Source organism: Streptomyces malaysiensis subsp. malaysiensis (assembly GCF_040653035.1).
GTDB classification, from domain to species: domain Bacteria; phylum Actinomycetota; class Actinomycetes; order Streptomycetales; family Streptomycetaceae; genus Streptomyces; species Streptomyces malaysiensis.
Window position 1 is genome coordinate 57414 of sequence record NZ_JBEZNG010000026.1, and the last position, 55739, is coordinate 113152.

Sequence of the window (55739 nt, forward strand, 5' to 3'; positions counted from 1 at the left end):
CGGGCCCGGCGTGGCTGGCCGGTGGCTCGTACCTGGTGGCGCGCCGCATCCGGATGCACATCGAGACCTGGGACCGCAGCTCGCTCAAGGAGCAGGAGGACGTCTTCGGCCGGGACAAGGGCGAGGGCGCGCCGCAGGGCAAGCAGCGCGAGCACGACGAGCCCAACTTGAAGGCGATGCTGCCGGACGCGCACGTCCGGCTGGCGCATCCGGACTCCAACGGCGGGGTCCGGATCCTGCGCCGCGGCTACTCCTTCACCGATGGCACGGACGGTCTGGGGCGGCTGGACGCGGGGCTGTTCTTCCTCGCCTACCAGCACGACGTACGCGACGGATTCGTGCCCGTACAGCGGCGGCTGGCACGCTCCGACGCGCTCAACGAGTACATCCAGCACGTGGGTTCGGCGCTCTTCGCGATCCCGCCGGGCGTCCGGGACGCGGACGACTGGTGGGGCAGGGCGCTGTTCTCCTGACGGACTCCTGCCGGATCCCTGAAAGGAAGGCGAACCTCGTGTTCGGCAATTACCTGATCGGACTGCGTGAAGGGCTCGAAGCCAGCCTGGTGGTCTGCATTCTGGTCGCCTATCTGGTCAAGACCGAGCGCCGGGACGCGCTGCGCCCGGTATGGCTCGGGATCGCCGTCGCGGTCGCCCTGAGCATGTCCTTCGGCGCGGCGCTGGAGTTCGGCTCGCAGGAGCTGACCTTCGAGGCGAAGGAGGCGCTGGGCGGCTCGCTGTCGATCCTGTCGGTGGGCCTGGTGACCTGGATGGTGTTCTGGATGCGGCGCACCGCCCGCCATCTGAGGTCCGAACTGCACAGCAAGCTGGACGCGGCGCTCGCGATGGGCACCGGGGCGCTGGTGGCCACGGCCTTTCTCGCGGTCGGCCGGGAGGGTCTGGAGACCGCGCTGTTCGTGTGGACGGCGGTGCAGGCGAGCAACGACGGTACGGCGGACCCGCTGATCGGCGTGATCCTGGGCCTGGTCACCGCGGTGGTGCTGGGCTGGCTGTTCTACCGGGGCGCGCTCAGGATCAACCTGGCGAAGTTCTTCACCTGGACCGGTGCGATGCTGGTCGTGGTGGCGGCCGGGGTGCTCGCGTACGGCTTCCACGACCTCCAGGAGGCCGACTGGCTGCCCGGACTGCACTCGGTGGCCTTCGACATCAGCTCCACCATCGCGCCGGACTCCTGGTACGGCACGGTGCTCAAGGGCGTCTTCAACTTCCAGCCGGATCCGACCCGGCTTCAGGTGTGGATGTGGGCGCTCTACCTGGTCCCCACGCTCGCGTTGTTCCTGCGCCCCGGTAGGGTGTCGCCGTCCACAGCAGCCCCCAGGAATCGGGAGCCGGAGCCCCATGACACGCAGGACGCCCCGTCGGCAGGTGGCAGTTCCGACCGCAGCGGTGGTACTGACGCTGGGGATGACGCTCACGGGGTGCATGACGGTGCACGGCGAGCGGGAGAACATTCCGTCGGTGGACAAGGCTGAGGCGCCCGAGGCGCTCAAGCGGTTCACCGATACCTACAACAAGGCGTACCGGGAGCTGGATCCGGCGCTGGCGAGCCAGGTCGAGACGGGCCCGCTGGAGGCCATCACCACGGCCGACCTCAAGGCCCAGCACGCGACCTCCCCCGGCGGCAACCCCAAGTACCCGGCGCTGAAGCTGTCCGACGTCAACTACCGCATCCCCAGGCAGGTGGGCTGGCCGAAGTTCTTCGTCGCGGACACCGACAGCAACCGCGACGACAACCGCTGGCTGTTCGTCTTCACCCGCGGCGGCGCCGACGAGCCCTGGAAGGCGGCGTATCTGTCGATCCTCAGCCAGGACGAGGTGCCGGACTTCGCGACCGACAAGGACGGCTGGGCCGAGCCGGTCCCGGCCGAGGGGCCGACCCCGAAGCTGGCCACCCGGCCGGACAAGCTGAGCGCGGAGTACACCGACTACCTGATGACGGGCGAGGGCTCGGTCTTCGCCGACGGCCAGTCGACCTCGGGGATGCGGGAGACCCGGAAGAAGTTCCTGCGCACCCCGAAGTTCTGGACGGAGTACATCGACACCCCGGCGCAGGGCGCGCAGGACGCCCCGGTGGGGCTGCGCACCTCCGACGGCGGAGCGATCGTGTTCTTCAGCTCGCACCACCGGCAGAAGCAGACCATGGCGAAGGGGTTCCGGCCCAACCCGGACCCGCAGATCAAGGCGCTGATGACGGGTGAGGCGAAGAAGGCGGTGACGCTGACGAGGGTGGCCGAGTCGGCGGTGCGGGTCCCCGCGAAGGACGCGGCCGACCCGAAGGTGGTCTTCCTCAACCGCCTGGAAGGCGTAACCGCCGCGAAGGGTGAATAAGCACCGGTGTGGGCAATCGTCCCGCAGGGCGGGACGGGTGGGCACACCCCACCCACCGGCCCGCACCCGACAACGAAACCTCCCTACCGCCCCATGGGCCAAGCAGCAGCCTGATCCTGGTCCTCGCCCGCGAAGCGGGCACACGCATCGGTGAGCGCCTCCAGCAGCGTCAGCGGATCCGGCAGCGGCCGCTCCGGCCCGAGCACCCACCCCACATGCCCGTCCCCGGGCAACCGCGCGGGCGGCACCAGCACATAGCTCCCCCGGCAGTGCCACCGCAGCCCCGGATGCTCGTCCATGGTCTCCGGATGGCAGTCCAGCTCACAGGGCCACCACTCGTCCTCGTCGTCGGGCGTGCCCCGCGTGGCCGAGAAGAACAGCATCCGGCCCTGCTGGAGATCGCCGCTGCTGGTGGCCACGGGCCCGACCTCGACCTCGGCCGCGCCCAGCCGCTCCAGGGCCAGCCGCCCGGCGTCCGCGGGCACGTCGAGCACATCGTGGACGATGCCGGTGGCGGTGATGAAGTTGGCCTGCGGATCGGCGCGCAGCCACTGCTCGACCTTGTCGGGGTCGGTGGTCGCCTGGGTCTGCCAGGCGAAGGAGACCGGGTGGCGGGCCGGGGTGGGACAGCCGATGCGGTCACAGGAACAGCCGTAACCGGACGGGTGGGCGGCAGGTGCCAGCGGGAATCCGGCCGCCGCGGCGGCCATGAGCAGGTCCTCGCGGACGCCCCCGGCGCCCGCTCCCGTGCCCTTCTCGCCGCCCGCTCCGCTCCTCGGCCGACGCAGCCACTGGGAGAACCTGCCCTTGCGTTCCATCTACCGCCTCGCTTCACCGCCGGTACCGCCGGTACCCGATCAATGCTGCCACCATCCTGCTCCCGAAGTAGCCGGTGTCCGCATCCGGGGTGGGTGAGACCACCCCGACCGGGTGTCGATATCAGGGCATAACGGAAGTCACGCCCCTAGCGTTCCCTTTATGATCAGCAGGCGTTTTCTGACCGCGATCGCGGTTCTCGGCCTCTCCATACCGGCCGCCGTCGCGGCCCACCCCACCGCTCGTCCGTCCGTACGACGCCTCATACCCCCGGCCGCGGAACCGGCGCGCCCGCGGCCCGCGCTCATGGCACCGTCGGGCCGGAAGCCCGCCGTCGTCTACACGGCGCACCGCGGCGGCGCCCTGGAAGTGCCCGAGAACAGCATGTCCGGGCTGGCCACCGCCTTCAGCAGGCATGATGTCCAGGTCCTGGACTTCGACAGCCGGATGCTCCGGGACGGCACGCTCGTGGTGATGCACGACGCGACGCTGGACCGCACCACCGACCGGACCGGGCCGGTGCGGGCCCTGACCGCCGCCCAGTGGCGGAACGTCCGGCTGCGCCCCGACCCGTCCCTGCGCGGCACCTGGCGGCCCGAGCGGCCGCCGACCGTCGCCGAGGTGCTGGACCGGTTCGGCGGCCGGATCACCTTGATGGTGGAGGCCAAGGACCCGGAGAGCCTGCCGCGGCTGGCGAGGATGATCCGCGACCGGGGCCTGATCCGCTCCGTCTACGTCAACAGCAACCGCCCCGAGGTGGCCCGGGAGGCCCACCGGAAGGGGCTGCTGACCCAGCTGTGGCGGTCCGCCCGGCAGATGCGCACCGACACCCCGCGCGACTGGCGCGGCGTCGTCGATCTGCTGGACGTCGACTACCGGGCGCGCGACCAGGACGTACGGCGGGCCGCCGCCTCCGGGATACCGCGGGTGTGGGCGCACACCGTGGACACCCCGGCACAGCGGGACCGGATGGTGCGGCTGGGGTGCGACGGCATCATCACCGACGCGCCCGCCCGGCTGGTCTTCACGCCCGTAGGGCAGCCGCGGGCGCTCGGCGGAGGGTGAGGCAGCCGGCGCGGGCCCCGGCGGTGAGGTACGCCGGCCCCGGCGGTGAGGCGGAGTCGCCGCACGTCCCGGCCGGTAGAATCCGCCGAATGCACGCCCCCGACGCCATCCGCACCGACGAGACGCCGCACACCGCGCTCGCCGGCCTTCTCGACGGTCTGCCGCCCCGCCAGGCGGCCCAGGCGGTCGACCGGCTGATCGGCCACTACCGGGGGCGCACCCCGACCGACGCGCCCGTGCTGCGCGACCGCTCCGACGTCGCCGCCTACGCCGCGTACCGGATGCCCGCGACCTTCGAGGCCGTGCGCGCCGCACTCGCCGCCTTCCACGCCCGGACGCCCGACTGGGCCCCGGCCTCGCATATCGACATCGGCGGCGGTACGGGCGCGGCCGGCTGGGCGGTGGCCGCCACCTGGCCGCGGGGCGCGCACACCACGACGGTGCTGGACTGGGCCGAGCCCGCGCTGGCCCTCGGCCGCGAGCTGGCCCGGCAGGCGCCCTCCGAGGCGCTGCGCACCGCCCGCTGGCAGCGCCGGGCCATCGGTGACGGCCTCGCGCTGCCGGACGGCACCGACCTGGTCACGGTCTCCTACGTACTGGGCGAGCTGACCGAGGCCGACCGGCACGCCGTCGTGGCCGAGGCGGCGCGCGCGGCCCGCGCCGTGGTGCTGGTCGAACCGGGCACCCCGGACGGCTATCTGCGCATCCGCGAGGCCCGGGACCGGCTGCTGGCGGCCGGGCTGCGGATCGTCGCCCCCTGCCCGCACGGCGCGCTCTGCCCGATCGAGCCCGGCGCCGACTGGTGCCACTTCGCCGCCCGGGTCCGCCGCTCCTCCCTCCACCGGCGGATCAAGGGCGGTTCGCTGCCGTACGAGGACGAGAAGTTCAGCTATGTCGCGGCCGTACGGTTCGACGCGGCGCCCGCCGCGGGGCGGGTGGTGCGCCGCCCGCAGATCCGCAAGGGCCAGGTGCTGCTGGATCTGTGCGGCCCCGAGGAGGGTCTGGGCCGGACCACGGTGACCAAGCGTCAGGGGCCGCTGTACCGGGCCGCCCGCGATGTCTCCTGGGGCGATGTCTGGCCACCCGAGGAGCAGCCGCCCCGCTAGGCCCTCCGCTGGGAGTGTCACGGGAGGGGAAAACGATGAGCATGCAATTGGGTATTTTATTCGCACAAGGCGGCGGGCACGGAAAGGGTGACGACGGAGACGACGGGCACCCCGGGCAGCCGTGGACACCCACTGACGAGCCTCACCCGGACGGTTCGACGCCTCCCGGCGATGGGACGCACAAGAAGTGACAAGCTCGGCTGAGCGGACGGGGCGGCCCACTCGTGAGGAACTGGGTCGCCTCCTCCTCACCGCGGGCGCCATGTCGGCCGAGTGGGCCCCGGCTTATGGGGCCGTGCCTCGCTCCCGCTTCCTGCCTGCCTGCCGTGATATGGCCGCATGACATGGCCAGCGGCCGATACTCCACGGTCAGTGCAGAGCAGGATCCGGAAGCGTGGCAGCGATACGCCGACTCTGACGACCCCATCGTCACGCAATGGGACGACGGCGCGCACGAGGGCCCCGAGCCGGGCAAGTCCTTCAGCTCCTCGTCGTCCATGCCGAGCCTGGTGTTCTCCATGCTGGCCGACCTGGATGTGAAGCGGGGACAGCGGGTGTTGGAGATCGGTACGGGGACGGGGTGGAACGCGGCTTTGCTGGCGTATCGTCTGGGCGCCGAGAACGTCGTCACCGTGGAAGTGGACAGCGCCGTTGCCTCGGAGGCCCGGAAGTCCCTGGACCGCTTTGGGCTACCGGTGCAGGTGGTGCACGGGGATGGGCTCCTCGGGTACGGCGCACGGGCTCCGTACGATCGTGTCATCGCCACGTGCGGCTTGCGGAAGATCCCGTTCGCGTGGGTGGAGCAGTCGAAGCCGGGCGGGGTGCTCCTTGTTCCCTGGGGGACGTACTACGGTCCTGGCGAGGCGGCCGCCCGACTCGTGGTCGCTCGGCACGGACAGAGCGCGTCAGGGCCGTTCACGCGGCCCGTGGCGTTCATGCGTCTGCGCTCTCAACGGTTCGTGTGGCCCCGGCACGACGAGTACGTCCCGCCGGGGGCACTGGACGCTGCGGACACGTCAACCACGACGCTCACTGAGGCGCAGCTCTGCGGCACCGGGAGTTTCGACGCGGTCGGTTTCGCCTTGGGCCTTCGTGTGCCCGACGTTGCGCACAACCCCGACCGCAAGCGGGATGGTCGGCGCGCCGTGTGGTTCTACGGAACTGGGGGCAGCATGGACAGGTCCTGGGCGGTCGTCGTCTTCCGCGATGACCGCGAGGAAGCCAAGGTCTACCAGTCCGGCCCTCGCCGACTGTGGGGCGAGGTGGAGAGCGCCTACCACTGGTGGCTCAGCCATGGCGAACCGGATCACTCCCGGTTCGGTCTCACGGTCACGGCCGAAGAGACACACGCTTGGCTTGACGACCCCGTGAACTCCTGGTCCCTCTGAACTCTGAAACCAACAACGACATCGCCTAACCCGCGGCCGGCGCTGGGGTGAAGGTGACCGGGAGGGAGACCAGGCAGCGGTACCAGAGGGAGTCCATCCACTGGAGCTCATCGGGCTCGACGGCCAGCTCCAGATCCGGCACCCGGTCCAGCAGCACCTCGATCGCCGTCTCCGAGATGATTTTGCCGAGGTCGGGCGCGCCCGCCGGGCATCCGTAGTCGCCACCGGTGAAGGACACATACGCGTTGTTCCCGGCGTACCCCGCCCCGGTGTCGGGCCACAGCAGCGGGTCCGCGTTGGCGGCGGCGAGGCCGAGGACGAGGAGGTCGCCGGCGCGGATGCGCTGGCCCCCGAGTGTGGTGTCCCGGGTGGCGAAGCGCCCGATGACGTTCTGGAGCGGGGAGTCCGCCCACAGCACCTCGTTCATGGCCGCGCCGATGCTGCGGCGGTTGCCCGCGAGAGTCATGGTGAACCGGTCGTCGGTGAGCATCAGCCGGACGGTGTTGCCGATCCAGTAGGACGTGGCGGGCATACCCGCGGCGATCATCACCATCAGGTCCCCGACGAGTTGCTCGTCGGTGAGGTCCGGGGAGTTCTGGATGAACCGGGAGGTGACGTCCGGGCCCGGCTCCTCGCGCTTCGCCGCCACCAGCCGCCGCACCACCTCGGCGGCCCGCTGCTGCGCCGCCATGGCCTCGTTATTGGAGAGCAGCGAGACGGTCACCGCCTCCGCCATGTACTCCAGCTGGTCCTCGGGCAGGCCGAACATCTGCCCCATGGCGAGGGCGGGCACCGAGTAGACGTAGTCGAAGACCAGGTCGGCCTTGCCGTTGCCGACGAACTTGTCGATCAGCGCGTCGGCGAAGCGCTCGCAGTGCCGGCGCAGTTCGAAGGGGTCGACGGAGGCGAGGGCGTCGCTGACGGCCGCCGAGCGCCGCCGGTGCTCGTCCCCCTCCGTGAAGTGGATCATGGGGCTGTGGGCCACCCAGGGCATGAGGGGCCAGTCGGACGGCACCTCGTCCCAGCGGTTCCAGCGGCGCGAGTCGCGGCCATAGGTCTGGACGTCCATGACAACCTGGCGTATCTCGCGATAGCCGAGAACGAGCCAGGCGGGGACGTCGGACTCCAGCAGGACCGGGGCGACCTGTCCGTGGTCGCGCCGCATCCGCTCATAGCTCTCGGCCGGATTCCGCAGGTACCGCTCCCCGTACAGCAGCGCGGGGGCGGCGGAGGAGGGGGCGGTGTGGGCGGGGCAGCCGGAGGGCGGCGCCGCCGGGCCCGGGCCGCCCGGCGCGTCCTCCGCGCCCGGCGGGGCCTGAGGGGCCGGAGAGTCCTGCGGGTCCTGGAGGTTCGTCACAGCGGTCTTCCTCATGGCGGTGGAGCAGCGCTGCCGTCCGGGGGGAGTACACGGCAGTGGCAAAGGCTAACCAAGCGAACGGATCAAGCCAACTGCCCTGACACCACCGGACGATGAGGAAAGCTCAGCCAGGCACCCAGGCCGGCGCCATCAGCCCAATGCCCGTGCCAGGGCCGTGGCCGCCGCCGCGCGGGGGGTGCTGTCGCCGGGGCGGCGGCGGGGATGCACCGTGGTGGCGAGCAGCACCAGATAGACCCCGCGGGCCCGGTCCACCACCAGGCTCGTACCGGTGAACCCGGTGTGCCCGGCGGCGCCCCGCCCCGCAAGCTCCCCCATGAACCACGGCTGGTCGACCTCGAAGCCCAGCCCCGGCGCGGTCAGCATCAGCTCGGTGGACTCCGCCGACAGCACGGGCCCGCCCCCGGCCAGCAGCGCCCGGCACAGCACCGCCAGGTCCCCGGCCGTCGAGAAGAGCCCGGCGTGGCCCGCGACCCCGCCCAGTGCCCAGGCGTTCTCGTCGTGCACCACGCCCCGCAGCATCCCCCGGTCCACCTTGCCCCAGGGCCGCCGCTGGTCCTCGGTGGCCGCGATCCGGGGCAGCCAGGAGGCGGGCGGGTTGAAGCGGGTGTCGGACATGCCCAGCGGGCCGGTGACCGCCTCCCGCACCAGCCGGTCCAGCGGGCGCCGGGCGGTCCGCTCCACAACGCGCTGGAGCAGCAGGAAATTGAGGTCGGAGTAGCGGCGGGCGGTGCCGGGCGGGGTGACGGGCGGCTCGGCCGCGAGCCGGGCCAGCCGCCGCTCCCGCCCGGCCTCCTCGTACAGCGGCAGTTCGGGGATCAGCCCCGAGGTGTGGGTGAGCAGATGCCGCACGGTGATGCCGTGCTCGGCGGCGGCCGTGCACTCGGGGGCGTACGCGGCGACGTGCCCGTCCAGCGTGATCAGCCCGCGTTCGACGGCCCGCAGCGCCACGATCGTGGTGCACAGCTTGGTGAGCGAGGCGAGGTCGAAGACCGTGTCCTGCCGACGGCCCCGGCGCACCGGCACCCACCGCTCACGCGGCAGTTCCACGCCCCGGTCGGCACTCTCGTCGTACGCCGCGTAGCGCACCGCCCAGCCGAAGCCCTCCTCGGCCAGCGGACCGGACGCGGTCCCGGCGGCCAGGGCCACCCCCGAACACCAAGGGCGCTCCCCCTCGGGAAGCGCCCTGACGGTCTCCAGCAGCCGGGTCAGGCCACGGTCACGCTCTGCTTGGTACGTCGCTGCCACGGACGGCAGAGTCCCATGAAGCAGGCCATGGCGGCGAGCGCGCAGCTCAGCTGGACGACGGCCATCGGCACCGCCGTGGTCTCCCCCGCGATCCCCACCAGCGGGGAGGCGACCGCGCCCAGCAGGAAGGTGGAGGTGCCCAGCAGCGCGGAGGCGGAACCGGCGGCGTGCGGGGTGCGGTTCAGGGCCAGCGCGTTGGTGTTCGGCATGGCCAGGCCCATCGCGGACATCAGCACGAACAGGCTGCCCGCCACCGGCACCAGACCGGCCTTCCCGAAGACCCCGGAGGCCAGCACGAGCAGCGCGGCCGCCGCGACGGTGACCACGACCAGCCCCACGGCCAGCACCTTGTCCATGCTGACCCGGCCGACCAGCACCCGGCCGTTGAACTGGCCGGTGAGGACCAGGCCGATCGAGTTCAGCCCGAAGAGCAGGCTGAAGGTCTGCGGTGAGGCGCCGTAGATCTCCTGGACGACGAAGGACGACCCGGCCACATAGGCGAAGAGCGCGGCGAAGGCGAAGCTGCCCGCGAGCACATAGCCGATGAAGACACGGTCGGCGAGCAGCCCGCGCATGGTGCGCAGGGTCTGGCCGAGCCCTCCGTCATGGCGCCGCTCGGACGGCAGCGTCTCGCCCAGCCGGCGCCAGACCACGAGGGTGAGCAGGGCACCGATCACGGTGAGCACCACGAACACCCCGCGCCAGTCGGTGAAGCGGAGGATCTGGCCGCCGATGACCGGGGCCGCGATGGGCGCCACACCCGAGATCAGCATCAGGGTGGAGAAGAAACGGGCCATCGCGATGCCGTCGTAGAGGTCCCGGACCACGGCGCGGGCGATCACGATCCCGGCCGCGCCGGCCAGTCCCTGGAGCAGCCGGAAGCCGATGAGCAGTTCGGCGGTGGGGGCGAAGGCGCAGACGGCGGTGGCGATGACGTAGATCACCATGCCGATGAGCAGCGGGCTGCGGCGCCCCCACCGGTCGCTCATCGGGCCGACCACGAGCTGGCCGAGCGCCATGCCCATCAGACAGGCGGTGAGGGTGAGCTGGGCGGTGGCGGCGGAGCTGTGGAGCGCGTCGGTGACCTCCGGCAGGGCCGGGAGGTACATGTCCATGGACAGCGCGGGGAGTGCGGTGAGCCCGCCGAGGATCAGGGTGACGAGAAGGCTCGTACGGCGCTGCGCGGTGAGCCCGGGAGGGGCGGCAGCGGAGGTGAGGGAGGCGGCGGAGGGATCGGGGGAGGGGGTTCCGGGACGGTCGGCCCGGGTGGGAGCGGCGGCCGGTTGGCCGGGCTGCTGCATGCGTACCTTCCATGAGTCGTTGATGCCTTCCTATGCTCTCAGCAATTCGAATGGGGTCGAACCTCTGTGCACAGGGGGGAACGGGGTCGAAATGGCCGGGTCAGGCGGGGTGGGAAGCGTGCGGTGGGGCGTTCTGGCGACCGGAGGGATCGCCGCATCGTTCACCGCGGATCTGCTGGAGATGGCGGACGCGCAGGTCATCGCGGTCGGCTCGCGCCGGCCGGAGTCGGCGGAGCGGTTCGCGGAGCGGTTCGGGATACCCCGTGCCTATGGCGGCTGGAAAGAGCTGGCCGCCGATGACGACATCGATGTGATCTATGTCGCCACCCCGCACTCGGCCCATCGGGCGGCGGCCGGGCTGTGCCTGGAGGCGGGGCGGGCGGTGCTGTGCGAGAAGCCGTTCACCCTCGATGTCCGTCAGGCCGAGGAGCTGGTGGACCTGGCCAGGGCCCGGGGCCGCTTCCTGATGGAGGCGATGTGGACGTACTGCGATCCGGTGGTCCGCCGGATGACCGAGCTGGTCCACGACGGCGCGATCGGCGAGGTGCGGGCGGTGCACGCGGACTTCGGGCTGGCCGGCCCGTTCGACCCGGACCACCGGCTGCGCGATCCGGCGCTGGGCGGCGGCGCCCTGCTGGACCTCGGCGTCTATCCGGTGTCCTTCGCGCAGCTGCTGCTGGGCGAGCCGGACGAGGTGCGGGCGGTGGGACAGCTCTCCCCCGAGGGCGTGGATGTGAACACGGGCCTGGCGCTGGGCTGGGACAGCGGCGCGGTGGCGCTGCTGTCCTGCTCGATCACCGCGGATACGCCGATGACGGCGGCGGTGACGGGGACGGCGGGGCGGATCGAGTTCCCGCGCGGCTTCTTCCACCCCGAGCGGTTCGTCCTGCACCGGCCGGGCCGGGATCCGGAGGAGATCACGGCGGTGGACGGGCTGCGCGCCTACCAGCGGGAGGCGGCGGAGGTGATGCGCTGTCTGCGCGCGGGCGAGACGGAGTCCCCGCTGGTGCCGCTGGACGGCACGCTGGCGGTGATGCGCACTCTGGACGCGGCGCGGGAGCGGCTGGGGGTGCGGTATCCGGCGGACCGGGGCGGCCGGGGCGCATGAGCCCGGTGGGCCCGGCGCATGGGGTGCGCGCCGGGCCCACCGGCCCGTCAGACCTGCTTCAGGCCGGGGTTCCCGACCTCGCTGGCGAACGCCGCCGCCGTGGTGAGCGGCGCGCCTGGGGTGGTGACCGCGGAGACCGTCTTGTAGTCGGCCCGTGCCCGCTCCTCGTCCAGCGAGACCGTCACATAGCCGCGCCGGCCGTTGTAGAACTTCATATGCGGGTTCGCGGCCAGGTAGGTGGCCCAGTTGTCGGGCTTGTCGGCGCCGTCCTTGCCGCTGGTGATGGAGGTGCCGACGAACTCCACGCCCAGGGTCCGGGAGCCCGGGTCGTCGAAGTCCTTCTTGATGTCGAAGGCGTAGTGCACATGGACATCGCCGGTGAGCACCACGAAGTTCTCCAGGCCCGCCTGCTCCACACCGGCCAGGATCCGCTCGCGGGAGGCGGGGTAGCCGTCCCAGGAGTCCATGGAGAGCTTGGAGCGCGCGGCGGTGGTGTTCTTCCGCTGGGAGAAGGTGACCTGCTGCGGCAGCACGTTCCAGGTGGCGGTGGAGCTCTTGAAGCCGTCGAGCAGCCAGCGCTCCTGGGTGGCGCCGGTGAGGGTGCGCGCGGGGTCCTCGGACTCCGGTCCCGGGTACTGCCAGCCGTCGCCGTACGCCTGGTTGGAGCGGTACTGCCGGGTGTCGAGGATGTCGAACTGGGCCAGCTTGCCGTAGTGGAAGCGGCGGTAGAGCCGCATATCGGCACCGGCCGGCTGCTGCGGCATCCGCAGCGGCATGTTCTCCCAGTACGCGCGGTAGGCGGCGGCCCGGCGGATCAGGAACTCCTCGGACGGGCTGCCGTTCTCGTCGATGTCGCCCGCGTAGTTGTTCTCGGTCTCGTGGTCGTCCCAGGTGACGTACCAGGGGAAGGCGGCGTGGGCGGCCTGGAGGTCCTCGTCGGACTTGTAGAGCGCGTAGCGCAGCCGGTAGTCCCCGAGGGTCATCGTCTCCTTGTTGAACACCGCGGGGAGGGTGCGGTCGGTGTAGTTGCGGGCGCCGCCCACGGCGCTCACCGCGTACTCGTACTGGTAGTCGCCCACGTGGAAGACGGCGTCCAGGTCCTCGTTCGCCAGATGGCCGAAGGCGGTGAAGTAGCCGTCGTGGTACGCCTGGCAGGAGACCAGACCGAAGCGGACGTCCTGGACCTTGGCGCCCGGGGCCGGGGTGGTGCGGGTGCGGCCCACCGGGCTGGTCCAGCTCCCGGCCTTGAAGCGGTACCAGTAGACACGGTCCGGATCGAGCCCCTTGGCGTCCACGTGCACCGTGTAGTTGAACTCGGCGTGTGCGGTGACGGTGCCCCGGTGGGCGACGCGCTGGAACTTCTCGTCGTGGGCGATCTCCCAGCCGACCGTGGCGGTGCCCTCCTCGGGCAGCCCGTTCCCCGGCTCGTACGGGCGGGGCGCCAGCCTGGTCCACAGCACGACGGAGTCGTGGAGCGGGTCGCCGGAGGCCACGCCGAGCGTGAAGGGGTTGTCGGCGAGCGCCCGCGGAGACACCTGCGCGGCGTGGGCGCCGGGCAGGTTGGTGGTGAAGGCGAGGGCGGCCGCGGCTCCTGTCACGGTGAGGAAGCGGCGGCGTCCCGGACGTGCGGCCGCGGCTCGTATGGCGCGCTGATGCGAGTCATGTGCCATGTGCTCTCCCCTGGCTCGTGGCCGGCTCGTGGCGTCACAGGCATTGGAGTGGCAGGGGACGGCCGGCCGTTTGCTTGCACACGACATCGATATGACCGCTGGGTGAGGTCCGTTTCCGGAAGGGACCTTTGCGGCGAATCGCCTTGGGTGGAAGGGGAACTGACGTGGCGTACGCTGCCGGGCCATGAGCGACGGTCGTGTGTCGGTGGTGTCGAAAGTGGCGGTGGTGACGGGCGCGGGCTCCGGGATCGGCCGGGCGGTGGCGCTCGAACTCCTGGAGGCGGGCTGGTCGGTGGTGCTCGCGGGGCGCCGCGAGGAGGCCCTGGCCGAAACGGCGCGGCTGGCCGGTGGCGGGCCACCGGCCCCCGTGGTGCCGACGGACGTGGCCGACCCGGCGCGGGTGGACGCGCTCTTCGCGGCGGTGCGGAAGCGGTTCGGACGGCTCGATCTGCTGTTCAACAACGCGGGCAGCTTCGGCCCGCGCGGCGTGCCCCTGGAGGATCTGGCCTACGAGGACTGGCGGTCGGTGGTGGACACCAACCTCACGGGGGCGTTCCTGTGCGCGCAGGCGGCGTTCCGGCTGATGCGCGATCAGGAGCCCCGGGGCGGACGGATCATCAACAACGGCTCCGTCTCGGCACACGCCCCCAGGCCGGACAGCGTGGCGTACACCGCCACCAAACACGCCGTCACCGGGCTCACCAAGTCGCTGTCGCTGGACGGGCGCCGGTACGACATCGCCTGCGGGCAGATCGACGTCGGCAACGCGGCGACCGAGATGACGGAGCGGATGTCCGCCGGTGTGCCGCAGGCGAGCGGGGAGCTGGTGGCCGAGCCCGTGATGGACGTCGCGGACGTGGCGCGCACGGTGCGGCACATGGCGTCGCTGCCCCTGGCGGCCAATGTGCAGTTCGCGACAGTCATGGCGACGGCGATGCCGTACATCGGCCGCGGCTGACGGATGAGGGAACGTCACCCGTCGTAGATAACCCTCCGGTTGTGGAGATAATGTGAGGATGCGGGCATTTCACCCCATCGGCACAGCGGCCCCGAAGCCCTGGCCGGGACGATGCCCTCGCTCACCCCCGGACTGTTCGGCACCCGCTCCATATGGCAGGGTCGTCTTCACCGCGCCACAGCATTCACCACCGCCCCACCACCGCCATCCGAACGAAGAGAGACCGCCGTGCGTTCTCTGCCGCTCACCTTGGTCGCCCGTCTGCTGCCCGTCGCCGTCCTCGCCGCCGCGGGGGTGGCCATGACGACGTCGGACGACTCGAACGAGGGCGCCGCCCCGGCGGGCCCCTCCCCGCAGACCTCGGCCCCGGCCACCAGCGCCGCGGCGCCGCGCTACACCAAGCCGCCCGCGGAGGCGTGCGCCACTCTGCCGGAGTCGATGATCAAGGACCTGGTGCCGGGCGCCAAAACGGCCGGGAACGAGCTGAAGTCCAGCGACCTCAGCCGCCGCACGGGCTGCTCCTGGCACGCCCTGGACGGCTTCGACTACCGCTGGCTGGACATCGCCTACGACGTCAAGAGCGTCGCGGGGCAGCGCGGGAGCGAGGGCGGCAGCGCGGTGCCCGGCCTCGGCGACGACGCGTCGGTGACCGAGAAGACCACCAAGGACGACGACCAGGGCATCCGCGAAGCGGTGGTGACCGTCCACCAGGACAACGCCACGGTCACCGTGACCTACAACGGCGGGGACTTCGAGAGCCACAAGGCCGCGGACGGCGATGAGATCCGTAAGGGCGCCATCGGCGCGGCCAAGAAGGCGGTCACGGCGCTCGACGGCTGACGGCCCCGGGCCCGGCCGCCGTTCAGGCGGTCTTTGATGAACATCAGCCGTACGGAAGTGTTCTTCCGGGTGAACGGTTACGATCGCGGGCATCGCAACCGAGCCCTGGAGTCCCACCGTGTCCGCCGTCACCGAACCACGCCTGGGTATCGCCGTCCTCACCATGGGCAACCGGCCCAGAGAGGTGGCCGCCCTGCTGGAGTCGGTCGCCAAGCAGGACGTGCCCCCGGCCCGCGTCGTGGTCGTCGGCAACGGCTCCCCGCTCCCGGAGCTCCCCGACGGGGTGACCGCGGTCGAGTTGGCGGAGAACCTCGGGGTCTCGGGCGGCCGCAATGCCGCCTGGCGGCGGCTGCGCGAGTTCGGCGACGTGGACGTCCTGATCGACCTGGACGACGACGGGCTGCTGGTGGACGCCGACGTCTTCCGCGGGGTGCGCGATCTGTACGCCGAGGACCCGCGCCTGGGCATCGTGAGCTTCCGCATCGCCGACGAGACGGGCGAGACCCAGCGCCGCCACGTACCCCGGCTGCGCGCGTCCGACCCGATGCGCGGCGGCGAGGTGACCACCTTCCTCGGCGGCGGCCACGCCCTGTCGATGGCGATGCTGGAGGAGATCGGCGGCTGGCCGGACGAGTTCTTCTTCACCCATGAGGAGACCGACCTGGCCTGGCGGGCGCTCGACGCGCGCTGGAAGGTCCGCTACGCCCCCGAGCTGCTGCTCCAGCACCCCAGGACCTCCCCCGCCCGGCACGCCGTCTACCACCGGATGACCGCCCGCAACCGGGTCTGGCTGGCCCGCCGCCATCTGCCGCTGCCGCTGGTCCCGCTCTACCTGGGCACCTGGACGCTGCTCACGCTCGCCCGCACCCGCTCCCTCACGGGGCTGCGGGCCTGGGCGGGCGGCTTCCTGGAGGGCCTGCGCACCACCTGCGGCCGACGCCGCCCGATGCGCTGGCGCACGGTGTGGCATATGACCAAACTGGGCCGCCCGCCGGTCATCTGACGCCCCGGCGCGCACCCGTGACCGACCGCGGCTACCGGGCGGCCAGCCCCAGGGCGGGGAAGACCGACGCCTCCAGGAAGCGGGTCAGATACTCGCGGTCGGCGAGCACGCCCTCGAGCAGGGGGCGGACCCGCATCGCGCCGATCAGCTGGGTGGGGACGAACTCGACGGCCGGGTTGTCCGCGGCCACCTCGCCGCGCTCCACGCCCCGGCGGACCATCGCCTGGATCGTCTTCACCTCGTGCTCGATCAGCGCGGCACGCAGCGCCTGGAGCAGATCGGGGTTCTGGAGCGCGGCGTGCCCGAGGGCGTACACCAGCGCGGTGTCACCGCCGCACACCTCCCCCGCCTCCCCCACCGCCGCGGCGACCGCGCGCAGATCGCCCGCGAGGGAGCCGGTGTCGATGCCCCCCAGCGCGAAGGGGCGCTTGCACGAGCGCAGCGCGGCGACGACGAGCTGGGGTTTGGTGCACCACTGCCGGTAGAGGGTGGAGCGGCTGGCGCGGGTGCGGGCGGCGACGGCCTCGATGGTGAGCGCCTCATAGCCGCCCTCCTGGAGCAGATCGAGGACCGCTTGGTAGAACTCCTGCTCCCGCTCGGGGCTGATCTTGGAACGGCGCTGCGGCGCGGCCGTCTCCGGGCCTTGCGTCGCCATCGGTACTCCTCCTCGGTCGACCGGGCTCCGGCTCTCCCGACCACGCAGTCTACCGACACATCGGTGTACCGAAACAGGCATGTACCGATACGGCTCTGCACCGGTACACTTTCGTATCGATACGCTTGTGTGCCGATAGTGCCAGGCAGTGCCCAGAGGAAGGCACGGTGGATGAATCCGACCGTCATAGCCGTCGCGCTCGCGCTCGCCTCGGCCGTCGCCTACGCGACCGCGGCCGTGGCCCAGGAGCGGCTGGCCGCCGTCGGCCACCCGGGCCGCATGCCACGGCTGCTGCTGCGCGGCGCCTGGTGGGGAGCGGTCGGCCTCAACTCCGGCGGCGCCCTGCTGCATGTGGCCGCGCTGCGGTACGGACCCCTCACCCTGGTCCAGCCACTCGGCGCGCTGACCCTGGTCGCGGCCGTCCCGCTGGGCGCGCGGCTCGCGGGGCGGCGGGTGGTCCGGGACGAGTGGCGGGGCGTGGTCCTCGCGCTGCTCGGGCTCGGCGCCCTGCTGCCGGTCACCGCCGGGGAGACGCCGAGCCGTACGCTCAGCCTGCCGGAGGCGGTCGCGCTCGCCGCCGTCGTCCTGGCGTTCCTCGGGCTGTGCGTCCGGCCGGGGCGCACCGGGCGCGGAACGCCGCGCCGGGGGCTGCGGTACGCCACCGGGTCCGGGGTCGCCTCCGGCGTCGCCTCGGCGCTCACCCAGACCCTCACGGTCGCGCTCGCCGGCTCCCGGGCCCCCGAGGCGGCCCTGGTGTCCTGGCGGACCGTGGTCGTGGCCGTCCTGGTCGCGGTCTTCGCGGTGAGCGGACTGCTGCTCGCCCAGAGCGCCTACGGCAGCGGCCTCGGCGCACCGCTCGCCACCCTGACCCTCGCCAATCCGGTGGCCGCCGCCGCCATCGGGATCGTCCTGCTGGACGAGCGCTTCCGGGGCGGCCCGGCCGGCTGGGCCCTGGCCGCGGCGGGCGCGGCGGCGGCCGCCCGCGGGGTGGTCCTGCTCTCCCGGGCCCCCGGGGCGGGCGTGGCCGCGCGCGGGGACGCCATGGTCGAGGCGGCGGTGGGCGTAGGCGAGTCCCCGGCGGCCGTGAGCGAGATCCCCGGGGCGGCACGGGAGCCCGCCATGGCCGTACGCGAGACCCCGGCGGCCGTACGCGAGACCCTCGTGGCCCTACGCGACACCGCCGTGGTCATCCGCGGGCCCCGCGCGCGGGACGCCGTACGGGACGCCGCCGTACACGAGACCGCCGTACGGCAGGCCCCCGTACGGGACGATCTCGCGCCCGGGGAGGCCGCGCGCGAGCCCGCCGCCGTCCCCTGGGAGCCGGTGCCCACGCCCCCGTGATCCCCCGGGCGTCGCCGGGCCCGCCGCCGTAAGGTTGACCGCATGGTGGACGCGAACGTGTCGACCTCGGCCGAGACCGCTGAGCAATTGCTGGAGGAGCTCCTCAGTGCCACCCATGAGGCGTCACCGACGGAGCTCCCATTGGCCCTGGACCGCTACACCGAGGCCATGGGCATGGGCCGGACGGTCATCTACCTGATCGACCTCCAGCAGCGGATGCTGATGCCGCTCGACGAGGACGAGCCGCGCATGGGGCTCGACGACACCCTGGCCGGTTTCGCCTACCGCACCGACTCGGTGCGGATCGAGGAGGCGGGCGCGGGCAGGCTGACCATATGGCTGCCGCTGATGAACGGCGCGGAGCGGCTCGGGGTACTGAAGCTGCGCCCCGCCTCCCTGGACGGGGTCATGCTCGCGCGCTGCCGGATGCTGGCCTCGCTCCTCGCCCTGGTCATCACGTCCAAACGGACCTATATCGACACCGTCGCGCAGTACACCCGCACCCGGACCATGAAGCTGCCCACGGAGATGCTGCGGGCTTTTCTCCCGCCCCGCTCCATCGGCACCGGCCGGGTGGTCTCGACGGCCGTCGTGGAGCCCGCGTACGAGCTGGGCGGCGACGCCTTCGACCATTCGTTCACCGAGGACGTCCTGCACGCCACGATCCTCGACGCCATGGGCCACGACCTGGCGTCCGGGCTGACCACCTCCGTGGCGATGGCGGGCAGCCGCAACGCCCGGCGCACCGGAGCCGATCTGGAGGCCCTGGTCACCACGGTGGACGAGGCGCTGGCCAAATGGCTTCCGGACCAGTTCTGCACGGGCGTCTTCCTCCGGCTGCACATGCCAAGCGGAGTGCTGCGCTGGGCCAACTGCGGCCACCCCACCCCGCTGGTCATCCGCCATCGGCGGCTGCTGGACAAGGAGCTGGAGCGGACCGCCGAACCGCCGCTGGGGCTGCCCGCGTGGCTGTCGGACGCTCCCCGCCGGGTCCATGAGACGGCCCTGGAGCCCGGTGACCGCGTCCTGCTCTACACCGACGGGGTCGTGGAGTCGCGCGACGAGGAAGGCGAGCAGTTCGGCCTGGAGCGCTTCGCCGACCACATCATCCGGTCGACGGCCGCCGGGCAGAACGCCCCCGAGGTGCTCCGCCTGCTCATCCACGCGATCCTCGACCTCCGGCACCGCGAACTCAGCGACGACGCCACGATCTTGATGATCGAGTGGCATCCACCGGGTCCATGAGCCACAGCCGTCGAGACGATCTCCGATGACGACACCCCCCGACCCCACCGCCCCCCGGGTCCGGCCGGACCCCCCGCCCGGCGCCCCCGGCCTCGCCACCGCCACGGTCGACGACCACGGTGTGCTGACCGGGTGGAGCGAGGGCGCGCGGCGGCTGCTGGGCTACCGCGCCGAGGAGGTCGTGGGGCGGGCGGCGGCGGAGCTGCGCGCCGGGACGGCCGACGGGGGCGCCGACGAGACCGCCGGCGGGGACAGCGGCGGGGGCGCCGGGCCGTGCCTGGCGGACGGGCCCCGGTGGAGCGGACGGGTCGCGGTGTGCCACCGGGACGGCCATCAGGTGGAGGTCGAGCTGCTGGCCCACCGCGGTCCGCTGGACGACGGGTCCATGGGCTGGCTCCTGGTCTCCGCCGCGCCCGGGGAACCGTCCGCCCAGGAGCCGGGGGCTCTAGAGGACCGCGCGTTCGCCCACTACCCGTGCGTTCTGGCGCTCTTCGACACGGACCTGCGGCTGGCGCGGGCGAACGCCGATATGCAGGCCGCCACCGCCCGCAGCGAGGAGCAGATGCGCGGGCTGCGGCTGACCGAGCTGGTGGGTCACGGGGAGAGCGACCGGGTCGAACAGGCCATGCGGCGGGTGCTGGAGAGCGGCGAACGGCTCGAGCTGGAGACCGATCTGCGGGCGCCGGGCGAGAGCCGTGCGCACGCCTGGTCGGTCTCCCTGGCCCCGCTGCGCAACGAGACCGGCGCGTTCCACGGCGTGTGCTTCGCGGCCCGCGACACCACCGCCGAGCAGGACGCCCGGCAGCGGCTGCTGCTGCTCAACGAGGCGGGGGCGCGGCTGGGCAGCACCCTGGACCTGGACCGGATCACCCAGGAGCTGGTCGAGGTGGCGGTCCCCCGGTTCGCCGACTTCATCGGCGTCGATCTGCTCACCTTCCTGCACCGGGGCGACGAGCCCCCCACCGGGCCGCTGCGCCAGCCCATCACCCTGCGCCGGGCGGCCCACCGGTCCATCCTCGAGGGCACCCCGGAGGCGGTGCCCGACATCGGCGAGCTGGCCACCCACCCCGAAGGCTCCCCCACGGCGAAGGCCCTGATCGAGGGCCGGGCGGAGCGGCACCGGATGACCGAGTCACTGCTGAAGAGCTGGGAGGTGACCGACCCCGCCCGGGCCGCCCGGATCCGCGCGCAGGGCACGCATACGGCGATCGTGGTGCCGATGCGCGCCCGCGGGGTCACCCTCGGCGTGGTCCTCTTCGCCCGCCACCGCACACCGGCACCCTTCACGGATGACGACGTACTGCTGGCCGAGGAGCTCACCGCCCGCGCCGCCGTCTGTGTCGACAACGCCCGCCGCTATCTGCGCGAGCGCAGCACGGCCGAAACCCTTCAGCGCAGCCTGCTGCCACAGCGGCTGCCCGAGCTGACCGCGCTGGACCTCGCCTCGCGCTATCTGCCCTCGGGCGCCCGGACCGGGGTGGGCGGCGACTGGTTCGACGCGATTCCGCTGTCCAGCGCCCGCGTCGCGATGGTGGTCGGCGATGTCGCGGGCCGTGGCATCCAGGCGGCCGCCAGCATGGGGCGGCTGCGTGCCGCCGTACGCACCCTGGCCGATATGGATCTGCCGCCCGGTGAGCTGCTGACCCACCTCGACGACCTGGTCATCCGGCTGACCTCGGACGAGAATCCCGAGAACGACGAGAGCCCTGAGAACGTCGGGGCCTTCGGCGCCACCTGTCTCTACGTGGTCTACGATCCGGTCTCCCGCCGGTGCACCGCCGCCGCGGCGGGCCACCCCGCACCGCTGGTGGCCGGTCCTGAGGGCACCGCCGAACCGCTCGCCCTGCCCACCGGTCCGCCCCTGGGGCTGGGCGAACTGCCCTTCGAGACCATGGAGACCGAGCTGCCCGAGGGCAGTCTGCTCGCCCTCTACACCGACGGCCTGATCAGCGGCCACGACCGTGAGAGCGGCGAGGGGCTGGAGACGCTGCGCGCCGTGCTGAGCCGTCCCGCGCCGTCCCTGGACGCGCTCTGCGACAACGTCCTGCGCGTTCTGCCCCCGACCCATCCCGACGACGACATCGCCCTGCTGCTCGCCCGCACCCGGGCGCTCCACTCCGACCGGGTCGTCACCTGGGACATCCCGGCGAACGCGGCCGCCGTCGCAGAGACCCGCCGGCGCACCGCCGAGCAACTGCTCGCCTGGGAGCTGGACAACGCCCTCTTCACCACCGAGCTGATCGTCAGCGAACTGGTGACCAACGCGATCCGCTACGGCTACCCGCCCATCCGGCTGCGGCTGATCCATGACCGCGGCCTCATCTGCGAGGTCTCCGACGCGAGCAGTACGGCGCCCCATATGCGGCGGGCGCGGGTCTTCGACGAGGGCGGCCGCGGTCTGATGCTGGTCGCCCAGATGGCCACGCGCTGGGGCACCCGGCAGGGCACGGACGGCAAGACGATCTGGGTCGAACAGGACCTCTCCACGGACTGAGACCGACCGAACCGGATCGGGGACGGCCCGGCCACCCACCCCCTGTCCCACGGGTGCACTCGGAACGCCGATATTCGACCCCCGGGCGCAGGGACCAGCCACGGACCGATTTGCCACCCTATGAGGCATAGATTCCGTTCACCGATCCCGCTTCCGCGGCCGACCGGGCGTTGAGTGGAGCCCGTACGGCCGCCCCGGAAGGAGTCGCCATGGCCAAGGCAGTCGGAATCGACCTGGGCACCACCAACTCGGTGATCGCCGCGTGGGAAGGCGGTGAGTCCTCGGTCGTTCCGAACTCCGAGGGCAGCCGCACCACCCCGTCGGTGGTGGCCTTCACCGACACCGGTGAACGGCTGGTGGGGCAGCTGGCCCGGCGCCAGGCGATCCTCAACCCCAAGGGCACCATCTACTCGGCCAAGCGGTTCATCGGCCGCCACTACGACGAGGTCTCCGGCGAGGCCAGGGCCGTCGCCTATGACGTCGTCCCGGACGAGGGCGGTCTCGCCCGCTTCAAGGTGCGCGAGAAGCTGTACTCGCCGGAGGAGATCAGCGCGCAGGTGCTGCGCAAGCTGGCCGACGACGCCGGGAAGCAGCTGGGCGAGCGGGTGACCGAGGCGGTCATCACGGTGCCCGCGTACTTCAACGACGCCCAGCGCAGCGCCACCAAGGACGCCGGTGAGATCGCCGGTCTGAAGGTGCTGCGGATCATCAACGAGCCGACCGCGGCCGCCCTCGCCTACGGCCTGGACAAGAAGGGCCATGAGACCGTGCTCGTCTTCGACCTCGGCGGCGGCACCTTCGACGTGTCCATCCTGGACGTCGGGGACGGGGTGGTGGAGGTCCGCTCCACCGCGGGCGACAGCCATCTGGGCGGCGACGACTTCGACCGGCGGCTGGTCGACCACCTCGCCGACACGTTCCAGCAGGAGAACGGCATCGATCTGCGCCGGGACCCGCAGGCGCTCCAGCGGCTCTTCGAGGCCGCGGAGAAGGCCAAGACCGAGCTGAGTTCGGTGACCCAGACCCAGGTCAACCTGCCGTTCATCACCGCGGACGCCGCCGGGCCCAAGCATCTGACCGAGACCGTGATGCGGTCCACCTTCGAGCAGATCACCGGTGATCTGGTGGAGCGCTGTCTGGGTCCGGTCCAGCAGGCCATGGCGGACGCCAAGGTCGGCGAGAGCGATGTCGACGAGGTGATCCTGGTCGGCGGCTCGACCCGCATCCCCGCCGTACAGGCCCTGGTCCGCCGGCTTACCGGCGGCAAGGAGCCCAATATGAGCGTCAACCCCGACGAGGTCGTGGCCCTGGGCGCCGCGATCCAGGCCGGGGTGCTCAAGGGCGAGGTCAAGGACGTGCTGCTGCTGGACGTCACCCCGCTGTCGCTGGGCGTCGAGACCCGCGGCGGTGTGATGACGAAGATCATCGAGCGGAACACCACCATTCCGGTGCGCCGCACCGAGACGTTCTCCACGGCCGAGGACAGCCAGCAGGCCGTCGACATCGTGATCCTCCAGGGCGAGCGCGAGCGGGCCGCCGACAACCGGGTGCTGGGCCGCTTCCAACTGACCGGCATCCGCCCGGCGCCGCGTGGCGAGCCGCAGGTGGAGGTGACTTTCGACATCGACGCCAACGGCATCCTCAATGTCACGGCGCGGGACCGGGACACCGGCAAGGAGCAGTCCGTGCAGATCAGCGAGACCGGCAACCTCGACCGCGGCGAGGTGGAGCGGATGGTCCAGGAGGCCGAGCGCAACCGCGGCGAGGACCAGGCGCTGCGCGAGGCCGTGGACGCGCGCAACGAACTGGACGCCATCGCCTACCAGGTCGAGAAGCGCCTCGCCGAACTGGGCGACGCGGCGCCCTCCCATGAGAGGTCGCGCGCCGAGATGCTGGTGAACGACGCCCGCGAGGCGGTCAGGAACGAGGCCGGGACCGACCGGACCAAGCCGCTGGCCTCCGAGCTCCAGCAGGTCTACGCGGGCCTGGCCGCCCATGAGACGGCCGGTGCGGGCGCGGCAGGCGGCGCGGCGGCCGGTGGGGCCGGGGCGGGCGGCGCCCAGGACACCGGGGCCGGAGCCGGGCGCGGCGGAGGCGATGAGGACGTCATCGACGCCGAGTTCGACAAGGGCTGACCGAACCGGCCGGAACCGACCCGACGAAGGGTGACTGAGAGGCCGCCATGTCCACTCAACCGCAGCAGCCCGAACCGGTGCCGGAGGGCGCCGTGACAGAGCCGGAGCAGGAGCGGGACCTGCCCGCCCCGGACGCCGTGGAGGCGGGCGGGGCGGGCGGGGAGGGCCCCGGCCCGGACGCGGCCGGCGGCCCCGCCCTGGACGAGACCGCGTCCGACGAGCAGGCCGCCGCGCTGGCCGAACTCGACGACCGCTGGCGCCGTGCGCGGGCCGACTTGGAGAATCTGCGCAAGCGCCACGCCAGGGAGCTGGAGCGGGAGCGGGCCGCCGAGCGGGCCCGTACGGCGGCGGCCCTGCTGCCCGTCATCGACAACCTCGAACTCGCCCTCTCCCACGCCGAGGCCGACCCCGAATCGATCGTGGAGGGCATCAAGGCCATCCACGGCCAGGCCGTGGACACCCTGGCCCGGCTCGGCTACGAGCGGCACGGCGAGACGGGCGTCCCGTTCGACCCGGCCCTGCACGAGGTGGTCGGCGTGATCGAGGACCCCGAGGCCGAACCGGGCACCGTGGTCCAGGTGCTGCGCCCCGGCTACGGGGACACCGGCAACCAGCTCAGGCCGGTGGCCGTGGCCGTGGCGAAGCGGGAGTGAGACGGCCATGGCACGGGACTACTACGAGGTGCTCGGCGTCTCACGGGGCGCGAGCCAGGACGAGATCCAGCAGGCGTTCCGCAAGCAGGCCCGCCGCCACCACCCCGATGTGAACAAGGACCCGAACGCGGAGGAGCGGTTCAAGGAGCTCAACGACGCCTACAGCGTGCTCTCCGACCCCGGGACCCGTGCCCGCTACGACCGGTTCGGCGAGGACTTCCGCAAGATCCCCGAGGACTGGGAGGAGCGCGTGGGCACCGGTGCCGGAGGCGGCGGCGGGGGCTTCCGCGGCTGGACGACGGCCGGCGACGGCGGCCGGGTGCGGTTCACCCGCGGCTTCGGCGAGGACGTCGGCGGCGGGGGCGTGGACTTCGAGGACCTGTTCGGCGCGTTCTTCGGCGGCGGCGGGGGGCCGGGCGGAGCGGGGCCGGGCGCCGGACGCGTCACCATCCCCGGCGCCGACCAGGAGGCGGAGCTGCCGCTCACCGTCGAGGACGCGTACCGCGGCGGCCGCCGAAGCGTCACCCTGGCCGGGCCCTCGGGGCAGCGCACCTTCGAGGTGAACGTGCCGCCGGGCGTCATCGAAGGGCAGCGCATCCGGCTGGCCGGGCAGGGCGGCCGGGGCACCGGTGACGCACCGGCCGGGGATCTGTACCTACGGGTGCGGATCCAGCCCCATCCGCGGTTCCGGCTGGACGGCCGGAACGTCCATGTAACGCTCCCGGTGTCCCCCTGGGAGGCCGCGCTCGGCGCGACCGTCCCCGTGCCCACGCCCGGCGGCACCGCCAAGGTGACGGTCCCGCCCGGGTCCTCCAGCGGCCGCCGGCTGCGGCTGCGCGGTGAGGGCATGCCCGACCCGCGCGGGACCGACGGCGATCTGTACGCCGAGATCCGCGTCATGGTGCCGCCCAGCCTCGGCGACCGGGAGCGGGAGCTGTTCGAGGAGCTGGGCCGCACCTCCGCCTTCGACCCCCGGAGGGAGCGATGAGCACCCACGCATCCGGAACCGCCACGGCCCACCGGTACGTGCCCGTGACGTCCGTCCACTACGAGCTGGTGCCCGCGCGCAGGCTCTCCCTGGAGACCCTGGCCGGCCGCACCGGGCTCCACCCCGAACTGATCCGGCGCTTCGTCGCCCTCGGCCTGATCGACGCCGAGTACGACGCCGCCGGGCGGCCGGTGTTCGCGCCCGACGCCCCGGCGGTGCTGGGCCGCGTCGAGCGGCTGCACACCGGGCTCTGCCTGAACTACGCCTCCATCGGTCTGGTGCTCGACCTGCTCGACCGCATCAACCGGCTCGAAGCCGCACTGCGCCGCAGTGGCGCGAGGAGTGAAGAACCACCATGGACATGAACCGCCTCACCCAGAAGTCCCAGGAAGCCCTCCAGGACGCCCAGACCAGGGCCCAGCGGTACGGCCACACCGAGGTCGACGGCGAACATCTGCTGCTGGCCCTCCTCGACCAGCCCGAGGGGCTCACCCCCCGGCTGATCGGCCAGCTGGGCGCCGACCCGGACGCGGTGCGCACCATGCTGGAGGCCGAACTGGCGCGCAAGCCCAAGGTCACCGGCCCCGGGGCCACACCGGGGCAGATCTTCGCCACCCAGCGGCTGGGCCAGGTGCTGGACACGGCCGAGCGGGAGGCGAAGCGCCTGAAGGACGAGTACGTCTCGGTGGAGCACCTGGTGCTCGCGCTCACCGAGGAGGGGTCGGCCACCGCGGCCGGGCGGGTGCTCAAGGAGCACGGCGTCACCAAGGAGGCGTTCCTGCATGCGCTCACCCAGGTCCGCGGCAGCCAGCGGGTCACCTCCGCCAACCCCGAGGTGGCGTACGAGGCGCTGGAGAAGTACGGCCGGGATCTGGTCCTGGAGGCGCGTTCGGGCAAGCTGGACCCGGTGATCGGGCGGGACGCGGAGATCCGCCGGGTGACCCAGATCCTCAGCCGCAAGTCGAAGAACAACCCCGTGCTCATCGGCGATCCGGGCGTCGGCAAGACCGCCATCGTGGAGGGCCTGGCCCAGCGCATCGTGCGCGGCGACGTGCCCGAGGGGCTGCGCGACAAGACCATCTTCGCCCTGGACATGGGCTCCCTGGTGGCCGGCGCGAAGTACCGCGGGGAGTTCGAGGAGCGGCTCAAGGCCGTGCTCACCGAGGTCACGTCGGCCCAGGGGCGGATCCTGCTGTTCGTCGACGAGCTGCACACCGTGGTGGGCGCCGGGGCCGCCGAGGGCGCCATGGACGCCGGGAACATGCTCAAGCCGATGCTGGCCCGCGGCGAGCTGCACATGATCGGCGCGACCACCCTGGACGAGTACCGCAAGCACATCGAGAAGGACGCCGCGCTGGAGCGCCGCTTCCAGATGGTGCTGGTGGACGAGCCGAGCGTGGAGGACACCGTCTCCATCCTGCGCGGCCTGCGCGAGCGTCTCGAGGTCTTCCACGGCGTCAAGATCCAGGACACCGCCCTGGTCTCCGCCGCCACCCTCAGCCACCGCTACATCAGCGACCGGTTCCTGCCGGACAAGGCCATCGACCTGGTGGACGAGGCATGCGCCCGGCTGCGTACCGAGATCGACTCCATGCCCGCCGAACTGGACGAGATCACCCGCCGGGTCACCCGGCTGGAGATCGAGGAGGCCGCGCTCTCCAAGGAGAGCGACGCGGCCAGCCGGCAGCGGCTGGAGGAGCTGCGCCGGGAGCTGGCCGATCTGCGCGCCGAGGCCGACGCCAAGCACGCCCAGTGGGAGGCCGAGCGGCAGTCCATCCGCCGGGTGCAGGACCTGCGCCGGGAGCTGGAGGAGGTACGCCTGGAGGCGGAGGAGGCCGAGCGCGCCTACGACCTCAACCGCGCCGCCGAACTGCGCTACGGCAGGCTCCAGGAGCTGGAGCGCAAGCTGGCCGCCGAGGAGGAACAGCTGGCCACCCGGCAGGGCACCCACCGGCTGCTGCGCGAGGTGGTCACCGAGGAGGAGATCGCCGACATCGTCTCCGCCTGGACCGGCATCCCGGTCTCCCGTCTCCAGGAGGGCGAACGGGAGAAGCTGCTGCGCCTGGACCAGATCCTCCAGGAGCGGGTCATCGGCCAGGACGAGGCGGTCAAACTGGTCTCCGACGCCATCATCCGGGCCCGCTCGGGGATCCGGGACCCGCGCCGCCCGATCGGCTCGTTCATCTTCCTCGGCCCCACCGGCGTCGGAAAGACCGAGCTGGCCAAGGCGCTGGCCGCCGCGCTCTTCGACACCGAGGAGAACATGATCCGCCTGGACATGAGCGAGTACCAGGAGCGGCACACGGTCAGCCGGCTGGTCGGCGCCCCGCCGGGCTACGTCGGCTACGAGGAGGGCGGTCAGCTCACCGAGGCGGTGCGGCGCAAGCCGTACTCGGTGGTGCTCTTCGACGAGATCGAAAAGGCGCACACCGATGTCTTCAACACTTTGCTCCAGGTCCTGGACGACGGCCGGATCACCGACGCCCAGGGGCGGCTGGTGGACTTCCGCAACACCGTGATCATCATGACCTCCAACATCGGCTCGGTGCATCTGCTGGACGGGGTCACCGCCCAGGGCGAGCTCAAGCCGGACGCCCGGAGCCTGGTGATGAGCGAGCTGCGCGGCCACTTCCGCCCCGAGTTCCTCAACCGGGTCGATGACATCGTGCTGTTCAAGCCGCTCGGCGAGCCCCAGATCGAGCGGATCGTGGAGCTCCAGTTCGACGAGCTGCGCAAGCGGCTGGCCGAGCGCCTGATCACCGTCGAACTCACCCCGGCCGGCCGCGAGGTCATCGCACACGAGGGCTATGACCCGGTGTACGGGGCACGCCCGCTGCGCCGCTACATCTCCCACGAGGTGGAGACCCTCATCGGCCGCGCCCTGCTGCGCGGCGACATCGAGGAGGGCGCCACCGTCAAGGTGGACGGCCGGCACGGCGAACTGGTGGTCACCTACGAGCGGCGACCGGAGACCGCGGGACTCGGAAAGGCCGCGTGAGAGCGATGCCGAGCCAGACCGTCAAAGCCCCGGTCGTCACCTGCCCCGCCTGCGGGAAGATCAACAAGGTGCCGGTGGCGGCGGCGGGCCGTCCGCGCTGCGGCAACTGCAAGAACCCGCTGCCGTGGATCACGGACGCCGGGGAGCGGGACTTCGCCGAGGTCGCCGAGCAGGCCACGCCGCTGGTCGTGGTGGACCTGTGGGCCGCCTGGTGCGGGCCGTGCCGCACGGTCAGCCCCGCGCTGGAGCGGGTGGCCCGGGAACTCGCCGGAACGATCAAGCTCGTCAAGGTCGACGTGGACCGCAACCCCAGGATCGCCCAGCGGTTCGAGGTGCAGGCCGTGCCGACCCTGCTCATCCTGGACAAGGGGGAGTTGATCGCCCGCCGCGCGGGCGCGGCGCCCGCCGAGACCCTGCGCTCCTGGGTCGAGCAGGTGATGACGGGCCGCGACAGCAAGAAAGGGTGAACGTCATGGCCATCGAGCCCGACCCGCACCTGGCGATGGTGCGTCCGGTCACCCCGCACACCCCCGAGGGGTGTGAGGAGTGTCTGCGTCTGGGGTCCCCCTGGGTCCATCTGCGGCTCTGCCTGACCTGCGGACACGTGGGATGCTGCGACTCCTCGCCGCTCAAGCACGCCCGTGCCCACGCCTACGCCGAGGAACACCCCATCGTCGAGCCCCTGGAGCCGGGCGAGACCTGGCGGTGGTGCTACGCCCACGAGGCCATGGCCTGATGGCGGGCGAGGACCGGTCCCCCGGCACCGCACCACGGGCGGCGGCACCCGATGAGACCCCGGACCTGTACGGCGCGTATCCGCGGCTGACGCCCAAGCAGATCAGGTTTCTCTCCGGGCACGGCACCCGCCGCCCGGTGGCGGCGGGCGAGGTGCTCATCCGCGAGGGCGACCGGGGCGGGGACTTCTATGTCATCCTCGGCGGCTCCGTCGCGATCACCGAGTACTACGGCACCTCGGACGAGCGGCTCCTGAGACTCCACCGACAGGGGCGCTTCCTCGGCGAACTTGGCCTGCTCCAGGGGCAGGTGGCCTTCTACACCGCCCACGCCCGGGAGGCCGGGGAGGTGCTGGTCATCCCGGTGGACCGGCTGCGGGTGCTGGTGGCCCGCGACCCCGTCCTCGGCAATCTCGTCCTCCGCGCCTATCTGGGCCGCCGCACCATGCTGGTCGGGGCCGGCGCCGGATTCCGCATCCTCGGCTCGCGCTACTCGTCCGACACCCGGCGGCTGCGCGAGTTCGCGGCCCGCAACTGGCTGCCGCACCGCTGGATCGACCTGGAGACGGACGCCGAGGCCGAGGCGCTGCTGCGCCGCTTCTCCATCCCCCCGGAGGAGACCCCGATCGTCATCTGGCGCGAGGAGCAGGTGCTGCGCAACCCCGGCAACGCCGAACTGGCCCGGCTGATCGGCCTCTCCACACCGGCCGCCGGCGGCGACCACGACCTGCTGATCGTCGGCTCCGGCCCGGCCGGGATCGCCGCCGCCGTCTACGGCTCCTCCGACGGGCTGGCCACCACGCTCGTGGACGCGTTCGCCACCGGCGGCCAGGCCGGCACCTCGTCCCTGATCGAGAACTACCTCGGCTTCCCGTCCGGGATCTCCGGCTCCGAACTCGCCGAGCGGGGTGTGCTCCAGGCCCGCAAGTTCGGGGCCCGGGTGCGGATCCCGGCGGAGGCCACGTCCCTCGAACCGGACGGCGGCCACTACCGCGTGACCTTCACCGACGGCACCGAGGCGCTGGGCCGTACCGTCGTGCTGGCCACCGGCGCCCACTACCGCAGGCTGGACGTCCCCGGGATCGCCCGGCTGGAGGGGACGAGCGTCTTCTACGCGGCCACCGTCTACGAGGCGCGGCAGTGCGGCGCGGACCCGGTCGCGGTGGTCGGCGGCGGCAACTCCGCGGGCCAGGCGTCGCTCTTCCTCGCCGAACGGGTGCCCCGGGTGCACCTGCTGATCAGGGGCCCGTCCCTGGGCGCCGGGATGTCCCGCTATCTGGTCGACCAGATCGAGCGCCATCCGCGGGTGAACGTGGCGCTGGACACCGAGGTCCGCGAGGTGCGGGGCGATGACACCCTGCGGTCGGTCGTGGTGGAGCACATCCGCACCAAGGAGCGCCGCGCCCTGGACGCCTGCTCGCTGTTCGTCTTCATCGGGGCCAAGCCCTGCACCGACTGGCTCTCCGACGTCCTGGCCCTGGACGACGAGGGCTTCGTGCTCACCGGCGCCGAGGCCGAGGCCCGCGCTGCCCCCGGCGTCTGGGAGAGCCAGAGCCGCGGCTGTCTGCGCCTGGAGACCAGTCTGCCCGGGGTCTTCGCCGCCGGTGACGTACGCAGCGGCTCGGTCAAGCGCGTGGCCTCGGCGGCCGGTGAAGGGGCGATGGCCGTCCACCACGTCCATGACCACCTCGGCCACACCACCGCGGGCCTCCCGGGCCCCGGCGATGACCTCCCAGCTCCGTCCGGCCGGTCCGCCGCGCCGGGCGGTGATCCGCACGCATCCGCTACCGATGCGCATCCGCTCCATATGACCGGAGGTGAAGGGCGATGACCACACCCGCCCGACGACAGCAACAGCAGCGCCAAGGCGCGATGGACCGCCCCCGGGTCTGGGCGCGCAATCCACTGGCGGAGTTCGACGACCTGCTCAGCCAGATGGGCGGTCTGCTCGAATCCACGGTCGGCGGAACGGCGATGCCCGGTCTCACGACATGGGCGCCCGCCGCCGATGTGACCGAAGGGGACGAGGCGTACCACGTCGAACTCGAACTCCCCGGTGTCCGGCGCCAGGAGATCAACATCGAGGTCAACGGCCAGGAGCTGACCGTCACCGGGGAGATCAAGGAACGGGAGCGCAAGGGCGTCCTGCGCCGCAGCGGCCGCCGCACCGGTCGTTTCGAGTACCGGCTGCTGCTGCCGAGCGAGGTGAACACCGAGGGCGTCAAGGCGGCCATGTCCGACGGCGTCCTCACGATCACCGTTCCCAAGGCGGAGACCGCCAAGCCCCGCCACATAGAGATCACCGAGAGCATCCAGGGCGAAAGCCGGCAGCAACAGCAACAGGAGCGGCAGCGGCCGCAGGGCGGCCTCTGAGGCCGCGCCGCCGCCGGCCGTGAACCGGCTCTCTCACCCCGCGGCGGCCGCCCGGCCGGGCGGCCGCCGCGGGCACCGGAAGGACGAACACGATGGTTGCGACAGGCTTTCCCTCCTTCGACACCACGGTCGACAAGACCAACCGGCTCCTCAAGGAGATCGAGGACGCCTACGGCTGGCCCAAAGAGCGCCGCAAACAGTCCTACGCCGCCCTGCGCGCGGTCCTGCACCAGCTACGGGACCGGCTGACGGTGGACGAGGCCGTCCAGTTCGGCGCACAGCTCCCGATGCTGGTGCGGGGCATCTACTACGACGGCTGGAAACCCGCCGAGACGCCCGTGAAGATGCACAGCGAGGAGTTCTTCCAGCGGATCCGGCACGATTTCCCGTACTCGATCCAGGGCGACACCGAACAGCTGGTCCACACCGTCCTGGAGATCCTCCAGCGCCATATCAGCGAGGGCGAGTGGGACGATCTGCGGGCCAGGATGCCCGCAGATCTGGTCACCGTCATACCGACATAGCCGTACCGGCCGCCCGCCGGGACCCCTGGATCAGGCGGCGCCGTGGTCCGCGAGGAACGTCCGCAGCTGGCGCAGCGTCTCCTCCGGCGCCTCCTCGGGGAGGTAGTGGTCGCACGGCAGGGCCTGCCCGCGCACATCGTCCGCGTAGCCGCGCCAGACCCGAGGCACGTCGTAGTGGCGGCCGACGAAGCCGTGCGCACCCCACAGGGCCAGCAGCGGTGCGGTCACCCGGCGGCCCGCGGCGGCGTCCTCGTCGTCGTGGACCAGGTCGATCGTGGCGGCGGCGCGGTAGTCCTCACAGCTGGCGTGGATGGCCGCGGGATCGGAGAAGCAGCGGACGTACTCGGCCTGGGCCGCCTCGTCGAACGGTGTGCCGCCGTGGTGGCGCGCCCCCATCCGGGCGCGGATCCAGAACTCGGGGTCCCGGCCGATGAGATGCTCCGGGATGCCGTTGCCCGCCGCCAGGAAGAACCAGTGGTAGTAGCCGAGGCCGAAGTCCTTGTCGGCGTGCTGGAAGACATGCCGCGTGGGCACGATGTCGAGGACCGCGAGCGCGGAGACCGCCCCCGGATGGTCCAGGGCCAGCCGGTGGGCGACCCGGCCGCCCCGGTCGTGGCCGGCGACCGCGAAGCGGTCGAAGCCCAGCTCCCGCATCACCAGCAGCTGATCGCGCGCCATGGCCCGCTTGGAGTACATGAGGTGCTCGGCGTCGGACGCGGGCTTGTCGCTGTCGCCGTAGCCGCGCAGATCGGCCAGGACCACACGGTGTGTGGCCGCGAGCGCCGGGGCGATGTGGTGCCAGATCACATGGGTCTGCGGATAGCCGTGCAGCAGCAGGAGCGGCGGCCCGTCCCCGGCGGTGCGCACATGGATTCCCACACCCTCGACATCGATGGTGCGGCGGTCGAAGTCGCCCAGCAGCTGATCGGTCATGGCCCGATCCCAGCAGCCGCCCGCGGTGCGCGTCCAAGACCCGTTGACGACAATCCTTATAAGCAACACCTATGGACCTGTCGGGGTGGCCGGACGCGGGGAGGCGGCGCGGTGGATGTGCGGCAGCTGGAGTACTTCCTGGCCGTGGTGGACCACGGCGGGTTCAACCGGGCGGCCTCCGCGCTGTATCTGTCACAGCCGTCCCTGTCCCAGGCCATCCGCGCCCTGGAGCGCGACCTGGGCAGCGACCTCTTCCACCGCATCGGCCGCCGGGCGGTCCTCACCGAGGCGGGCACGGCGCTGATCGAACCGGCGCGGGAGGCGGTGCGCAGCCTCCAGCTCGCACGGGCGAGTGTGGAGTCGGTGCACGGGCTGCGCGGCGGCCGGGTGGACATCGCGGCCCCGCCCTCCCAGGCCGTCGAGCCGCTGACCGGGATGATCGACCGCTTCACCCGGGCCCATCCCGCGGTGTCGGTACGGGTGCAGGCCGCGTTCACCCCCCGCGATGTGACGGAGATGGTGCGCACCGGCGTATGCGAGCTGGGGCTGCTGGCCTCCCCCGACGCCGCGCCGCAGGGCGACGTACGCATCCACCCGCTGGTCGAGCAGCGGTTCGTACTGCTGACACCCCCGGACGGGCCGTTCCCCCCAGGGGTGCCGGTGCGCCATGAGCGGCTGGCCGGCCATCGGCTGATCGTGGGGCAGAAGGGGACCGGGATGCGCCGCTACGTCGATGACCTCCGGGCCGAGGGCGTCGAGCTGACCGTCGTGGTCGAGACCGAGCACCGGGTGGCGATCCTGCCGCTGGTCCTGCGGGGCGTCGGACTGGCGGTGGTCACCGACGCCTGGCGCGGGCTGGCCGAGCGGGCGGGGGCGCTGGTCCTGGATCTCGAGCCGACCACCAGCCTGCATATCGCGCTGGTCAGCAGGCGGGCCCAGCTGACCCCGGCGGCGCGGGCGTTCATGAGCACCGCCATGGAACGCTCATAGGGCGGACCTATAAGCCACATCCGATCTGCGTCTTGGACGCGGAGGACGCGCCCCTGCTGCAATCCCCTCCATGACGAACCGCCGCACGACCAACCACCGCATCGCCCTGATCCCAGGCGACGGCATCGGCAACGAGGTCATCCCGGCCGCCCGCCGCGTCCTGGACGCCGTCGCCGCCCGGCACGGCCTCGGCTTCACCTACGAGACGTTCGACTGGTCCTGCGAGCGCTACCTCAGCCAGGGCGCGATGATGCCCGAGGACGGCCTGGACCGGCTGCGCGGCCATGACGCGATCCTGCTCGGCGCCGTCGGCTACCCCGGCGTCCCCGACCATGTCTCGCTGTGGGGTCTGCTGATCCCCATCCGCCGGGGCTTCCAGCAGTACGTCAATCTGCGCCCCATCCGCGTCTTCGAGGGCGTGCCCAGCCCGCTGCGCGGGGCCGGGCCCGGCGATGTGGACCTCGTCGTGGTCCGGGAGAACGTCGAGGGCGAGTACGGCGAGATCGGCGGCCGCCTCGCACGGGGGCTGCCGGAGGAGATGGCCGTCCAGGAGGCGGTGTTCACCCGTAAGGGCGTCACCCGCGTCCTGGACTACGCCTTCTCCCTGGCCGAGCGGCGCGGTGGGCGCCTCACCTCGGCGACCAAGTCCAACGGCATCATCCACACCATGCCCTTCTGGGACGAACTCGTCGCCGAACGCGCCGCCGCGCACCCGGAGGTGGCCTGGGACCAGGAGCACATCGACGCCCTCGCCGCGAAGTTCGTCCTCGACCCTCAGCGCTTCGACGTCGTCGTGGCCTCCAACCTCTTCGGCGACATCCTCAGCGACCTGGCCGCCGCGGTCGCGGGCAGCATCGGCATCGCCCCCGCGGCCAACCTCAACCCCGAACGCGACTTCCCGTCCATGTTCGAACCGGTCCATGGCTCCGCCCCCGATATCGCGGGGCGGGGTATCGCCAACCCGCTCGGCGCGATCTGGTCCGCCGCCATGCTGCTCGACCACCTCGGCCACCCCGAGGCGGCCACCCGGGTCACCGACGCCATCGCGACCGTCCTGGCGAAGACCCCTGTCCGCACCCCCGACCTGGGCGGCACGGCCACCACGGAGGACTTCACCGACGCCCTGCTCGAACTGCTCTGAGATCACCCCCGATAGGCGGCCACCTCCTCCGGTACGCGACCTCGGCGGAGAAGAGCGCTGGCCGGGCGCGGGCGGTCGGCTGCGGTTCGGTGGCGCCCCGAAGGGGCGCGGGGCCGTGTCGATCTGCGGCTCCGCCGCGCGGGCGCGACCAGCCACGACGGCGCCGCAGACGATCGACGGCAGGTCGGGGCACTTCCAGCGGAGCGCTTAGGCCGGCCGGCCCCCGGCACGCTCCCACTGCGCCTCGTCCCACTCGACGTATTCGATCTGAACGCCACCGGGCAGCCCGGCGGTCAGGTTCCGGCCGGTGGGAACCGTCTGCGGACCGCGCACGAATTCCGCTCCCGCCCGGTCGAGGCGTGCCTGACACTCATCGAGGTCGTCCACGATCAGCGTCGCCGACGTGGCCTTGTACGGCTCCAGCGTTCGCTCGTCTCCCGCCACGACCAGAACCTGGCCGATGGCGGCCAGCTCCAGGCCGTTCGGCATCGTGAATCGGGTGGTGCCCGGCTCACCGGTGACGGTGCCGAGGGATGTCAGAACCGCGTCCAGGTCGGCGGCGTAGACGCGCGCGTAGGTACGGAAGATACGCATGCCTACCAGCAAGGCGTGATGAACCACCGCTATTCCGCCCGCCACCGGCGGCGAGCGGCATGAGCGGGCGGACGGCGGTGGTTCCCGGGGCGGGCCGGGCCGCCATCCGCGAGTGGTTCGACGGCATCTCGTGCTCGGGCTTACGGGTGGTACTTCTCCTCGACCGTATCGGCACCGCCGGACTTGGAGTCCATGGTGACGCGAACGGTCACGGCGTTGGTCTTCGCCGCCTTCTCCAACTGGTCCACGGTGCACTTCGAGGTGCCGTAGCCGTCCTCGCCGAGGGACACACTGCCGTCGTCGGCGGAGCAGATCGCGGCCGCGCCGAGGATCCGCGTGGCGTTGGCGACGAGGAACGCCTGGTCCATGCCGCCGTCCTCGGGCTTGACGATCAGCTTGCCGGGCGCGAGGTACTCCAGCTTGCCGACGATCGTGCGCTCGTTGCCCGCGTCGGCCGCGCCGCCCCCGGGGGTGGCGGACTCGCCGCCGTTGCCGTCTGCGGGCGGCGCCGTGGAGGACGTGCCGCCGTCCTCGCCCTGCGAGCCGGAGTTGTCCGAGGAGGAGCCGCCCGTGGGCTGGGCCGAGGCCGAGGAGCCGGCGGAGTCCGCCGCCTCGGAGTCGGGCCCACAGGCCGTGGCCCCCAGGCTCAGCGCCGCGGCGGCAACGAGGGCGGCGGCAATACGGCGGCCGGCGCGGCCACGGAAGCGGTTGGTGGCGGTGGCGGTGGCGGTGTTCATCATGGCCTCTCGATGCTGTGCTCTGTCGTCTCTCTCCCGGACGACAATCAGCTTCGAAGACCGGATTGTTGTTCTGCTAACAGACAGCTAATGCGGCGCTGTCCCGGGCCGTCGACCACGCAAGCGGCCGTCATGACCGCCGGTCAGCCGCTGACGGTACGGAGGAAGTGGTCCGCGTCCTCGGGTTCGCCCAGCCGTCCCAGCTCCAGCCAGGAGCCATCGGCGAAGCGAAGCCGGAACGTGGCGAATCCGCGCGGCTGGCCCGTCTCGCCCTCGACGCGGACCTGATCGAGGGGGAACTCCGCGACGATCCGGAAGTCGTCGGCCCTGGTGGGCGACAGCCGACGGCGCGGCGACGTGGCGATACAGACGCGCTCGCGGGCCAGCATGACCAGGCGTTGGGGGCTGGGCGAATGCCCGTACCAGCGCAGCAGCAACTGGCCCGCGGTCAGGTCCCAGTCGCCGTCGAAGGCACCGTCGGCCGCGCGGCGGCGGGAGGCGGAGGGCCGGGCGTCCGGCCCGGTCCGCCGCGGCCCGCGGCTACGGGACCGCTGGAACGGCTGCTCAAGTCGGGTACTCAGCGCGTCGATCAGCATCGCCGGGACGACGACGAAGAAGAACACCACGGCCCCCACGTACAGCAGCCAGTGGCGCCCCGGCTTCAACCGCCCCTTGCCCGCGGCCCGGTGCACCTCTGGGGGCGGTACGGGGATGCCCTTGTGAACCTCGCACCAGACCAGGGCCACGGGCTCCTCGCCCAGGATCTTCCGGGCCCGCCGGTGTACCGCACGCTTCGCCATGCGGAAATCCTAGAGCGGGCCCTTGCCCATCGAACCCGCCATGTCCCGGCCGGCGGCCGTCTCATCCGCTCCCGCGGACCGCTCCGTGTTCCCAGGCCCAGGCCGCCACCTCGACCCGGTTGCGGGCGTTGAGCTTGGCCTGGATCCGTCCCAGGTACGTTTTCACCGTCGACAGCGACAGGAAGAGCTCATCGCCGATTTCCTGGTTCGTGCGCCCTACGGCCACCAGCCGGACGATGTCCCGCTCCCGTTCGCTGAGACCGGCGGCATCGGACGCCCCGGGTGCCTGTACCGTCCCGCGTTCCGTCGCTTCCAGCCGCCGCAGGAGCCGCACGGTGACCGCCGGGGAGACGAGGGCATCGCCCCGTGCCGCCGCCTGGACCGCCTCCACCAGAAGGTCGGGAGAGGCGTCCTTGAGCAGGAAACCGCATGCGCCGTTGCGCAGTGCGGTTCGTACATAGTCGTCCTGATCGAATGTGGTGATCACGACGACGTTCAGCGGATCGGCCACGCCGGGACCGGCCAGCTGTCGCACGACCTCCAGCCCGTCCAGCCGCGGCATGCGGATGTCGGCCAGCACGACCCGGGGTCGCAGACGACGCGCGAGTTCGATGCACTCCACACCGTCGGCCGCCTCACCGACCACCGTGATCCCCGGCTGCACCCCCAGGATCAGGCTGAATCCCATCCGCACCAGTTCCTGGTCATCGGCGATGACGACGTCAATCCGGGGTTCGGGCACTGACCGTTCCTATCATCACGGGGCTGTGCGGCGTCGGGATGGCCCAAGCCGCTTCGTCCTGGCGGCCCGGCTCGGGCAGCGCTCGGCCCGGGGTCATGACGGTGCGAGCGGGAGGGCGGCGGATACTTCCCAGCCGCCGCCGGGCAGCGGCCCGGCGCGCAGGGTGCCGTCGAGGGCCTCGATGCGCTCTTGGAGCCCGAGCAGGCCGAAGCCGCCCCGGCCCCCGGCCGGCGTGAGCGCCCTGCGGTGCGGTGGGGTGTTGGTGACGGTCACACGCAGCCGCTCCGTATCGGCGTCCAGGCGGACGATGGTGTGCGCGTCCGGTGCGTGGCGGCGTACGTTCGTCAGGGCTTCTTGGACCAGGCGGTGGGCGGAGGTCTCCACTTCGGGCCGCAGTCGGGCCACCCGCGCCGCCGCCGTGGCTTCGAGGCGTGCCGTATCGGCTTCGGTGGGCCCGGAGCCGGGCGACGCGGCGGCGCAGTGGGCGGACACGAGTTCGCCGAGATCGGTGAGCAAGTCGCCCGGCCGCAATGGTGTGTTGTTCTCCTCGCGCAGGACGCGGACCAGACGGCGCGTGGATTCCAGGGTCTCGGCGCCGGAGCGGGCGATGTTGCGCAGGATGGGCTCGATCTTGTCCGGTGCGGCGGCCTGGATGGACAGGGCGGCGTTGGCCTGCACGATGATGCCGGTCATGTGATGGGCGATGAGATCGTGCAGATCGCGGGCCAGGGCGAGGCGCTCCCCGTGGCGGACCTCGCGGGCCGTGCGCTCTCTGCGCGCTTCCAGGGCTCGGATGGTGTAGCCGAGGGTGATGAAGATGGCGAGCGCGACGGTCAGCACATAGCCACCGGTGGTGAACGCCTCCCAGGACCCGGTGCGCAGGGGCAGCAGCAGTACGGTCGCGCTGATCAGGACGGTTTCCGCCGCCGCGGCGGCCGTCCGGCCGGATTGGGCCGTGGTGCGCAGGCCCATGCACAGCAGGCCCAGTGTCTCCAGAACTCCCCACCACGCCATGGTGCTCGGTGCGATCAGGCTCCAAGCGGTGAGTGCCAAGGACAGTGACACCACGGCGGCGACGCAGGTGTCCAGCGACGGCGACCAGGGAGTCTCCAGGACGGCCAGGGCGATCAGAGGGCCGGTGGCCACAGCGGGCAGCCAGGCGGTTCCGGACGCCATGGAATTGCTCCTGACCACGGCGATGTCCGCGAGCCAGGTGAGAGCGAACGCGAACAGGCCGCTGACGGTGATCAGCCGTCTGATGTGCGGAGTACGCGGAAGATGTCGATCCACGCCGCTCAGCGTAGAAGCGCGGGTGGGCGCGGGGCTGTCGGCCGAACGACCGACAGCCCCGCGCCCACCCGGTACGTACGGCTGACGTGACGCCCCGTGTCCCGGGCCGACGATGGTGATCGCGGCGGTCGGCGGCATTCACCGAGGTCCGGCCTCCGACCGGCGCGCCGTCCCCGGACGGGGCGTGCGCGGCACTTCCCGCTGTCCCACCTCCCGTCCCAACGTCGCATGAGTAGAAAGTCTTCCGCACCCTCATGGCCACCTTCCTGCACTGGATCGGTCGGACCGCCTTCGAGCGGCGTCGGCTGGTGCTCCTCTTCTGGGTCATCGTCCTTGCCGCCGTGGGCGCCGCCGCCGCGCATACCACCGGCGGTTCGACGTCCTCCTTCACCCTGCCCGGCACCGAGGCGCAGCGCGCCAACGACCTGCTGAGCGAGAAATTCCCCGCAGCCAACGCGGGCGGCGCCACCGCCCGTGTGGTGCTGCGGGCCCCGCACGGGGAAAAGATCACCAGCACCGGCAACCGGGCCTCGGTGGCCGCGACCCTGAAGGACCTGGCGGCCTCCTCTTCCCGGGTCGGTGCCGTCAGCGACCCCTTCACGAGCGGAACGGTCAGCGAGGACGGCGCGACCGCCTACACCACGGTCGCCTACCGGTCCGCGGCCGCGGACCTCACCGATCGTGACCACGAGCGGTTCGACGACGCCCTGCACGAGGGCAGGGAGACCGGGCTGACGGTCGAAGCCTCCGGCAACGCGGTCGCCACGACGGAGGAAGGCACCTCGGCCGAGGCCATCGGCTTCGCCCTAGCGGCGGTCATCCTCCTCCTCACCCTCGGCTCCTGGATCGCCGCGGGTCTTCCGCTGCTGACGGCCGTGATCGGGGTGGGCATCAGCCTCGCCGCGCTCACGGCGCTGGGCCCGGTCTTCGACCTGAACAGCAACACATCGGCACTCGCCTCGATGCTGGGCATCGCGGTCGGCATCGACTACGCGCTGTTCATCGTCTCCCGCTACCGCTCCGAACGTGCCGCGGGCCACGACGCCCGCGAGGCAGTGGGCCGGGCGAACGGCACCGCGGGATCGGCCGTCGTCTTCGCCGGCCTCACCGTCATGATCGCCCTCGTCGGCCTGGCCGTGGTCAACCTCCCGGTGCTGACCGCCATGGGCATCGCCGCCGCCGGGGCCGTCGCCGTCGCCGTCCTGGTCGCCATCACGCTGGTCCCGGCCATGCTCGGCTTCGCCCCTGAGCGCGTCCGTGGACGTTCCCGCGACCGCGCGGTGGGCCCCGGCGGCCGTGCGGCCGAGGCACCGCACGGCAGCCATGACACACAGGCGCCCCGCGACAGCCGTGACGCGAAGGCGGCCCGCGGCAGCCGTGATACCCAAGCGTCCCGCGGCAGCCGTGAGGCCACGCCGTTCGGCCGGCGGTGGGCCGAGGCGGTGGTGCGCCGACCGGTGCGGGTTCTCGTCACCGCCGTGGCGGCGCTGGCCGTGATCGCGCTCCCGGCCACCGGGCTGGAGCTCGGACTGCCCGACGACGGCTCCCAGCCGCCGTCCACCACCCAGCGCCGGGCCTACGACATGCTCGCGCAGTCCTTCGGGGAGGGCTTCAACGGCCCCCTGACCGTGGTCGTCGCCGACCAGTCCGCGGCCACCGCCAAAAAGGCCGCCGCCACCATGCACGCGAAGATCCGTGAACTCGACGATGTGGCCCTGGCGACCCCCGCCGTGTTCAACCCCTCCGGTGACACCGCCATCATCTCCGTCATCCCCGACAGCGCGCCGTCCGGCGACGCGACCAAGGACCTCGTCACCGGTATCCGTTCCCTGGCGACAACGACGGAGAACTCCATCGGCGCCCGGAGCATGGTCACCGGGACCACCGCGCTGAACATCGACATCTCCGACAAGTTCAGCGCCGCGCTGATGCCCTACCTCCTGGTCGTCGTCGGACTGGCCGTCCTGGTCCTGATCCTCGTCTTCCGCTCCCTCCTCGTGCCGTTGAAGGCGGCGCTCGGCTTCCTCCTGTCCGTCCTGGCCTCGCTCGGCGCCGTGGTGGCCGTCTTCCAATGGGGGTGGCTGAAGGACCTGTTCGGCATCGAACAGACCGGGCCGATCATGAGCCTGATGCCGATCCTCACCGTCGGCATCGTCTTCGGCCTGGCCATGGACTACCAGGTCTTCCTGGTCACCCGCATCCGCGAGTCCTACGTCCACAGCGCCGATCCGCGTCAGGCCATCTCCACGGGCTTCCAGCACAGCGCGAAGGTCATCACGGCCGCGGCCCTCATCATGATCTGCGTGTTCGCGGGCTTCATCGGCTCCACCGAATCCGTCATCGCGGCCCTCGGATTCGGCCTCGCGGTCGCCGTCGCCCTCGACGCCTTCATCGTCCGCATGACCATCGTGCCCGCGGTCCTGGCCCTCCTCGGCCACCGGGCGTGGTCCCTGCCCGCCTGGATCGACCGCGTCCTGCCCAACGTCGACATCGAGGGCGAGCAGTTGACCAAGTCCCCGACGGCCGACGCGCGGCCGGAACCCGCGACCGAACTCAGCACCCGGCACTGACCCGGATCCACACCATGAGAGCGGCGCCCACCCGCGGTGGTGCGCCGCCTCACGCAGGCCGGTGGCTTTGAATCCGTTCTGGCTGAACTTTTCGCACGTCATTGACTCGTGGTGGCGTCTGGCCGACCGGGCCGAACTCGCGGCATTCCCGTCGCCGGTCATCGCCGGCTGTGGCGGGGATGGCGTTGTCGATGAGGACGGCGGCGATGGCGGCGGCGGCAGGGAAGGCGTCGGCGTTGAGGACCCGGGTGCGGGCCGCGGCGCCGTCGATGAGCAGCGCGAGCTGCTCGCCGAGCTGTTCGGGGTCGGCGGCGCCGGCTTCGCGGGCGGTGTCGGCGAGCCGCGCGGCGACGGCTTTCTTGTAGTCGCGTGCGCACTGGGATGCGGGGTGCTGGGGGTCGTGGAGTTCGACGGCTGCGGCGATGTAGGGGCACAGGGGGGTGGTGGAGGGGACGTCGAAGGCCGCGAGGAGCCGTTCGCGCGGCGTGAGGTCGGTGCGGTCGAACACGCCGGACAGCACGGAGGGGTCGAACCGGCGCAGGTACTCGGCGACGAGCTCGTCCTTGCCGGTGAAGTGCTGGTAGGCCGTGCGCTTGGACACCTCGGCCGCCGCGCAGAGCTGGTCCATGCCGGTGCGGTTGATGCCCTGCTCGCGGAACAGCTGCTGGGACGCGCTGAGGATGCGCTCGCGGGCGCCCCGGCCGCGGCGGCGGCCCTTGGGGCCCTTCTCCAACTCCGTCATGGGGCCATGGTACCCCGACTGGGTAACGACCGGTGTACATAGTTTGCGCCCCGGCCGCCCGCCCCGTACGGTAAGCACACAGGGCGGTGTACATAACACCGTCATCCCAGGTGCGCACGGCACCACCGACCCAAGGGAGCGACCATGGGAAAGCTCGACGGCAAGGTAGCGGTCATCACCGGCGGCACCACCGGCATGGCGCTGGCCGGCGCGAAGCGGTTCGTGGACGAGGGAGCGCACGTCTTCATCACCGGCCGCCGCCAGGACGCCCTGGACGAGGCCGTGAAGCAGATCGGCCGCAACGTCACCGGCGTCCAGGGCGACGCCGCCGACCTGGACGACCTGGACCGCCTGTACGACACCGTCAAGCGGGAGAAGGGCAGCCTCGACGTGCTGTGGGCCAGCGCCGGCGGCGGCGAGCCCGCCCCGCTCGGCGAGATCACCGAGGCCCAGTTCGACACCTGGTTCGGGCTCAACGCCCGCGGCACCCTGTTCACCGTCCAGAAGGCCCTGCCGCTCTTCAACGACGGCGGCTCCATCCTCATGACCGGCTCCAACGCCTCCCTCGGCGCCTTCCCCGGCTGGAGCGTCTACGCCGGCAGCAAGGCCGTCCAGCAGGCATGGGCCCGCATCTGGCTCAACGAGCTCAAGGACCGCCGTATCCGCGTCAACGTCCTGACCCCCGGCCAGGTCGCCACCGCCAAGCAGGAAGAGCTCTTCGACGAGGCCACCAAGCGCCAGTTCGAGTCCCTCATCCCCCGCGGCCAGATGGGCCGCCCCGACGAAATCGCCACCGCCGCCCTCTTCCTCGCCTCCGACGACTCCAGCTACGTCAACGGCATGGAACTCGTCGCCGACGGCGGCACCACCGCCATCTGAACCGAACAACCCACAACCAGGGCAGGACATCTCATGAGCAACAACATCAGCATCATCGGCACCGGGAACATGGCCCGCACCATCGGCGCGCGGGCGGTAGCGGGCGGCAACACCGTCGAGATCATGGGCCGCGATCGGTCCAAGGCCGCCGACCTGGCCAAGGCCCTCGGCGACGGCGCCACGACGGGAGAATGGGGCACCGCCCCGGCCGGGGACATCGTCATCGTGGCCCTGTTGTACGACGGTGTCGTGCCGGCCGTCACCCAGTACGGAGACGCTCTCGCGGGCAAGGTCGTCGTCGACATCAGCAATCCCTTCAATTCCACGTTCGACGGGCTGGCCCACCGCGAGGAGACCTCGATCGCGCAGGAGGTCGCCAAGGCGGCCCCGGCCGACGCCAGTGTGGTGAAGGCGTTCAACACCATCTTCCGTCATGTCCTGGAGAAGGGTCGGCCCGACGTCTTCATCGCCGGCGACAGTGCGCAGGCCAAGGCAAGCGTGGAGGCGTTCATCGAGAGCCTCGGGCTGCGCCCGCTGGACGTCGGCGGCCTGAAAATGGCGCACTGGCTGGAAGGAGCGGGCGTGGTCACGGTGGGCCTCGCCAACCACGGGGTGGGGAACTTGGACTTCGCCCTCAGCATCACCGAACTTCCCGTCTGAGCCAGCTCTGAGCGGCGCTCCCTGTTGCGTTGACGCATGCCGATTCGATGTTGCGTCCTGAATCGAAGAACGTCAACATAGAAGAATGTCGAAACAAGACGCCCAGCCGACGATCTCCCACGACAGGCTCGCCGGCATCCTCACCCGTCCCGCAGGGACACCGCTCCCCCAGCGGACCGGGAAGAGCGCCACCGGGGCGGCCTCGTGATCGCCGAAGCGCCACAGGTCGGGCCGGTGGCGGCCCGACTGCCGTTCCTGGACCGGTTCCTGGCGGCGTGGATTCTGATCGCGATGGCCGCCGGTCTCGGTCTGGGACGGCTCGTTCCCGGCCTGGGAGATGCGCTGGCGGAGGTGACCGTCACCGGCGTCTCACTGCCGATCGCGCTCGGCCTGCTGGTGATGATGTACCCGGTGCTGGCCAAGGTCCGCTACGACCGCCTGGACATCGTGACCCGTGACCGCCGCCTGCTCGTCCCTTCCCTGGTCCTGAACTGGATCGCCGGACCGGCGGTGATGTTCGCGCTGGCCTGGCTCTTCCTGCCGGACCTGCCGCAGTACCGCACCGGCCTGATCATCGTCGGCCTGGCCCGCTGTATCGCCATGGTCATCATCTGGAACGACCTCGCCTGCGGGCACCGCGAGGCCGCCGCCGTACTGGTGGCGCTCAACAGCGTGTTCCAGGTGATCGCCTTCTCCGCGCTCGGCTGGTTCTACCTCAGCGTCCTGCCCGGCTGGCTCGGCCTGGAACAGACCGGCCTCGACGTCAGCGTGTGGGAGATCGCCCGCAGCGTCCTGATCTTCCTCGGCATCCCACTGCTGGCCGGATTCCTCACCCGCCGCCTGGGCGAAAGAGCCCGGGGCCGTACCTGGTACGAGACCAGGCTGATTCCGCGCATCGGACCGTTCGCCCTGTACGGGCTGCTGTTCACCATCGTCGTGCTCTTCGCCCTCCAAGGAGAAGCGATCACCTCGCGGCCCGTCGACGTAGTGCGCATCGCGCTGCCGCTGCTGGTGTACTTCGCCGTGATGTGGGCCGGATCCATGGCCCTTGGACGCGCGGTCGGGCTGGACTACCCGCGGGCGGTCACGCTGGCCTTCACCGCGGCGGGCAACAACTTCGAACTCGCCATCGCCGTCGCCATCGCCACCTTCGGCGCCTCCTCCGGACAGGCCCTGGCCGGAGTCGTCGGCCCGCTCATCGAAGTCCCCGCCCTGATCGGCCTGGTCCACGTCGCCCTCGCCGCACGCCGCTTCTTCCCCGCACCCGCCACGGACACCGTTCCCCCGGTCACCGCCCCGGAAGGCCCCGCCCGTGTCTGACATCCACAAGCCCTCGGTGCTGTTCGTCTGCGTCCACAACGCGGGCCGCTCCCAGATGGCCGCCGCCTTCCTCACCCACCTCGCCGGCGACCGCATCGAGGTCCGCTCCGCCGGATCCGCCCCCGCCGACACCGTGAACCCCGCCGTGGTTGAGGCCATGGCCGAGGTCGGCATCGACATCGCCGCCGAAACCCCCAAGATCCTCACCACCGAGGCCGTGCAGGCATCCGACATCGTCATCACCATGGGCTGCGGCGACGCCTGCCCCGTCTTCCCCGGCAAGACCTACCTCGACTGGAAACTCGACGACCCGGCCGGACAAGGAACCGCGGCGGTGCGACCGATCCGCGACGACATCCGCACCCGCGTCCAAAACCTGATCACCGAACTCACCCCTCGGCATGGCACGAACTCGCCGACGGCCGGGGCATGACTACGACGGCGCCGCCGGTGATGGCCATCGGCCCCCAGCTGGAGACCCTCGGCGGTACCGGGCCCAGGGCACCCTCCGCAAGGCATAGGCCCTGGTCAGAGCCATGGCGGCGGACGAGTCGGCCTGTACGCCGGGTTCTGTCTCCCGTGGGCCTCGCGGCCCGCGGGGAGGCGGCCATCCATCTAGGGCCGACGTTGCCGCCGGCCTCGTGCGGTCTACCCGCGGACTCGGGCGGGCAGCCCTCGATCGTCCGCGCAGAGCCACCGTGTGGCGGCTCCTCTTGACCTTGCTCCAGGTGGGGTTTACCGAGCCGTCCGAGTCACCTCGGACGCTGGTGGTCTCTTACACCACCGTTTCACCCTTACCGGACGCCTCGCGGCATCCGGCGGTCTGCTTTCTGTGGCACTGTCCCGCGGGTCACCCCGGGTGGGCGTTACCCACCACCTTGCCGTGTGGAGCCCGGACGTTCCTCGGCGGGGCCCTGAGGACCCCGACGCGACCGCCCGGCCGGCTCGTCCGCCGTGTTGACCATGATACCCGGGAGGGGCGGACCGCTCGGACGACGCCGGTCTTCTCCAGTGCGGAGGGGAAGGCAGCGGTGAGGGTGGGGCCCACGGAGTCGTAGCCTTTTCCGTGGCCCTGATGCCCCGACCCGAGGAGAGACCGTGCTCGTGCTGCTGCCCCCGTCCGAGGGAAAGGCCACAGGAGGCTCCGGGTCCGCGCTGGACCTGGGATCGCTGTCGCTGCCGGGGCTGGGCGGGGCGCGGGCGGAGGTGCTGGACGCGCTGGTGTCGCTGTGTTCGGGCGACGAGGTGAAGGCCGCGGAGGTGCTGGGGCTCAGCGAGGGGCTGCGGGGCGAGATCGCCAAGAACGCGGCGCTGCGGGAGGCCGTGGCGCGGCCCGCCGGGGAGATCTACACCGGTGTGCTGTACGACGCGCTCGGCCTGGCCACGCTGCCGAGTGCCGCCCGCCGCCGGGCGGAGCGGTCGCTGCTGGTCTTCTCGGGGCTCTGGGGCGCCGTACGGATCGGCGACCGCATCCCCTCCTACCGCTGCTCGATGGGGGTCAAGCTGCCGGGGCCCGGCGCGCTCGGCACCTACTGGCGGGCCCGGACCCCGATGGCCGAGGTGCTTCCGGAGGCCGCCGGGGACGGGCTGGTGCTGGACCTGCGCTCGTCGGCGTACGCGGCGGCGTGGAAGCCCAAGGGAGCGGTCGCCGAGCGTACGGCGACGGTGCGAGTGCTGCACTCGAAGTTCGTGAACGGGGTCGAGAAGCGGTCCGTCGTCAGCCACTTCAACAAGGCGACGAAGGGCCGGATGGTGCGGGACCTGCTGACCGCCGGCGCCGAGCCGAGCGGCCCGGCCGAGCTGGTGGAGGCGCTGCGCGGGCTGGGGTACGTGGTGGAGGCCACGCCGCCGGAGCGGGCGGGCCGGGCGTGGGGGCTGGATGTGGTGGTGACCGAGCTGTAGCCCGTTTCCGTGCGCTCTCGTCAGCGCGTTCCGTTCACCTTCGTCAGCCCGTTTCGGACGCCCTCGTCGGCCCGTTCCGTATGCGCTCGTTGCGGGATGTGCAACCGTCATTGCGTGGTGCGCGCCGCATGGGCAGGATGGGCGCCGTGACTAGCACCGCGCCCTCCCCCGGTTCCCCGGACTCCTCGCCGCTCGACCTCGCCCCCGTGATCCCCGTGGTCATCGTCCACGACGTGGCCGACGCGGTCCCGATGGCCCGTGCCCTGGTGGCGGGCGGGCTGCCCGCGATCGAGGTGACCTTCCGGACGCCCGCCGCCGCGGATGCCATCCGGGCGATCGCCGAGGAGGTCCCGGACGCGGTCGTCGGCGCCGGTACGGTCCTGAGCCCGGAGCATGTGGAGACCGCCGTCGCCGCCGGGGCGCGCTTCCTGGTCACGCCCGGCTGGACGGACCGGCTGCTCGGGGCGCTGGACGCGTCAGGTCTGCCCTATCTGCCCGGGGTCTCGACCACCTCGGAGGTCGTGGCGCTGCTGGAGCGCGGGGTCGAGGAGATGAAGTTCTTCCCGGCGGAGGCCGCCGGGGGCACCGCGTATCTGAAGGCGCTCGCCTCACCGCTCCCCCGGGCCCGTTTCTGTCCCACGGGCGGTGTCAACGCCTCGAACGCCGCCGGGTATCTGGCCCTGCCCAACGTCGGCTGCGTGGGCGGCACATGGATGCTGCCCTCGGACGCGCTGGCGGCGGGCGACTGGGCCAGGGTGGAGTCCCTGTCCCGGCAAGCGGCCGCCCTTCGCGACTGACAGGCTGGCGGGCTGACAGGCTGACAGGCTGGCGGGCTGGCGGGCTGGCGGACCGACAACCGCCGCCTACGGGGGTGACGACCGCCGCCCACCAAGGTGACAGCCCCCGTGGTCGGTCGCGACCGCTGACGCGAACCCGCCGCCCTACGGCCCGCCCGCAACCGCCGCCACCCCTACCGCAGATGCGCCGTCTCGTTCAGCAGCCTCACCGACGCGTTCCCGTCCGCGTAGTACGCCACCGCCGTCAGCGAGGCCGCCGAGAGTTCCATGCGGAACAGGGACTCCGGCGGGGCGCCCAGGGCCAGCCGGACCAGGGTCTTGATCGGTGTGACATGGGTGACCAGCAGCACCGTACGGCCCGTGTAACGGGCGATCAGCTTGTCGCGGGAGGCCGCGACCCTGCGCGTGACCGCCGCGAAGCTCTCGCCGCCGCCCGTCGGGGCCACCTTGGTGGAGGCCAGCCATGCCGCCAAGTCGTCCGGGTAGCGCTCCTTGGCCTCCGCGAAGGTCAGGCCCTCCCATGCGCCGAAGTCCGTCTCCCGCAGCCCTTCCTCGACCCGTACCTCCAGGCCCAGACGCCGGGCCACCGCGTCGGCGGTCTCCCGGCAGCGCCGGAGCGGTGAGGCGACGATGTCCTGGATGGTGCCGCGCGCGGCGAGCGCCGCCGCCACCCGCTCGGCCTGGTGGCGGCCCACATCGGAGAGTTCGGGGTCGCTGCCGCCGCTGCCCGAGAAGCGCTTCTCGGGGGTGAGCGGGGTCTCCCCGTGCCGGAGCAGTACGAAGGTGGCGGGGGTGCCCAGGTCCGCCGAGCCCCAGCCCACCGCCGGGGCGCCGGTGGCGGCGGGTGCGGCGAGGGCGTCGTCGGCGGGTGCGGCGGCCTCCGGCGCGCCCGCCGCCAACGTGCCGCCGGGCGGCACCTTCGGCTGCCACCGCTCGCCCCGTTTGCCCGCGTCCATCGCCTCGTTGGCGAGCCGGTCCGCGTGCTTGTTCCGCTCGCGCGGGATCCACTCGTACGCGGCCCGGCCGGGCGGCACGATCGCCTTGGCCTCGGCGGCGAGCGGGCGCATATCGGGGTGCTTGATCTTCCAGCGGCCCGACATCTGCTCGATGACCAGCTTGGAGTCCATCCGCACCTGGACCCCGGCCTCCGGGTCGAGGGCGTACGCCGCCCGCAATCCGGCGATCAGGCCCTTGTACTCGGCCACGTTGTTGGTCGCGGTGCCGATGTACTCGGCCACCTCGGCGAGCGTCTCACCGGTCTCCGCGTCGCGCACGACCGCGCCGTAACCGGCCGGCCCCGGGTTGCCCCGGGACCCGCCGTCCGCTTCGACGATGAAGCGCCGCGCCATCGGGCTACAGCCCCGACTCGGGCGTACGGACCAGGATCCGGCGGCAGTTCTCGCACCGCACCACCGTGTCGGGGGCCGCCGAGCGCACCTCGTTGAGCTCGGTGATGGCGAGCTCCTGGCGGCAGCCGTCGCAGCGCCGCTGGTAGAGCCGGGCCGCGCCGATACCGCCCTGCTGCCCGCGCAGCTTGTCGTAGAGCCCCAGAAGATCGGCGGGGATGGTCCCGGCGATCACCTCGCGCTCCTTGGTGGCGGTCGCGATCTCGGTGTCGATCCCCTCGGCGGCCGCGTCCCGGCGCGAGGTGGCGTCGCCGATCTTGGCCTGGAGGGACTCCACCCGCTCGGTCAGCTCGGCGGCCCGCTCCTGGATGGACTCCCGGCGCTCCATGACCTCCAGGACGATGTCCTCCAGATCGCCCTGGCGCTTGGCGAGGGAGGCGATCTCGTGCTGGAGGTTCTCCAGGTCCTTCGGGGAGGTGACGGCCCCGGAGTCCAGGCGCTTCTGGTCGCGGGCGGCGCGCTGGCGCACCTGCTCCACGTCCTGCTCCGCCTTGGTCTGCTCGCGGGCGGTGTCGCTCTCCTCGGTCTGCGCGGCGATGAGCAGGTCACGCAGCTGGGTGTGATCGGCGTTCAGGGTGTCGATCTCGGTGTGCTCGGGCAGCGTCCTGCGCTTGTGCGCGAGCTGCGACAGCCGGACGTCGAGCGCCTGGACGTCGAGGAGGCGGATCTGATCGGCGGGCGCGGCATTCAGCGTGGGGCTCCAGGGGAGTCGAGGGGGCAGAGGATGAGTCGAGCAGCGGTCGAGCGGAGGTCGGCGGAGGTCAAACGGAGAGGGACGGGGCGGACGCGCGGACGGCGGGAGCCGCCGCGTGGGCCGTCCAGGGGTCGGTGACGATACGGGAGACATGCGTACGCAGATCCCAGCCGTGCCGGTCGGAGATCTCGTCCAGTTGGGCCGCGGCCTGCTCGGTCCAGGGCCATTCGGTGGCCCAGTGCGCCGCGTCCAGCAGGGCGAGATCGCTGTGCTCCCGCGCCTCCGAGGACGGGTGGTGGCGCAGATCGGCGGTGAGGAAGGCGTCGACCCCGGCCGCGCGCACCGCGTCGAAGAGGCTGTCGCCGGAGCCGCCGCTGACGGCGACCCGGCGGATCGTACGGTCCGGGTCGCCCGCGGCGCGGATCCCCTGGGCGGTGGCGGGCAGCCGGGCGGCGGCGCGCTCGGCGAACTCCCGCAGCGTCTCGGGGTGGTCGAGTTCGCAGACGCGGCCGAGGCCGCGGCGGCCCTCGGGGTCGGTGGCGTCGGGCACCAGCGGACCGACGATCCGCAGGTCGAGCGCTCCGGCGAGGGCGTCGGAGACACCGGGGTCGGCGGTGTCGGCGTTGGTGTGCGCGACATGGAGGGCGATGTCGTTCTTGATCAGCGTGTGCACCACCCGGCCCTTGAAGGTGGAGGCGGCGACCGTGGTCGTGCCCCGCAGATAGAGCGGATGGTGGGTGATCAGCAGATCGGCGCCGAGTTCCACCGCCTCGTCGGCCACTTCCCGGACCGGGTCGACGGCGAACAGCACACGGGTGACCTCGGCGCCGGGGTCACCGCACACCGTGCCGACGGCGTCCCACTGCTCCGCCCGCTCGGGCGGCCAGAGGGCGTCGAGTGCGGCGATGACGTCGTTGAGTGCGGGCACGGGGCAAGGCTACCTCCCGGATCACGGCTGAGCCCTGCCCCGGCCTTCACACAGCGCGACGAGAGTTCGGGTGAAGTCCGCGGCGAAAACGCGGATCAGTGGACGAGGTAGCCCCGGAGGTCGTCGAGGACCCGGTCGGCGGCGGTGACGCCGAGTCCCAGGTACCAGGTCTGCTCATCGACGTTCTCGGCATGGCCCGCCTTGACCGCCTTCAGCTTCTTCCACAGCGGGTTGGACTGCGCCTGGTCGCGCTTGGTGGCCTTGGGGTCGCCGTAGACGCCGGTGAAGATCCAGTCGGCGTCGGCCTCGTCGATCCGCTCCGGGCTGATCTCCGCGGCGAGATCGTCGATCTGCTGGTTCTTCGGGCGCGGCAGGCCGACGTCCTCGAGGATGGTGCCGATGAAGGACGCCTTGGCGTAGAGCCGGGTGACCTCCGGCATGAAGCGGAGCATGGTGATGGTCGGCTTGTTGGGGCCGATGTCCTCGCCGAGCGCCTTGGCCTTCTTCTCGTACGCGTCGAGCGCGCGCTCGGCCTCGGCGGTCCGGTCCAGGGCCGCGGCGTTGAGGAGGTAGTTCTCCTTCCAGGTGAAGCCGGGGCGGATGGCGAAGACGGTCGGGGCGATCTGCTTCAGCTCGTCGTAGAGGGGTTCGGCGCGCAGTTTGCTGCCGAGGATCAGATCGGGGTGGAGGGCGTTGATGGCCTCGAGGTTGAGGTTGTTGATGGTGCCGATGTTCTTCGGGTTCCCGGCGTCCTTCTTCAGATAGCCGGGTATGGCCTGGTCGCCCTCGGAGGGGGCGTAGCCGACCGGCTTCAGGCCCAGCGAGACGACGTTGTCGAGTTCGCCCACGTCGAGCACCACGACCCGCTTCGGCTTGCTCTTGAGCTCGGTCTCGCCCATCGCGTGGGTGATGGTGCGGGGGAACGCGCCGGGCTTGGCCTCCGTGCCCATCTTCGCCGTCTCCTCGGCGGCCGAGCCGAAGTCCTTGCCACCCTGGGCAACGGACTTCCCGCCCCCGCCGTTGCGCTTGCCGCCGCCCTCGCCGTCGTCCGACGATCCACAGGCGGTGAGGGACAGCGCCCCGGCCAGAGCGAGGGCGAGGGCGGCGCTGCCGCGGGCGCGCAGGGACATGACGGAGCTCCTGGGATAGCTGGGGCACGCCCGTTCGCACGAGCGCGCCGAACGCACTTAGGTGTGCCTTACTTTAATCACAAAACACCCCCGCGTCGCTTACAGCACATTCACCCATGACCTCTCAGGCGAATCGGGCAAGAGCCACACTTACGGGTGGAGCGCGTCCATTACGGCCTTCGGCTTGAGGCACGAAAACTACTTTCAGTGGCCGGAGGTGACTGACCGATGACTGCCTGTGCCTTCGACACCGCCCTCACCGGGGGCGTCGGCGACCGGCCACGAGGGGGTTTCACCATCGCCTCGGACCGCTCGTACGGCGCGCGGCTCGCGCTCAGCGGGGAGGCCGGCTGCTGGTACCCCGAGCGCTGGACGCTGGACGGCCCGGAGCCCTACGCCGTGCCGCTGCCCACCGCCCAGCCCGAGGAGCCGGACAGCGAACTGCTGCCGCTGGCCGACGGGCAGGTGCTCATCCACCGCCGGTTGGCGGGACACCACGCCTTCTCGCTGCTCTACCCGGCCGGCCCCGGCACCGGCGAGCGCCCGCTCGGCGGCATCGACCACGCCGAGGTCTCGCTGCTGCCGCCCGCGCCCGGCGGTCTGTGCGCGTTCGCGCTGGGGCGCGGCCCGCGGTCCACCTCCGTCTGGCTGCTGTTCGGCGGCGGCGTCCTCGCCCCCCAGCATCTGGCCGAGGTGCCCGGCCGCTGTACGGGCGGCGGTTGGCTGGACCGTACGGGCCGGCTGCTGGCCCTCGACCGCGAACTCGACGGCCGGACGAAGACCGTGGTGGTCGATCTGCGGCGGGGCGGTGAGACCAGCCCGCTGCTCCAGATCACCGAGCGCAGCGACGACCGGCTGCTGCTCGCCGACCCCGACAGCGGTCTGCTGCTCGTACGGTCCGACGCGCCCGGGGAGGAGCGGCTGGGGTGGGGGGTGCTGGGCAGCGCCCGGCCGGTGCGGTTCCCCGACTGTCTGCGGCCCGCGGGGCGGTGGGAGCCCACGCCGTTCGCAGTGCAGCCGGGGCAGGTGCTGACGCCGGAGTCGTGCGCGGTGGCCTTCCGCATCGATGGGCTCGGCGGATCCGGGTCCGGCGCGGGGTCCGGACGGCCGTGGGTGGGCGTATGGCGCCCGGCGGAGCGGCGGTTGCGCGAGTTCCCGGCGCCGGAGGGCTGGCTTCCGGGCGCGGGTCTGTGGACGCGGGAGGGTGAGCTGCGGCTGCCGTATGTGACCCCGCAGATGCCCTGCGGGGTGGCACGGGTGCGGCCGCCCGGGGTGCCGGGGGCGGCGCCGAGGTTTTCGGGCGGTTCGTGGGTGGCGGCGGCGCCGGGCGGTTCGGGTGTGGCGTGGGTGGCGGAGGGCCCGGAGGCGCCGGGCACCCCGGGCGGTGTCGCGAGCCGCACTCCCGGCAGTGTCCCGAGTGGTGCCGCGAGCGGCGCCCCGGGCGGTGTCATGAGCGCCGTCCCGAGCGGCGCCTCGCTCGGCGCCCCGCTCGCGGCGGATCCGTCCGGGGCGCCGGAGGCGCCATGGCGACGGGACGACTCGGCGGCGTCGTGGCGGCCGCACGTCGCGACACCGACCTGGCCACCGGACGGCGCACACACCACCTGGCGGCCGGAGGACTCGACGGGGGCGCGGCGGATCGCGCGGGTGACACGGGTGTCCGAATCCTCGGGCCGGGTGTCCGAACCCTCCGGCCTGGTAGCTGAGCCCTCGGGCTGGGTGGAGGAACCCCCAAGCCGTGTGTCCGAATCCTCGGGCTGGGTGGCGGAGCCATCGGGCCGGGTGTCCGAACCCTCGGGCTGGGTGGCTGAGCCCTCGGGCCGGATGTCCGAGCCGTCCGGTCCGGCCGCGGCGGCGACCCCGGTCAGCGCCCGGGTCGTCCAGACACCGCATACGGCGGCCCCCGCGGCCGGGATCGCGGCGAGGATCACACCGTGGACCCGGGTCGGCGGCCCCGGCGGCCCCGCCCCCGCGCGGACGACCGAGCTCACACCGCCACGGCCGGTTGGGCAGGCGCCCGAGCTGACCGCGTCGCGGGCGTCCGGGCCGATGCCTGAGCCGACGCCGCCGCGGCCACCGGATCTGACACCGCCACGGGCCCCCGGGCCGATGCCGGTACGAGCGGCGCAGGCGCCGATGCCCGTACCGGAGCGGGCGCCGATGACCGTACGGGAGCCGACCCCGCTGCCCGTGCACGAGCGGGCGCCGGAGCCCGAGGGCGTTTTGGGCGTCGAGCCATGGGGCGGCACCGGGTCATGGCCGGGTGTCGAGCAGGAGATGGGGCCCGAGCCCGACCACGATCCCGGCGCCGGTACGGGCCCCGCCCTGCGGCCCGTACCGCTCCAGCAGGCGCCGCTCGCCCGGCCCCCGCAGCCCCGGCCACCCCGCTGGGTCCGGGACCACCGCCGTGGTTAAAATCGTTACGGGGGCTGCGTATCCCTGCGTTCCGTCACATACGGGCGCCTCGGGTGATGCGCGTGGAACGTCGTGCGACATCGTGGTCAGCCCCTTTCACACAGTACGAAGCGCAAGCGATCTGACGGGGTGACGTACCCACCATGTCCGAAACCCACATCGACACGACCCAGGCGCGCCCGCGGGGCGCCGCCGCGGCCCAGGCCGATGGCACCCAGGGCAAACACCGGGGGCAGGCCGCGTCCGAGGAGACCCAGGCACCGGCCCACGGCCGCCACCGCCGCCCGAACGAGAGCGGCTCCTGAGCGTCTCGAGGACGGTAAGCGGATCATCGAGGACGGTAAGCGGATCAGGGCCGTGAACGGCTCACGACCGTAAGCCACTCGGGACCGTAGGCCGCTCAACGCCTCAGCATCTCAGGGTCGTCCGCGACCGCGGGACGGGCCGGATTTCCCCGGGAAGTCCAGCCCGTCCGGCGATCGTGGGGTGCTTCCGGCCAGGGGCGGGCCCCTCCGCCCACCCCCGTCGCCCCTCCGCTCACCCCCGTTTGAGCCCCAGCACCTCCACCGCCGCGAAGCTCTCCCCGCTCCGCTCCGCGAAGTACGGCGTCAGCAGCGCGTCCAGCTCCTCGAAGCCGAAGGTGTCCCCCTTCGCGTCCAGCTTCGCCGCCACCTTCGGCCGCTCCACGATCGCCACCATGCCGCCG

General features: G+C 72.1%; 53 protein-coding genes and 1 other RNA gene (2 of these 54 cut by a window edge). 35 read left to right on the top strand and 19 right to left on the bottom strand.

The features are described 5' to 3' along the window. The 3 genes in view from efeB to AB0E24_RS36575 are tightly spaced (at most 38 nt apart) and all read left to right on the top strand, a layout consistent with a single transcriptional unit that may run on beyond the window. Window positions 1-473 carry the end of an iron uptake transporter deferrochelatase/peroxidase subunit gene (efeB, locus tag AB0E24_RS36565; protein ID WP_359383731.1) on the top strand. Its footprint begins 787 nt before the window's first position, so 473 of the gene's 1260 nt are visible here — the last part of the coding sequence; its start codon lies beyond the left edge, outside the window; it ends in the stop codon at window positions 471-473. Window positions 474-511: 38 nt separating this feature from the next. Further along, window positions 512-1489, top strand: coding sequence for an iron uptake transporter permease EfeU (efeU, locus tag AB0E24_RS36570; protein WP_359383734.1), 978 nt, complete (start codon window positions 512-514; stop codon window positions 1487-1489). Next, complete coding sequence (locus tag AB0E24_RS36575; protein ID WP_473965393.1) at window positions 1422-2345, top strand: SCO2278 family lipoprotein; 924 nt, start codon at window positions 1422-1424, stop codon at window positions 2343-2345. The genes efeU and AB0E24_RS36575 overlap by 68 nt, the downstream gene beginning before the upstream one ends. 83 nt (window positions 2346-2428) lie before the next feature. On the opposite strand, the gene AB0E24_RS36580 is transcribed toward AB0E24_RS36575, so the two are convergent. Next, window positions 2429-3163, bottom strand: a complete 735-nt coding sequence (locus tag AB0E24_RS36580; RefSeq protein WP_069869234.1) for a bifunctional DNA primase/polymerase — start codon at window positions 3161-3163, stop codon at window positions 2429-2431. 160 nt (window positions 3164-3323) lie between these two features. Here AB0E24_RS36580 and AB0E24_RS36585 point away from each other — a divergent pair, with 160 nt between their 5' ends. The 3 genes from AB0E24_RS36585 (at window position 3324) to AB0E24_RS36595 (ending at window position 6720) form a co-directional block, all read left to right on the top strand. Beyond that, window positions 3324-4226 (top strand): glycerophosphodiester phosphodiesterase, encoded by a 903-nt coding sequence (locus AB0E24_RS36585; RefSeq protein ID WP_079257380.1) that lies wholly within the window; start codon window positions 3324-3326, stop codon window positions 4224-4226. An 89-nt stretch (window positions 4227-4315) separates the two neighbouring features. Continuing rightward, window positions 4316-5332: a small ribosomal subunit Rsm22 family protein gene (locus tag AB0E24_RS36590; RefSeq protein ID WP_359383738.1), complete on the top strand. Its 1017-nt coding sequence runs from the start codon at window positions 4316-4318 to the stop codon at window positions 5330-5332. A 344-nt stretch (window positions 5333-5676) separates the two neighbouring features. Then, complete coding sequence (locus tag AB0E24_RS36595) at window positions 5677-6720, top strand: methyltransferase domain-containing protein (RefSeq protein ID WP_359383740.1); 1044 nt, start codon at window positions 5677-5679, stop codon at window positions 6718-6720. A gap of 25 nt (window positions 6721-6745) precedes the next feature. Here AB0E24_RS36595 and AB0E24_RS36600 read toward each other — a convergent pair whose 3' ends face one another. From AB0E24_RS36600 to AB0E24_RS36610, 3 genes are all read right to left on the bottom strand, one after another. Then, window positions 6746-8077: a cytochrome P450 gene (locus AB0E24_RS36600; RefSeq protein WP_079257383.1), complete on the bottom strand. Its 1332-nt coding sequence runs from the start codon at window positions 8075-8077 to the stop codon at window positions 6746-6748. Window positions 8078-8227: 150 nt separating this feature from the next. Beyond that, complete coding sequence (locus AB0E24_RS36605; RefSeq protein WP_434101185.1) at window positions 8228-9295, bottom strand: serine hydrolase domain-containing protein; 1068 nt, start codon at window positions 9293-9295, stop codon at window positions 8228-8230. Between the two features lie 8 nt (window positions 9296-9303). Continuing rightward, window positions 9304-10644: a multidrug effflux MFS transporter gene (locus AB0E24_RS36610; RefSeq protein WP_069869229.1), complete on the bottom strand. Its 1341-nt coding sequence runs from the start codon at window positions 10642-10644 to the stop codon at window positions 9304-9306. 91 nt (window positions 10645-10735) lie between these two features. Between AB0E24_RS36610 and AB0E24_RS36615 the strand changes: the two genes are divergently transcribed. Then, window positions 10736-11752 carry a Gfo/Idh/MocA family protein gene (locus AB0E24_RS36615; protein WP_069869228.1) on the top strand — a complete coding sequence of 339 codons (1017 nt, stop codon included), beginning with the start codon at window positions 10736-10738 and terminating at the stop codon, window positions 11750-11752. A 47-nt stretch (window positions 11753-11799) separates the two neighbouring features. Here the strand turns inward: AB0E24_RS36615 and AB0E24_RS36620 are convergent, their stop codons facing one another. Further along, window positions 11800-13422 (bottom strand): alkaline phosphatase D family protein, encoded by a 1623-nt coding sequence (locus tag AB0E24_RS36620; protein WP_359383745.1) that lies wholly within the window; start codon window positions 13420-13422, stop codon window positions 11800-11802. Between the two features lie 184 nt (window positions 13423-13606). Between AB0E24_RS36620 and AB0E24_RS36625 the strand changes: the two genes are divergently transcribed. The 3 genes from AB0E24_RS36625 to AB0E24_RS36635 all read left to right on the top strand — a co-directional run bounded on the left by AB0E24_RS36625 (window position 13607) and on the right by AB0E24_RS36635 (window position 16223). Beyond that, entirely contained in the window at window positions 13607-14380 is a 774-nt protein-coding gene (locus tag AB0E24_RS36625; protein WP_069869226.1) for an SDR family oxidoreductase, read from the top strand. Window positions 14381-14608: 228 nt separating this feature from the next. After that, on the top strand, window positions 14609-15220 hold the full coding sequence (locus tag AB0E24_RS36630) for a hypothetical protein (RefSeq protein ID WP_079257386.1): 612 nt from the start codon (window positions 14609-14611) through the stop codon (window positions 15218-15220). A 163-nt stretch (window positions 15221-15383) separates the two neighbouring features. Continuing rightward, window positions 15384-16223 carry a glycosyltransferase family 2 protein gene (locus AB0E24_RS36635; RefSeq protein WP_359383826.1) on the top strand — a complete coding sequence of 280 codons (840 nt, stop codon included), beginning with the start codon at window positions 15384-15386 and terminating at the stop codon, window positions 16221-16223. Window positions 16224-16254: 31 nt separating this feature from the next. Here the strand turns inward: AB0E24_RS36635 and AB0E24_RS36640 are convergent, their stop codons facing one another. Then, window positions 16255-16878, bottom strand: a complete 624-nt coding sequence (locus AB0E24_RS36640; protein WP_069869224.1) for a TetR/AcrR family transcriptional regulator — start codon at window positions 16876-16878, stop codon at window positions 16255-16257. A 171-nt stretch (window positions 16879-17049) separates the two neighbouring features. Between AB0E24_RS36640 and AB0E24_RS36645 the strand changes: the two genes are divergently transcribed. The 13 genes from AB0E24_RS36645 to AB0E24_RS36705 all read left to right on the top strand — a co-directional run bounded on the left by AB0E24_RS36645 (window position 17050) and on the right by AB0E24_RS36705 (window position 32363). Next, on the top strand, window positions 17050-18219 hold the full coding sequence (locus tag AB0E24_RS36645; protein WP_351383861.1) for a DMT family transporter: 1170 nt from the start codon (window positions 17050-17052) through the stop codon (window positions 18217-18219). Between the two features lie 42 nt (window positions 18220-18261). Beyond that, window positions 18262-19464, top strand: a complete 1203-nt coding sequence (locus AB0E24_RS36650; RefSeq protein ID WP_100807421.1) for a PP2C family protein-serine/threonine phosphatase — start codon at window positions 18262-18264, stop codon at window positions 19462-19464. Between the two features lie 25 nt (window positions 19465-19489). Further along, on the top strand, window positions 19490-21958 hold the full coding sequence (locus AB0E24_RS36655) for a SpoIIE family protein phosphatase (protein ID WP_359383751.1): 2469 nt from the start codon (window positions 19490-19492) through the stop codon (window positions 21956-21958). Window positions 21959-22167: 209 nt separating this feature from the next. Next, window positions 22168-24093, top strand: a complete 1926-nt coding sequence (gene dnaK, locus AB0E24_RS36660) for a molecular chaperone DnaK (RefSeq protein WP_102934396.1) — start codon at window positions 22168-22170, stop codon at window positions 24091-24093. Window positions 24094-24140: 47 nt separating this feature from the next. Next, window positions 24141-24746 (top strand): nucleotide exchange factor GrpE, encoded by a 606-nt coding sequence (locus AB0E24_RS36665; protein WP_069869220.1) that lies wholly within the window; start codon window positions 24141-24143, stop codon window positions 24744-24746. Between the two features lie 7 nt (window positions 24747-24753). Further along, complete coding sequence (locus tag AB0E24_RS36670) at window positions 24754-25734, top strand: DnaJ C-terminal domain-containing protein (RefSeq protein ID WP_283886841.1); 981 nt, start codon at window positions 24754-24756, stop codon at window positions 25732-25734. Beyond that, window positions 25731-26099, top strand: a complete 369-nt coding sequence (locus AB0E24_RS36675; RefSeq protein WP_359383757.1) for a chaperone modulator CbpM — start codon at window positions 25731-25733, stop codon at window positions 26097-26099. Before AB0E24_RS36670 ends, AB0E24_RS36675 begins: the two co-directional genes overlap by 4 nt. After that, window positions 26090-28732 (top strand): ATP-dependent chaperone ClpB, encoded by a 2643-nt coding sequence (gene clpB, locus AB0E24_RS36680; protein WP_359383760.1) that lies wholly within the window; start codon window positions 26090-26092, stop codon window positions 28730-28732. The genes AB0E24_RS36675 and clpB overlap by 10 nt, the downstream gene beginning before the upstream one ends. Before the next feature lie 5 nt (window positions 28733-28737). Next, window positions 28738-29199, top strand: coding sequence for a thioredoxin (gene trxA, locus AB0E24_RS36685; protein WP_251772226.1), 462 nt, complete (start codon window positions 28738-28740; stop codon window positions 29197-29199). Between the two features lie 5 nt (window positions 29200-29204). Beyond that, window positions 29205-29468, top strand: a complete 264-nt coding sequence (locus tag AB0E24_RS36690) for a UBP-type zinc finger domain-containing protein (RefSeq protein WP_069869216.1) — start codon at window positions 29205-29207, stop codon at window positions 29466-29468. Further along, a complete protein-coding gene (locus AB0E24_RS36695) occupies window positions 29468-31297 on the top strand; it encodes an FAD-dependent oxidoreductase (protein WP_359383765.1) in 1830 nt (609 codons plus the stop codon). The genes AB0E24_RS36690 and AB0E24_RS36695 overlap by 1 nt, the downstream gene beginning before the upstream one ends. Further along, window positions 31294-31839 (top strand): Hsp20/alpha crystallin family protein, encoded by a 546-nt coding sequence (locus AB0E24_RS36700; RefSeq protein ID WP_093703059.1) that lies wholly within the window; start codon window positions 31294-31296, stop codon window positions 31837-31839. The genes AB0E24_RS36695 and AB0E24_RS36700 overlap by 4 nt, the downstream gene beginning before the upstream one ends. Window positions 31840-31931: 92 nt before the next feature. Then, on the top strand, window positions 31932-32363 hold the full coding sequence (locus AB0E24_RS36705; RefSeq protein WP_069869213.1) for a DUF2267 domain-containing protein: 432 nt from the start codon (window positions 31932-31934) through the stop codon (window positions 32361-32363). Between the two features lie 30 nt (window positions 32364-32393). On the opposite strand, the gene AB0E24_RS36710 is transcribed toward AB0E24_RS36705, so the two are convergent. Beyond that, window positions 32394-33296, bottom strand: a complete 903-nt coding sequence (locus AB0E24_RS36710) for an alpha/beta fold hydrolase (protein WP_069869212.1) — start codon at window positions 33294-33296, stop codon at window positions 32394-32396. Window positions 33297-33407: 111 nt separating this feature from the next. Between AB0E24_RS36710 and AB0E24_RS36715 the strand changes: the two genes are divergently transcribed. After that, on the top strand, window positions 33408-34286 hold the full coding sequence (locus tag AB0E24_RS36715) for a LysR family transcriptional regulator (RefSeq protein WP_069869211.1): 879 nt from the start codon (window positions 33408-33410) through the stop codon (window positions 34284-34286). 70 nt (window positions 34287-34356) lie between these two features. Next, complete coding sequence (locus AB0E24_RS36720; protein ID WP_069869210.1) at window positions 34357-35427, top strand: tartrate dehydrogenase; 1071 nt, start codon at window positions 34357-34359, stop codon at window positions 35425-35427. 207 nt (window positions 35428-35634) lie between these two features. On the opposite strand, the gene AB0E24_RS36725 is transcribed toward AB0E24_RS36720, so the two are convergent. The 5 genes from AB0E24_RS36725 to AB0E24_RS36745 form a co-directional block, all read right to left on the bottom strand. Then, a complete protein-coding gene (locus AB0E24_RS36725) occupies window positions 35635-36021 on the bottom strand; it encodes a hypothetical protein (RefSeq protein ID WP_359383772.1) in 387 nt (128 codons plus the stop codon). 140 nt (window positions 36022-36161) lie between these two features. After that, a complete protein-coding gene (locus tag AB0E24_RS36730) occupies window positions 36162-36761 on the bottom strand; it encodes a hypothetical protein (protein WP_359383775.1) in 600 nt (199 codons plus the stop codon). Window positions 36762-36901: 140 nt separating this feature from the next. Beyond that, the gene (locus AB0E24_RS36735) at window positions 36902-37558 is read right to left on the bottom strand and encodes a hypothetical protein (RefSeq protein ID WP_359383778.1); all 657 of its coding nucleotides are present in this window, start codon (window positions 37556-37558) and stop codon (window positions 36902-36904) included. A 61-nt stretch (window positions 37559-37619) separates the two neighbouring features. Continuing rightward, on the bottom strand, window positions 37620-38300 hold the full coding sequence (locus AB0E24_RS36740) for a response regulator (RefSeq protein ID WP_069869207.1): 681 nt from the start codon (window positions 38298-38300) through the stop codon (window positions 37620-37622). 93 nt (window positions 38301-38393) lie between these two features. After that, the gene (locus AB0E24_RS36745; protein ID WP_159398957.1) at window positions 38394-39590 is read right to left on the bottom strand and encodes a sensor histidine kinase; all 1197 of its coding nucleotides are present in this window, start codon (window positions 39588-39590) and stop codon (window positions 38394-38396) included. A gap of 254 nt (window positions 39591-39844) precedes the next feature. On the opposite strand from AB0E24_RS36745, the gene AB0E24_RS36750 reads away from it, so the two are divergent. Beyond that, window positions 39845-42160 carry an MMPL family transporter gene (locus AB0E24_RS36750; RefSeq protein ID WP_359383781.1) on the top strand — a complete coding sequence of 772 codons (2316 nt, stop codon included), beginning with the start codon at window positions 39845-39847 and terminating at the stop codon, window positions 42158-42160. Between the two features lie 49 nt (window positions 42161-42209). Here AB0E24_RS36750 and AB0E24_RS36755 read toward each other — a convergent pair whose 3' ends face one another. Beyond that, window positions 42210-42902: a TetR/AcrR family transcriptional regulator gene (locus AB0E24_RS36755; protein WP_232638026.1), complete on the bottom strand. Its 693-nt coding sequence runs from the start codon at window positions 42900-42902 to the stop codon at window positions 42210-42212. 144 nt (window positions 42903-43046) lie between these two features. On the opposite strand from AB0E24_RS36755, the gene AB0E24_RS36760 reads away from it, so the two are divergent. From AB0E24_RS36760 to AB0E24_RS36780, 5 genes are all read left to right on the top strand, one after another. After that, window positions 43047-43781: an SDR family NAD(P)-dependent oxidoreductase gene (locus AB0E24_RS36760; protein WP_359383784.1), complete on the top strand. Its 735-nt coding sequence runs from the start codon at window positions 43047-43049 to the stop codon at window positions 43779-43781. A gap of 33 nt (window positions 43782-43814) precedes the next feature. Continuing rightward, the gene (locus AB0E24_RS36765; protein ID WP_359383787.1) at window positions 43815-44441 is read left to right on the top strand and encodes an NADPH-dependent F420 reductase; all 627 of its coding nucleotides are present in this window, start codon (window positions 43815-43817) and stop codon (window positions 44439-44441) included. Window positions 44442-44526: 85 nt separating this feature from the next. After that, complete coding sequence (locus AB0E24_RS36770) at window positions 44527-44649, top strand: hypothetical protein (protein ID WP_267894176.1); 123 nt, start codon at window positions 44527-44529, stop codon at window positions 44647-44649. Beyond that, on the top strand, window positions 44646-45761 hold the full coding sequence (gene arsB / locus AB0E24_RS36775) for an ACR3 family arsenite efflux transporter (RefSeq protein ID WP_079257400.1): 1116 nt from the start codon (window positions 44646-44648) through the stop codon (window positions 45759-45761). The genes AB0E24_RS36770 and arsB overlap by 4 nt, the downstream gene beginning before the upstream one ends. Further along, complete coding sequence (locus AB0E24_RS36780; RefSeq protein ID WP_102934407.1) at window positions 45754-46194, top strand: arsenate reductase ArsC; 441 nt, start codon at window positions 45754-45756, stop codon at window positions 46192-46194. The genes arsB and AB0E24_RS36780 overlap by 8 nt, the downstream gene beginning before the upstream one ends. Before the next feature lie 110 nt (window positions 46195-46304). Here the strand turns inward: AB0E24_RS36780 and rnpB are convergent. Further along, an RNA gene (gene rnpB / locus AB0E24_RS36785) (RNase P RNA component class A) lies at window positions 46305-46709 on the bottom strand. Window positions 46710-46859: 150 nt separating this feature from the next. Between rnpB and yaaA the strand changes: the two genes are divergently transcribed. Further along, window positions 46860-47663, top strand: coding sequence for a peroxide stress protein YaaA (yaaA, locus tag AB0E24_RS36790; protein WP_174883476.1), 804 nt, complete (start codon window positions 46860-46862; stop codon window positions 47661-47663). Window positions 47664-47800: 137 nt separating this feature from the next. Then, window positions 47801-48460, top strand: coding sequence for a bifunctional 4-hydroxy-2-oxoglutarate aldolase/2-dehydro-3-deoxy-phosphogluconate aldolase (gene eda / locus AB0E24_RS36795; RefSeq protein ID WP_099016898.1), 660 nt, complete (start codon window positions 47801-47803; stop codon window positions 48458-48460). Between the two features lie 173 nt (window positions 48461-48633). Here the strand turns inward: eda and AB0E24_RS36800 are convergent, their stop codons facing one another. The 4 genes from AB0E24_RS36800 to AB0E24_RS36815 all read right to left on the bottom strand — a co-directional run bounded on the left by AB0E24_RS36800 (window position 48634) and on the right by AB0E24_RS36815 (window position 52618). Continuing rightward, the gene (locus AB0E24_RS36800) at window positions 48634-49809 is read right to left on the bottom strand and encodes a bifunctional RNase H/acid phosphatase (RefSeq protein ID WP_069869199.1); all 1176 of its coding nucleotides are present in this window, start codon (window positions 49807-49809) and stop codon (window positions 48634-48636) included. Between the two features lie 4 nt (window positions 49810-49813). After that, entirely contained in the window at window positions 49814-50557 is a 744-nt protein-coding gene (locus AB0E24_RS36805) for a zinc ribbon domain-containing protein (protein WP_359383828.1), read from the bottom strand. 70 nt (window positions 50558-50627) lie between these two features. After that, window positions 50628-51488 (bottom strand): Nif3-like dinuclear metal center hexameric protein, encoded by an 861-nt coding sequence (locus AB0E24_RS36810; protein WP_079257406.1) that lies wholly within the window; start codon window positions 51486-51488, stop codon window positions 50628-50630. Window positions 51489-51583: 95 nt separating this feature from the next. After that, complete coding sequence (locus AB0E24_RS36815; protein ID WP_359383794.1) at window positions 51584-52618, bottom strand: ABC transporter substrate-binding protein; 1035 nt, start codon at window positions 52616-52618, stop codon at window positions 51584-51586. A gap of 228 nt (window positions 52619-52846) precedes the next feature. Here AB0E24_RS36815 and AB0E24_RS46085 point away from each other — a divergent pair, with 228 nt between their 5' ends. Then, entirely contained in the window at window positions 52847-55033 is a 2187-nt protein-coding gene (locus AB0E24_RS46085; RefSeq protein ID WP_435865364.1) for a hypothetical protein, read from the top strand. A 143-nt stretch (window positions 55034-55176) separates the two neighbouring features. Continuing rightward, window positions 55177-55338, top strand: coding sequence for a hypothetical protein (locus AB0E24_RS36825; protein WP_167459908.1), 162 nt, complete (start codon window positions 55177-55179; stop codon window positions 55336-55338). A 232-nt stretch (window positions 55339-55570) separates the two neighbouring features. On the opposite strand, the gene AB0E24_RS36830 is transcribed toward AB0E24_RS36825, so the two are convergent. Then, window positions 55571-55739 carry the end of a 3-oxoacyl-ACP reductase gene (locus AB0E24_RS36830; RefSeq protein WP_079257408.1) on the bottom strand. 785 nt of this gene lie beyond the right edge of the window, so 169 of the gene's 954 nt are visible here — the last part of the coding sequence; the start codon falls outside the window, past its right edge — the gene reads right to left on this strand; it ends in the stop codon at window positions 55571-55573.

Bases quoted from the DNA above. Each gene is read 5' to 3' on its own strand.
- AB0E24_RS36575 (WP_473965393.1), top strand. From the start codon at position 1,422: ATGACGCTCACGGGGTGCATGACGGTGCACGGCGAGCGGGAGAACATT.
- AB0E24_RS36580 (WP_069869234.1), bottom strand. From the start codon at position 3,163: ATGGAACGCAAGGGCAGGTTCTCCCAGTGGCTGCGTCGGCCGAGGAGC.
- AB0E24_RS36585 (WP_079257380.1), top strand. From the start codon at position 3,324: ATGATCAGCAGGCGTTTTCTGACCGCGATCGCGGTTCTCGGCCTCTCC.
- AB0E24_RS36590 (WP_359383738.1), top strand. From the start codon at position 4,316: ATGCACGCCCCCGACGCCATCCGCACCGACGAGACGCCGCACACCGCG.
- AB0E24_RS36595 (WP_359383740.1), top strand. From the start codon at position 5,677: ATGGCCAGCGGCCGATACTCCACGGTCAGTGCAGAGCAGGATCCGGAA.
- AB0E24_RS36610 (WP_069869229.1), bottom strand. From the start codon at position 10,644: ATGCAGCAGCCCGGCCAACCGGCCGCCGCTCCCACCCGGGCCGACCGT.
- AB0E24_RS36615 (WP_069869228.1), top strand. From the start codon at position 10,736: ATGGCCGGGTCAGGCGGGGTGGGAAGCGTGCGGTGGGGCGTTCTGGCG.
- AB0E24_RS36620 (WP_359383745.1), bottom strand. From the start codon at position 13,422: ATGGCACATGACTCGCATCAGCGCGCCATACGAGCCGCGGCCGCACGT.
- AB0E24_RS36625 (WP_069869226.1), top strand. From the start codon at position 13,607: ATGAGCGACGGTCGTGTGTCGGTGGTGTCGAAAGTGGCGGTGGTGACG.
- AB0E24_RS36635 (WP_359383826.1), top strand. From the start codon at position 15,384: ATGGGCAACCGGCCCAGAGAGGTGGCCGCCCTGCTGGAGTCGGTCGCC.
- AB0E24_RS36640 (WP_069869224.1), bottom strand. From the start codon at position 16,878: ATGGCGACGCAAGGCCCGGAGACGGCCGCGCCGCAGCGCCGTTCCAAG.
- AB0E24_RS36645 (WP_351383861.1), top strand. From the start codon at position 17,050: ATGAATCCGACCGTCATAGCCGTCGCGCTCGCGCTCGCCTCGGCCGTC.
- AB0E24_RS36650 (WP_100807421.1), top strand. From the start codon at position 18,262: ATGGTGGACGCGAACGTGTCGACCTCGGCCGAGACCGCTGAGCAATTG.
- AB0E24_RS36655 (WP_359383751.1), top strand. From the start codon at position 19,490: ATGACGACACCCCCCGACCCCACCGCCCCCCGGGTCCGGCCGGACCCC.
- dnaK (WP_102934396.1), top strand. From the start codon at position 22,168: ATGGCCAAGGCAGTCGGAATCGACCTGGGCACCACCAACTCGGTGATC.
- AB0E24_RS36665 (WP_069869220.1), top strand. From the start codon at position 24,141: ATGTCCACTCAACCGCAGCAGCCCGAACCGGTGCCGGAGGGCGCCGTG.
- AB0E24_RS36670 (WP_283886841.1), top strand. From the start codon at position 24,754: ATGGCACGGGACTACTACGAGGTGCTCGGCGTCTCACGGGGCGCGAGC.
- AB0E24_RS36675 (WP_359383757.1), top strand. From the start codon at position 25,731: ATGAGCACCCACGCATCCGGAACCGCCACGGCCCACCGGTACGTGCCC.
- clpB (WP_359383760.1), top strand. From the start codon at position 26,090: ATGGACATGAACCGCCTCACCCAGAAGTCCCAGGAAGCCCTCCAGGAC.
- trxA (WP_251772226.1), top strand. From the start codon at position 28,738: ATGCCGAGCCAGACCGTCAAAGCCCCGGTCGTCACCTGCCCCGCCTGC.
- AB0E24_RS36690 (WP_069869216.1), top strand. From the start codon at position 29,205: ATGGCCATCGAGCCCGACCCGCACCTGGCGATGGTGCGTCCGGTCACC.
- AB0E24_RS36695 (WP_359383765.1), top strand. From the start codon at position 29,468: ATGGCGGGCGAGGACCGGTCCCCCGGCACCGCACCACGGGCGGCGGCA.
- AB0E24_RS36700 (WP_093703059.1), top strand. From the start codon at position 31,294: ATGACCACACCCGCCCGACGACAGCAACAGCAGCGCCAAGGCGCGATG.
- AB0E24_RS36705 (WP_069869213.1), top strand. From the start codon at position 31,932: ATGGTTGCGACAGGCTTTCCCTCCTTCGACACCACGGTCGACAAGACC.
- AB0E24_RS36710 (WP_069869212.1), bottom strand. From the start codon at position 33,296: ATGACCGATCAGCTGCTGGGCGACTTCGACCGCCGCACCATCGATGTC.
- AB0E24_RS36720 (WP_069869210.1), top strand. From the start codon at position 34,357: ATGACGAACCGCCGCACGACCAACCACCGCATCGCCCTGATCCCAGGC.
- AB0E24_RS36725 (WP_359383772.1), bottom strand. From the start codon at position 36,021: ATGCGTATCTTCCGTACCTACGCGCGCGTCTACGCCGCCGACCTGGAC.
- AB0E24_RS36730 (WP_359383775.1), bottom strand. From the start codon at position 36,761: ATGATGAACACCGCCACCGCCACCGCCACCAACCGCTTCCGTGGCCGC.
- AB0E24_RS36735 (WP_359383778.1), bottom strand. From the start codon at position 37,558: ATGGCGAAGCGTGCGGTACACCGGCGGGCCCGGAAGATCCTGGGCGAG.
- AB0E24_RS36750 (WP_359383781.1), top strand. From the start codon at position 39,845: ATGGCCACCTTCCTGCACTGGATCGGTCGGACCGCCTTCGAGCGGCGT.
- AB0E24_RS36755 (WP_232638026.1), bottom strand. From the start codon at position 42,902: ATGACGGAGTTGGAGAAGGGCCCCAAGGGCCGCCGCCGCGGCCGGGGC.
- AB0E24_RS36760 (WP_359383784.1), top strand. From the start codon at position 43,047: ATGGGAAAGCTCGACGGCAAGGTAGCGGTCATCACCGGCGGCACCACC.
- AB0E24_RS36765 (WP_359383787.1), top strand. From the start codon at position 43,815: ATGAGCAACAACATCAGCATCATCGGCACCGGGAACATGGCCCGCACC.
- AB0E24_RS36770 (WP_267894176.1), top strand. From the start codon at position 44,527: ATGTCGAAACAAGACGCCCAGCCGACGATCTCCCACGACAGGCTCGCC.
- eda (WP_099016898.1), top strand. From the start codon at position 47,801: ATGGGCGCCGTGACTAGCACCGCGCCCTCCCCCGGTTCCCCGGACTCC.
- AB0E24_RS36800 (WP_069869199.1), bottom strand. From the start codon at position 49,809: ATGGCGCGGCGCTTCATCGTCGAAGCGGACGGCGGGTCCCGGGGCAAC.
- AB0E24_RS36815 (WP_359383794.1), bottom strand. From the start codon at position 52,618: ATGTCCCTGCGCGCCCGCGGCAGCGCCGCCCTCGCCCTCGCTCTGGCC.
- AB0E24_RS46085 (WP_435865364.1), top strand. From the start codon at position 52,847: ATGACTGCCTGTGCCTTCGACACCGCCCTCACCGGGGGCGTCGGCGAC.
- AB0E24_RS36825 (WP_167459908.1), top strand. From the start codon at position 55,177: ATGTCCGAAACCCACATCGACACGACCCAGGCGCGCCCGCGGGGCGCC.